Source organism: Lacrimispora xylanisolvens (genome assembly GCF_002934545.1).
Taxonomy (GTDB): Bacteria; Bacillota; Clostridia; order Lachnospirales; family Lachnospiraceae; genus Lacrimispora; species Lacrimispora xylanisolvens.
Genome location: NZ_PTJA01000013.1, coordinates 57,672 through 115,342 on the forward strand (window position 1 = coordinate 57,672; position 57,671 = coordinate 115,342).

At 43.1% G+C, this 57,671-nt stretch carries 51 protein-coding genes, 1 riboswitch and 1 other annotated feature (2 of these 53 cut by a window edge); of the genes, 17 read left to right on the forward strand and 34 right to left on the reverse strand.

The features are described from left to right. A protein-coding gene (locus BXY41_RS20805) for a glycosyltransferase family 2 protein (protein WP_104438809.1) crosses the window boundary here: on the forward strand, window positions 1–300 show its 3' end. It extends 1,518 nt beyond the left edge of the window; 300 of the gene's 1,818 nt are visible here — the last part of the coding sequence; its start codon lies off the left edge, out of view; it ends in the stop codon at window positions 298–300. A 74-nt stretch (window positions 301–374) separates the two neighbouring features. Here the strand turns inward: BXY41_RS20805 and BXY41_RS20810 are convergent, their stop codons facing one another. The 20 genes from BXY41_RS20810 to BXY41_RS20905 all read right to left on the reverse strand — a co-directional run bounded on the left by BXY41_RS20810 (window position 375) and on the right by BXY41_RS20905 (window position 25,423). Further along, on the reverse strand, window positions 375–566 hold the full coding sequence (locus BXY41_RS20810; protein ID WP_104438810.1) for a YjfB family protein: 192 nt from the start codon (window positions 564–566) through the stop codon (window positions 375–377). A gap of 82 nt (window positions 567–648) precedes the next feature. Further along, window positions 649–2,190 carry a sensor histidine kinase gene (locus BXY41_RS20815; RefSeq protein ID WP_104438811.1) on the reverse strand — a complete coding sequence of 514 codons (1,542 nt, stop codon included), beginning with the start codon at window positions 2,188–2,190 and terminating at the stop codon, window positions 649–651. Between the two features lie 17 nt (window positions 2,191–2,207). Beyond that, the gene (locus BXY41_RS20820) at window positions 2,208–2,882 is read right to left on the reverse strand and encodes a response regulator transcription factor (protein WP_104438812.1); all 675 of its coding nucleotides are present in this window, start codon (window positions 2,880–2,882) and stop codon (window positions 2,208–2,210) included. 179 nt (window positions 2,883–3,061) lie between these two features. Then, entirely contained in the window at window positions 3,062–3,904 is an 843-nt protein-coding gene (kduI, locus tag BXY41_RS20825) for a 5-dehydro-4-deoxy-D-glucuronate isomerase (protein ID WP_104438813.1), read from the reverse strand. Window positions 3,905–3,983: 79 nt separating this feature from the next. Next, window positions 3,984–5,726 carry a methyl-accepting chemotaxis protein gene (locus BXY41_RS20830; RefSeq protein ID WP_104438814.1) on the reverse strand — a complete coding sequence of 581 codons (1,743 nt, stop codon included), beginning with the start codon at window positions 5,724–5,726 and terminating at the stop codon, window positions 3,984–3,986. A 199-nt stretch (window positions 5,727–5,925) separates the two neighbouring features. Further along, the gene (locus tag BXY41_RS20835; RefSeq protein WP_104438815.1) at window positions 5,926–7,038 is read right to left on the reverse strand and encodes a tetratricopeptide repeat-containing glycosyltransferase; all 1,113 of its coding nucleotides are present in this window, start codon (window positions 7,036–7,038) and stop codon (window positions 5,926–5,928) included. Beyond that, complete coding sequence (locus BXY41_RS20840; protein WP_104438816.1) at window positions 7,038–8,147, reverse strand: tetratricopeptide repeat-containing glycosyltransferase; 1,110 nt, start codon at window positions 8,145–8,147, stop codon at window positions 7,038–7,040. The genes BXY41_RS20835 and BXY41_RS20840 overlap by 1 nt, the downstream gene beginning before the upstream one ends. Window positions 8,148–8,240: 93 nt before the next feature. Further along, on the reverse strand, window positions 8,241–8,768 hold the full coding sequence (locus BXY41_RS20845; RefSeq protein WP_104438817.1) for a GNAT family N-acetyltransferase: 528 nt from the start codon (window positions 8,766–8,768) through the stop codon (window positions 8,241–8,243). 158 nt (window positions 8,769–8,926) lie between these two features. Continuing rightward, the gene (locus tag BXY41_RS20850; protein ID WP_104438818.1) at window positions 8,927–10,756 is read right to left on the reverse strand and encodes a bifunctional metallophosphatase/5'-nucleotidase; all 1,830 of its coding nucleotides are present in this window, start codon (window positions 10,754–10,756) and stop codon (window positions 8,927–8,929) included. A 163-nt stretch (window positions 10,757–10,919) separates the two neighbouring features. Beyond that, a complete protein-coding gene (gene aspS, locus BXY41_RS20855) occupies window positions 10,920–12,716 on the reverse strand; it encodes an aspartate--tRNA ligase (RefSeq protein ID WP_104438819.1) in 1,797 nt (598 codons plus the stop codon). Between the two features lie 9 nt (window positions 12,717–12,725). Next, window positions 12,726–13,994, reverse strand: a complete 1,269-nt coding sequence (gene hisS / locus BXY41_RS20860; RefSeq protein WP_104438820.1) for a histidine--tRNA ligase — start codon at window positions 13,992–13,994, stop codon at window positions 12,726–12,728. A gap of 68 nt (window positions 13,995–14,062) precedes the next feature. Continuing rightward, on the reverse strand, window positions 14,063–15,517 hold the full coding sequence (gene hemZ / locus BXY41_RS20865; RefSeq protein WP_104438821.1) for a coproporphyrinogen dehydrogenase HemZ: 1,455 nt from the start codon (window positions 15,515–15,517) through the stop codon (window positions 14,063–14,065). Window positions 15,518–15,526: 9 nt separating this feature from the next. Beyond that, on the reverse strand, window positions 15,527–16,171 hold the full coding sequence (locus BXY41_RS20870; protein WP_104438822.1) for an MBL fold metallo-hydrolase: 645 nt from the start codon (window positions 16,169–16,171) through the stop codon (window positions 15,527–15,529). A gap of 101 nt (window positions 16,172–16,272) precedes the next feature. Further along, a complete protein-coding gene (locus BXY41_RS20875) occupies window positions 16,273–18,579 on the reverse strand; it encodes a RelA/SpoT family protein (RefSeq protein WP_170072511.1) in 2,307 nt (768 codons plus the stop codon). 72 nt (window positions 18,580–18,651) lie between these two features. Continuing rightward, window positions 18,652–19,644: an adenosine deaminase gene (gene add / locus BXY41_RS20880; RefSeq protein WP_104438824.1), complete on the reverse strand. Its 993-nt coding sequence runs from the start codon at window positions 19,642–19,644 to the stop codon at window positions 18,652–18,654. Between the two features lie 178 nt (window positions 19,645–19,822). Then, window positions 19,823–20,704, reverse strand: a complete 882-nt coding sequence (lsrF, locus tag BXY41_RS20885; RefSeq protein WP_104438825.1) for a 3-hydroxy-5-phosphonooxypentane-2,4-dione thiolase — start codon at window positions 20,702–20,704, stop codon at window positions 19,823–19,825. Between the two features lie 33 nt (window positions 20,705–20,737). Further along, window positions 20,738–21,850, reverse strand: a complete 1,113-nt coding sequence (locus BXY41_RS20890) for a substrate-binding domain-containing protein (RefSeq protein WP_185140382.1) — start codon at window positions 21,848–21,850, stop codon at window positions 20,738–20,740. A 29-nt stretch (window positions 21,851–21,879) separates the two neighbouring features. After that, complete coding sequence (locus tag BXY41_RS20895; protein ID WP_104438826.1) at window positions 21,880–22,905, reverse strand: ABC transporter permease; 1,026 nt, start codon at window positions 22,903–22,905, stop codon at window positions 21,880–21,882. Beyond that, window positions 22,902–23,900 carry an ABC transporter permease gene (locus BXY41_RS20900; RefSeq protein ID WP_104438827.1) on the reverse strand — a complete coding sequence of 333 codons (999 nt, stop codon included), beginning with the start codon at window positions 23,898–23,900 and terminating at the stop codon, window positions 22,902–22,904. Before BXY41_RS20900 ends, BXY41_RS20895 begins: the two co-directional genes overlap by 4 nt. Continuing rightward, window positions 23,897–25,423 (reverse strand): sugar ABC transporter ATP-binding protein, encoded by a 1,527-nt coding sequence (locus BXY41_RS20905; RefSeq protein WP_104438828.1) that lies wholly within the window; start codon window positions 25,421–25,423, stop codon window positions 23,897–23,899. Before BXY41_RS20905 ends, BXY41_RS20900 begins: the two co-directional genes overlap by 4 nt. Window positions 25,424–25,735: 312 nt before the next feature. On the opposite strand from BXY41_RS20905, the gene BXY41_RS20910 reads away from it, so the two are divergent. Genes BXY41_RS20910 through BXY41_RS20920 form a run of 3 tightly spaced genes read left to right on the forward strand, consistent with a single transcriptional unit; the run spans window position 25,736 to window position 28,621 of the window. Continuing rightward, the gene (locus BXY41_RS20910; protein ID WP_185140383.1) at window positions 25,736–26,656 is read left to right on the forward strand and encodes a sugar-binding transcriptional regulator; all 921 of its coding nucleotides are present in this window, start codon (window positions 25,736–25,738) and stop codon (window positions 26,654–26,656) included. Window positions 26,657–26,684: 28 nt separating this feature from the next. Then, window positions 26,685–28,250, forward strand: coding sequence for an autoinducer-2 kinase (lsrK, locus tag BXY41_RS20915; RefSeq protein WP_104438829.1), 1,566 nt, complete (start codon window positions 26,685–26,687; stop codon window positions 28,248–28,250). 20 nt (window positions 28,251–28,270) lie between these two features. Continuing rightward, window positions 28,271–28,621: a cupin domain-containing protein gene (locus BXY41_RS20920; RefSeq protein ID WP_104438830.1), complete on the forward strand. Its 351-nt coding sequence runs from the start codon at window positions 28,271–28,273 to the stop codon at window positions 28,619–28,621. 43 nt (window positions 28,622–28,664) lie between these two features. Here BXY41_RS20920 and BXY41_RS20925 read toward each other — a convergent pair whose 3' ends face one another. Beyond that, entirely contained in the window at window positions 28,665–29,555 is an 891-nt protein-coding gene (locus BXY41_RS20925) for a DMT family transporter (RefSeq protein ID WP_104438831.1), read from the reverse strand. 349 nt (window positions 29,556–29,904) lie between these two features. Here BXY41_RS20925 and BXY41_RS20930 point away from each other — a divergent pair, with 349 nt between their 5' ends. Both BXY41_RS20930 and BXY41_RS20935 read left to right on the forward strand, forming a co-directional pair. Further along, on the forward strand, window positions 29,905–32,580 hold the full coding sequence (locus BXY41_RS20930) for a calcium-translocating P-type ATPase, PMCA-type (RefSeq protein WP_242980283.1): 2,676 nt from the start codon (window positions 29,905–29,907) through the stop codon (window positions 32,578–32,580). Between the two features lie 54 nt (window positions 32,581–32,634). After that, the gene (locus BXY41_RS20935; protein ID WP_104438832.1) at window positions 32,635–33,504 is read left to right on the forward strand and encodes an AraC family transcriptional regulator; all 870 of its coding nucleotides are present in this window, start codon (window positions 32,635–32,637) and stop codon (window positions 33,502–33,504) included. An 86-nt stretch (window positions 33,505–33,590) separates the two neighbouring features. Here the strand turns inward: BXY41_RS20935 and BXY41_RS20940 are convergent, their stop codons facing one another. The 7 genes from BXY41_RS20940 to proC all read right to left on the reverse strand — a co-directional run bounded on the left by BXY41_RS20940 (window position 33,591) and on the right by proC (window position 39,781). Then, the gene (locus BXY41_RS20940; protein WP_242980284.1) at window positions 33,591–34,499 is read right to left on the reverse strand and encodes an AEC family transporter; all 909 of its coding nucleotides are present in this window, start codon (window positions 34,497–34,499) and stop codon (window positions 33,591–33,593) included. Between the two features lie 5 nt (window positions 34,500–34,504). Next, window positions 34,505–35,728, reverse strand: a complete 1,224-nt coding sequence (locus tag BXY41_RS20945; protein WP_104438833.1) for an NAD(P)-dependent oxidoreductase — start codon at window positions 35,726–35,728, stop codon at window positions 34,505–34,507. A 271-nt stretch (window positions 35,729–35,999) separates the two neighbouring features. Then, window positions 36,000–36,524 carry an adenine phosphoribosyltransferase gene (locus BXY41_RS20950; RefSeq protein ID WP_104438834.1) on the reverse strand — a complete coding sequence of 175 codons (525 nt, stop codon included), beginning with the start codon at window positions 36,522–36,524 and terminating at the stop codon, window positions 36,000–36,002. A 118-nt stretch (window positions 36,525–36,642) separates the two neighbouring features. After that, window positions 36,643–37,530 carry a site-specific tyrosine recombinase gene (locus tag BXY41_RS20955; RefSeq protein WP_104438835.1) on the reverse strand — a complete coding sequence of 296 codons (888 nt, stop codon included), beginning with the start codon at window positions 37,528–37,530 and terminating at the stop codon, window positions 36,643–36,645. Window positions 37,531–37,750: 220 nt separating this feature from the next. Next, on the reverse strand, window positions 37,751–38,350 hold the full coding sequence (locus BXY41_RS20960) for a stage II sporulation protein M (protein ID WP_104438836.1): 600 nt from the start codon (window positions 38,348–38,350) through the stop codon (window positions 37,751–37,753). Between the two features lie 58 nt (window positions 38,351–38,408). Next, complete coding sequence (locus BXY41_RS20965; RefSeq protein ID WP_104438837.1) at window positions 38,409–38,957, reverse strand: NUDIX hydrolase; 549 nt, start codon at window positions 38,955–38,957, stop codon at window positions 38,409–38,411. A 29-nt stretch (window positions 38,958–38,986) separates the two neighbouring features. After that, window positions 38,987–39,781 carry a pyrroline-5-carboxylate reductase gene (gene proC / locus BXY41_RS20970; RefSeq protein WP_104438838.1) on the reverse strand — a complete coding sequence of 265 codons (795 nt, stop codon included), beginning with the start codon at window positions 39,779–39,781 and terminating at the stop codon, window positions 38,987–38,989. A 141-nt stretch (window positions 39,782–39,922) separates the two neighbouring features. Then, window positions 39,923–40,186: a binding site (T-box leader), on the forward strand. A 77-nt stretch (window positions 40,187–40,263) separates the two neighbouring features. Here proC and BXY41_RS20975 point away from each other — a divergent pair. The 10 genes from BXY41_RS20975 (at window position 40,264) to BXY41_RS21020 (ending at window position 49,955) form a co-directional block, all read left to right on the forward strand. Further along, entirely contained in the window at window positions 40,264–41,745 is a 1,482-nt protein-coding gene (locus BXY41_RS20975) for an anthranilate synthase component I family protein (protein WP_104438839.1), read from the forward strand. Continuing rightward, window positions 41,745–42,314 (forward strand): anthranilate synthase component II, encoded by a 570-nt coding sequence (locus BXY41_RS20980; RefSeq protein ID WP_104438840.1) that lies wholly within the window; start codon window positions 41,745–41,747, stop codon window positions 42,312–42,314. Before BXY41_RS20975 ends, BXY41_RS20980 begins: the two co-directional genes overlap by 1 nt. A 13-nt stretch (window positions 42,315–42,327) precedes the next feature. Next, complete coding sequence (gene trpD, locus BXY41_RS20985) at window positions 42,328–43,347, forward strand: anthranilate phosphoribosyltransferase (RefSeq protein ID WP_104438841.1); 1,020 nt, start codon at window positions 42,328–42,330, stop codon at window positions 43,345–43,347. Next, window positions 43,344–44,150: an indole-3-glycerol phosphate synthase TrpC gene (trpC, locus tag BXY41_RS20990; RefSeq protein ID WP_104438842.1), complete on the forward strand. Its 807-nt coding sequence runs from the start codon at window positions 43,344–43,346 to the stop codon at window positions 44,148–44,150. Before trpD ends, trpC begins: the two co-directional genes overlap by 4 nt. After that, window positions 44,137–44,820, forward strand: coding sequence for a phosphoribosylanthranilate isomerase (locus tag BXY41_RS20995; protein ID WP_104438843.1), 684 nt, complete (start codon window positions 44,137–44,139; stop codon window positions 44,818–44,820). The genes trpC and BXY41_RS20995 overlap by 14 nt, the downstream gene beginning before the upstream one ends. Then, window positions 44,766–45,950: a tryptophan synthase subunit beta gene (trpB, locus tag BXY41_RS21000; RefSeq protein WP_104438844.1), complete on the forward strand. Its 1,185-nt coding sequence runs from the start codon at window positions 44,766–44,768 to the stop codon at window positions 45,948–45,950. The genes BXY41_RS20995 and trpB overlap by 55 nt, the downstream gene beginning before the upstream one ends. Continuing rightward, the gene (trpA, locus tag BXY41_RS21005; RefSeq protein ID WP_104438845.1) at window positions 45,943–46,716 is read left to right on the forward strand and encodes a tryptophan synthase subunit alpha; all 774 of its coding nucleotides are present in this window, start codon (window positions 45,943–45,945) and stop codon (window positions 46,714–46,716) included. The genes trpB and trpA overlap by 8 nt, the downstream gene beginning before the upstream one ends. A 37-nt stretch (window positions 46,717–46,753) precedes the next feature. Beyond that, a riboswitch (TPP riboswitch) is annotated at window positions 46,754–46,861 on the forward strand. Window positions 46,862–46,945: 84 nt separating this feature from the next. Further along, window positions 46,946–48,253: a phosphomethylpyrimidine synthase ThiC gene (gene thiC / locus BXY41_RS21010; RefSeq protein ID WP_104438846.1), complete on the forward strand. Its 1,308-nt coding sequence runs from the start codon at window positions 46,946–46,948 to the stop codon at window positions 48,251–48,253. Window positions 48,254–48,310: 57 nt separating this feature from the next. Then, window positions 48,311–48,829: an energy coupling factor transporter S component ThiW gene (gene thiW, locus BXY41_RS21015; RefSeq protein ID WP_104438907.1), complete on the forward strand. Its 519-nt coding sequence runs from the start codon at window positions 48,311–48,313 to the stop codon at window positions 48,827–48,829. Between the two features lie 295 nt (window positions 48,830–49,124). Next, window positions 49,125–49,955 (forward strand): class I SAM-dependent methyltransferase, encoded by an 831-nt coding sequence (locus BXY41_RS21020; protein WP_104438847.1) that lies wholly within the window; start codon window positions 49,125–49,127, stop codon window positions 49,953–49,955. Between the two features lie 96 nt (window positions 49,956–50,051). On the opposite strand, the gene BXY41_RS21025 is transcribed toward BXY41_RS21020, so the two are convergent. From BXY41_RS21025 to BXY41_RS21050, 6 genes are all read right to left on the reverse strand, one after another. Then, complete coding sequence (locus tag BXY41_RS21025; protein WP_278321433.1) at window positions 50,052–50,597, reverse strand: xylulokinase; 546 nt, start codon at window positions 50,595–50,597, stop codon at window positions 50,052–50,054. A gap of 76 nt (window positions 50,598–50,673) precedes the next feature. After that, complete coding sequence (locus tag BXY41_RS21030; protein ID WP_104438848.1) at window positions 50,674–53,727, reverse strand: glycoside hydrolase family 2 TIM barrel-domain containing protein; 3,054 nt, start codon at window positions 53,725–53,727, stop codon at window positions 50,674–50,676. A gap of 141 nt (window positions 53,728–53,868) precedes the next feature. Beyond that, on the reverse strand, window positions 53,869–54,558 hold the full coding sequence (locus tag BXY41_RS21035; RefSeq protein ID WP_242980296.1) for a LysM peptidoglycan-binding domain-containing protein: 690 nt from the start codon (window positions 54,556–54,558) through the stop codon (window positions 53,869–53,871). Between the two features lie 322 nt (window positions 54,559–54,880). Then, window positions 54,881–55,432, reverse strand: coding sequence for a Type 1 glutamine amidotransferase-like domain-containing protein (locus tag BXY41_RS21040; RefSeq protein WP_104438850.1), 552 nt, complete (start codon window positions 55,430–55,432; stop codon window positions 54,881–54,883). 191 nt (window positions 55,433–55,623) lie between these two features. Continuing rightward, window positions 55,624–56,151, reverse strand: coding sequence for a serine O-acetyltransferase (locus BXY41_RS21045; RefSeq protein WP_104438851.1), 528 nt, complete (start codon window positions 56,149–56,151; stop codon window positions 55,624–55,626). Window positions 56,152–56,353: 202 nt separating this feature from the next. Continuing rightward, window positions 56,354–56,875, reverse strand: a complete 522-nt coding sequence (locus tag BXY41_RS21050; protein WP_104438852.1) for a hypothetical protein — start codon at window positions 56,873–56,875, stop codon at window positions 56,354–56,356. A 267-nt stretch (window positions 56,876–57,142) separates the two neighbouring features. Here BXY41_RS21050 and BXY41_RS21055 point away from each other — a divergent pair, with 267 nt between their 5' ends. Further along, window positions 57,143–57,671, forward strand: partial view of a hypothetical protein gene (locus BXY41_RS21055; RefSeq protein WP_104438853.1) — the 5' portion only. Its footprint extends 47 nt past the window's final position; 529 of the gene's 576 nt are visible here — the first part of the coding sequence; its start codon is at window positions 57,143–57,145; its stop codon lies beyond the right edge, outside the window.

A 57,671-nucleotide genomic window follows, 5' to 3' on the forward strand; every position in this document is an offset into this window, starting at 1 on the left:
TACAAAGAGCTGATTATAGAATGTTCCGCTCACTTAAAATCAGGTGGATTCCTATATTTTTATGTAGCTAACCCCTATGCCTATCATCTAAAGCAGGAACTTTCTGAGGAACGATTGCTAAACGGAAACGCTTCCCTGATGTTAATTAATATCCAGGAGCTCCTTCTGTTATTAATCAGCAAACTGAATTTAAAAACGCAGCTTAAAGCCATTTTGGACACCACAACCCCCAAAGAACAGAAAGGTGGTTATACCGAACACCTGGACCGATTTTTCTTAATGTGTGAAAAACAGAGCTGACCGCTCATTTTATACCAACAAAAAAGTTAAGGAGTAAAACCAATGAACCGGTTTTGCTCCTTAACTTTTTACTCTTAGACTCTTACATCAACATACTGTCCTAAACCAGTTGTCTTAATCTGATTTGGAGCTGCTGCATCCATCATCTTTAAAAGATCGGCTGCCTGCACTTCCTGGTTATCCATTGCCTTCTTTGCAACGCTTAATCCGGCACTCTGTTGAATTTTAGAAGAGCTTAACTGCATACTCATTGCTGCAATATCCATAGCTTTCTCCTTTCACACCGCATGTTTTAAGAAATTATGGTTCAACACTAATTATATCGACATTAATTATGGAACTGATAAGTCATACTCCCTGTTCCTGATAACAATCCAAAGTAAACCAGAACTCCACTCCGCCCTCAACGTTTCTTACACCGCATGACTTCTTGTGGGAGTCAATAATAGCCTTTACAATGGACAGACCTATTCCGCTGCCACCATACTCCCGGGTATGAGCCTTATCCACTTTGTAAAATTTCGTCCATAGCTTCGGTAAATCTTCGTCCGGGATACTCTGTCCCGTATTAAATACGGTTACAAGCGCCTCTTTCCCATTCTCTTCGGCAGTGATAATAATCTCCCTGTCTCCGCTCAGATGATTAAGAGCATTATTTAGATAATTGGTGATCACTTCTTCTATTTTAAATTCATCCGCATAAACACGTATGGTATCAAAAGTCTCCAATTTCACCTTAGCTTCCTTTTGCTGGATTAAAATCCCGGCAGATCCAATCACTCCGCGGATAAGCTCCGTCAAATCAAAGCATTCCAACTGTAAATCGTCGTTTCCAAATTCCAGAGCAGTCAGATTCAGCAGCTGACGAACCATTTTGTTCATCTTATTGGCCTCATCCATTATCACCTCACAGTAATAATCCCTGCTCTCCGGATCTTCTGCCATTCCCTCTGTTAAGCCTTCCGCATATCCCTGAATAAGAGCAATGGGTGTTTTCAGCTCATGGGACACATTAGCGATAAACTCCTTTCGCATTTCATCAATCTTTACCTTTTCCGCAATATCATTCTGCAGCTCTTCATTGGCACTGCGAAGCTGTCCGATTGTATCCTTAAGCCGGTCGGACAACTGATTCATACTATTACCCAGGACACCGATTTCATCTTTTTCATCACCAGTGTATTTTGCCTCAAAGTCAAGACCGGACATCTTCTCTGACAAATTCGCCAGTTGAAGAATGGGTGTTGTAATACGTTTGGTGGTGAAATAAATAAACAAACTGCCTATAATCAAAGCCATAGACCCCACATATGCCAGGAACCTGTTTGACAAAGTCACACTATCCCTGATACTCGACAGCGGTATGGAGATTAAAAAAATAGTTTTATTATCTGAAAAATATCCCCAACTCTCCAGGTAATAAGAATCCGAACGTTTGTCATAAGTTTTTTGTATAATATAGTTATTATGTTTTTTTAATACTCTGGCCTGGGGCATATCTTTGCCAAAAATATAATCCTCTACCCTGTTTTTTAAGAACTGTCGGTCACCACTTGTAGACATCATATATTCGTCTGTTGTACTGTCGATTAAAATCATCATTAAATTATATTTTTCACCCATGGTCCGAAACATCTTCTGCACAGGTCCCTCATTTTTGAAATCAGGATCATAGGAATCATGGTAATAATTAATAATTCCTTTTCCGCTTTCATTGGCCTGGGCTACTACCTGATCAATCTCTGTATAGGCCATTTCCAGTATACGAACCTTGGCTCTGGTGTAAAATCCCTCTAAAAACCAGTTATTGACGCACCAGGTAGTCAAAAGAACAAATGCCATCAGACAGACAAATATCATGGCAAAACGCGCCTTTATGGAATGTTTCATTCACTCACCTCTAACGATTATGTCACTTCAAATTTATAGCCCATTCCCCAGATGGTCCGGATGTAATCTCCCTTTTCTCCCATCTTGCTTCTTAATTTCTTCACATGTGTATCAATGGTTCTTGCATCACCGAAATAATCATAGTTCCATACATTATTAAGAATTTTTTCTCTGGAGAGAGCTATTCCCTGATTTTCCAGGAAATATGCCAGTAGCTCAAATTCTTTATAGCTTAATTCAATGTCTTTTCCATCAATGGTTACCTGATGTGCCACCTTATCTATGCAGATGCCGCCAATCTCAACCGAATCCGTATTCACAGCATTGCTGCGCCTTAATATTGCCTCTACACGGGCAACCAGAATCTTTGGGCTGAATGGCTTTGCAATGTATTCATCCACGCCCAAATCAAAGCCCTGAAGCTCATCCCGCTCTTCTGTTCTGGCTGTCAGCATAATGATCGGAACCTGGGAATACTTGCGGATGGTCTTGCAGGTCTCCCACCCATCCATTTTCGGCATCATCACATCCAAAATAATCAGTACAATATCTTTTTGTTCAAAAAATATATCTACCGCTTCCTCACCATTTGATGCTTCCACTACAGTAAAGCCTTTTACACTGAGGAAATCCTTTACCAGTTTTCTCATTCTGGCTTCGTCATCTACCACTAATATTTTTAACTGTTCCATAAAAACCTCCCGAAATCAGATCTCAACTGTTTTCCTGTATTTATGAAACATATTGTACCAAATTGATAGCGGAATATCTACATTTTCACAGAGATTTCACACCATTTCCCAATTAACCTCCGTAAAAGTAAAAAAAGGCAGATGCCCTTGTAAAAAGCATCTGCCTGTCCAATCGAATCTTATCTTAATTCAGTTGTAGGAATGGTGTCCATATCATCAAACGCCTGATTCTCGCCGCCCATTGCCCAAACGAAGGTATAATTGCTTGTACCTGCTCCGGAATGGATGCTCCAGGATGGGCTGATGACTGCCTGCTCATTCTGCATAACGATGTGTCTGGTCTGATTTCCTTCGCCCATCATGTGGAATACTACATTGTTCTCCGGAATCTCGAAGTACATATAGATTTCCATACGTCTCTCATGAGTATGAGAAGGCATGGTGTTCCATACACTGCCTGGATCTAAAACTGTCATTCCCATGGATAACTGACAGGTCTCAAGTACATCCGGATGGATGAACTGGTTGATCACACGCTTGTTGGAAGTTTCCATTGCACCCAGTGGCTTCTTGGCTGCCTTTTCAATCGGGATAAAGGTTGTCTTGCATGCCTTGTGAGCAGGAGCACTTACCATATAAAATTTAGCTGGGTTTGCTGCATCATCACTGGAGAATAATACTTCTTTGGTTCCCTTTGTGATGTATAAGCAGTCTTTATAGCCCATGCTGAATTCTTCTCCATCAGCTTTGATCTTTCCTGATCCGCCGATGTTGAAGATTCCGATTTCACGTCTTTCAAGGAAAAAGCTTGTACCAAAGTTTTTCCAGATATCAATTCCCTTGTCAATGGAAACGGTTTCTGTTGTTGGCATACAGCCCAGTGTTACCATACGGTCAACATGGGAGTAAACAGCTACCACTTCATTGGCAACGTATAAGTTCTCAATTAAAAATTCGTCTCTTGTTTCTTCTGTTGTGTAACGCTTAAAATCTTTCTGATTAGCAGAGTAACGAATATCCATTTATAAAAAGCCTCCTTATTTGTATTTGAAATAACTGACCATCTCCATGGTATCATAAGGCAGTTTTTAATTCAACATCTTATTGGATTATTTTAAATTTATCCACTTCTTTCTGGAGAAGTCCAGCCTGGGCTGACAATTCTTCACTGGAAGCGGAACTTTCTTCCGCTGTTGCCGCATTGCTCTGGACTACATAAGAGATTTCATTGATTCCGTTGCTGACACTAACCATGGCAACGGCCTGCTCTCTTGCGGACTGCTCCACTGATTCCATAAGACCTTTGGCATGATTTGCCTGCTCCATAACCTCTGCCAGAATCTGGGCATTTTCTTTTGCAGTCCCCATACCATCCGTCACAGCCCGGGCTGCATTTTCCACAAGCAGGGCAGTGCGTTTGGCCGCTTCTGCGGATTTTGCTGCAAGGCTGCGGACTTCGTCTGCAACCACTGCAAATCCCTGACCAGCTTCTCCTGCCCGTGCCGCTTCTACCGCAGCATTTAACGCCAGAAGGTTGGTCTGAGAGGCAATTGCATCTACATCTTTTGTAATCTTTGCGATTTCATCTGATGTATTTTTTATTTCATCCATTGCCTGAAGCATCTGCTTCATCATCTTGTTGCTTTCTTCTACCCGCGCCAATGTCTGCTCTGCATAACCGGCTGCCTGCCCGATATGAACCGAACTTTGTTCTGCCTTCTCTGTAATCTCTGTAATGGCAGAAGAAAGCTGGTCAATGGTTCCTGCCTGTTCTGTGGCTCCGGCTGCCAGTGCAGATGCTGCATCTGCCACCTGGGAGGAACCCGCATTCACCTGTTCGGCCGACTCACGGATCAGGCCCAATGTCCGGTTTAGCTGCTTGTAGATCAGGATCAGAGAATCATGGATAGTGGAAAAATCACCGGCATACTCCCTGGTTACAGGAAGTGTCATATCGCCAGCCGCCATATTTTTCAAGTGTAGTGTAATATCACCCACTACTTCTTTCATCTGTCCGATCAGTTCATCGGTTGCCTGTGAGAGCACCTCCATCTCATCGCCGGTTTTCACAACAGCAACGGGAGGGGTATGGACATCTCCATCAGAGAGAAGTTTTAGCCGTTCAGAGATAGGACTTAATGGAGCTGTAATCTTGTGCAGGAACCTTACAAGAATGATTAAACCTGTTAAACAGATCACCAAGGCTACCACTGCCAGCAGTATAATGTTGATTATTTTTTCCCTTTGATATCCTGCAACGGCACTATCTATGTCGTCTATGTAGTTTCCTGTACTGATATACCAGTCATAAGGTTCAAATTTTATGGTATAAGCCCGTTTTGCAAATGTGCCTTCCTGGCCTGGTTTTGTAAAGTAAAAATTGGTGTAACCTCCTCCGGGCTGGGATCCGTTTTTAATAAATTCACGGACATAGTATTCCCCCTTCAGATCTTTCTCATCGTACCGTTCTTTCCCTTCATATTCCGGATTCATATGAACTGCGCAAAGACCAGTGGAAGTATCTGCCCAGAAATATCCATTTCCATTATTATAACGGGTATTACGGACAATGGCTTCGGCATTTTCAAGTGCCTCTTTCTCTGTAATCTCACCGGATTTATAACGATCATAATTAACCTGCAATACACTGACCAGACTTTCCGTGGCTGTTTTAATATTTAAATCATAACTTTGGTAACTGGAATCGATCCAGTTCTGGTAAACCCGGTCCAGGCTGATATAAAAAATGGTGGTCAGAGCGGATATAATTAACATTACCATTACACTGACGAATACAACCAGCTTTCCTGTTACCTGCAATCTCTTACTCTTTTGTGCCTTCATGTAATACCCCTTTCTGATTGCAATTTCTTTCAATATGGACTAGCATACACGGTATTTATAAAATCTGCAACTGACGTTCACTGAAAGTTTATTAAATTTTTGTAAAATATTTGTCAAATTTTAAACAATTAAAAAAATTCCAGAAGAAAGACACAAATATGGCATTTTGAAACCTGTGTCTTTCTTCCGGAATTTATTTTTATTCCTTTATGGCTGCCTGGATTAATTTTAAATTACTTTTCAGACGTTCATTGTCGGGGGCAAAAAGAAGAGCTGCTTTTGCATGGTCCCGGGATTCAGAAAGCAATCCCAGCCGGTAAGCGGCAATGGCGCAAAGGTCATCCGGGGTATAATCCCAGGAATAACCCATATTTACAAAGGTCCTTGACTTTTCTTTTATCTTCAGTGCTTCCAGGGTCAGATAATAAGCCATGGGCCAGTCGCTCAGCTCATAGCAGATTTTGGCAAACTCCACATAAGAATCCCGCATGCCTGGAACTTCTGCAATGGCTTTAAAATACCACTGGTATGCTTCTTTTATCTTACCCAGCCGATAATACGATCTGGCAATCCAGCGCATGGCTGCACACCGTTCATCACACCAGGTTGCAGTCGGAAGGAGCAAATACTCCTTTAAGGTTTTAATGCTTTCCAGCCATCTGCTCTTATACATATACTCTCTGCCAAGATAGTACCGCATCCGCTCATCCCCCGGTGCTTCCGCAACTGCCAGCTCTAAAAGAGGCAGATAGGAACCCCTTGATTTGGTAGGATCGGGGTAATGGCTTAACACCATTCCATCAATATAAATTGTCTCAAGAGGTGCTTTTCCACAGTACTGGATAAACTCATGTACCGGGCATTTCCACCGGAAGTCCTTACGCTGATGCACTTTGAAATAATTAAACTGTATATCCGGTGTTCCGTCTGGCTTTAAACTCCAGTTGTAAAGATAGCGGCCGGTCTTTGCAACGGCTCCCTTGTTAACATTCTTATGGTTCACCCACGCTTCTTCCAGCCGTTTTCTCCACCCTGGTTCAAACCGCTCATCAAGATCGGTGCAGACACAAACATCCACATCTTCCGGTACGTGATCCAGAGAGATATTTCTTGCCACATCAAATCTCCATGGTTTTACAATATCTACGTAGACTATGGCTCCCCGCTCTTTCAACTTTTCTACCGTATCATCTTCTGATCCAGTGTCTGTGACAACAATGAGATCAGCTTCATTCATGGAATCCATCCAACTATCTACAAATGATGCTTCATTTTTACAGATTGCATAAACACAGATTTTCAGACCGCTCATCAGGATTCCTCCTTAGCTGCAGGTTTTCTGCTCTGTTGCTGAATCAGCAGAAGATTACTTTGAAGCCTTTTATTTTCCGGGTCTGTTTTTAAAGCCTGATCTGCATACCATTCCGCTGTTTCATACATTCCAAGCCGGTAAGCGCTGATTGCAGCATAATCGTATAATGCATATCCCCAGCTTGCCGGGTCTACCAGATAGCTTCCCGTGCTTTCCTTAATTGTCAGCCCCCTCTGAGCCATGGCAAAGCTTAAGGCCCAATTGGATTCCATATATCCGAATTTCGCCAAAGCAAGATAAGGTTCTCTTACTTCCGGGCATTCTGCAAGCGCCCGGTACAGCCAGACAAGCTCTTCTCTTTTATTGCCCTTTTCCGCATAGGACTGAGCAATAAAGCGCATAGAGGCGCTACGTTCCTCCAGCCAGCTGGCGGTGGGCATAGAGAGATGTTTACTTAGTGTCTGTATGGCCTGGTCATAATCTCCATGGTATACATATTCTCTGCCTAGCCAGAACGTGGCCCTGTCATCAAAGGGATTTTCTTTTACGGATAACTCCAGAAGGGGCAGATACTGGGTTCTCGGTTTTGAATTATCCGGGTAATGATTTAATACAAGTCCTGTCACCCAATTTGATTGTTCCGGTTCTGATCCACTATATTCCAATATTTCATGAACCGGATGAATCCAGCGGTATCCATGGCGTTTATGGATCTTTTCCATGGGATATTGCTTCTTTGGTGTTCCGTCTGAATTCATGGAAAATGTAAATAAATATCTGGCACGGGTCTGTTCCGGTTTCCACGCAGACTCTAAGATTTTTCTCCAGCCCGGTATAAATACTTCATCTAAATCATTGGATACGCAGATATCTGCATCTTCAGGCACATGATCAAGAGCAACGTTTCGCGCTGTGTCAAATCTCCATGGGGAAATGGTTTCCTCATATACTGTCGCCCCCCTGGCTCTGAGCTTTTCAACAGTGCCGTCTGTAGAGCCTGTATCGGTCACAATCACTTCATCGGCTTCCGATACCGCATCCATCCATCGGTCCACAAACTGTTCTTCATTCTTGCTGATTGCATAAACGCATATCTTATATCGGTTCAATCAAACCATCTCCTTTTAGAATATTCTGATTGCTAGATACAATATATGCAAAAACAGTTTGTCCCGTGATAGAAATAAGACAATCCGGTTTCTTTATGAAAGACTGACTCCGTATACGATTTCATAAATCTCTTTCTTATAAGGCATAAATTCCTCCTCAGTAAATGGCTTTCCATAACTGGTCACCCATAACTGCATTGGACTGTCCTGTGGTTTTAACGGCATCTGTTCATAGTAAAAATGATTGACATAAAATCCCAAGCGTTCATAAAATACTGCCCTTTTTCCTGTTGCGGGATTTTCCTCCGTCACAGGCTCAATTTCCAAAAATACAGGCTTTTTTATTTCTTTTACTGCTTCTTCGATCAGAAGTTTGCCATAGCCCTTTCCTCTTGAAATCTTTGCAGTTGCCAAATGCTCAAAAAAAGCACAGCCAGGCAAATTCCAATATCCCAGAAACGCAACGATTCTCCCATCCTCTTCCACTGCCAGGGTATGATAGGCGGGGTTGTCAAATACAAGTTTCTGGGTTTCCTTTGTACGTCTTTCCTGATCTATAAATGACTCCTGGTAAATGGCATAAATTTCTTCAAAGCGGTTCTGTGGTTCTCTGATTAACATTTTTTATCTCCTGTGGTTCTTATTTTATTATTTGTATCTATTGTATCATAAATTTTTTATATTTGCAGACAAATATGCCCTGTCCGGATCTCTCCTGTTGATGTGGCAGGAAAAAACCCGGGCAGGGCACATGGTTATATTACTTTAAGTTTATCTGTTTACTGAATCGTGATTCTTCCCTGTCCTGCCGGATTTGCATAGTCAGCGCCTACGTTTCCGCCTAAGTTATTGCGGATGAAAGCCGAGAGAATATCCACATCTGTCATTACATCGTCACGGATTACTTTGCTGTTTTTAAACATTGTCATACCATCACCAGCCATTTTTAACATGTAATTGTGAGAAGCTACGGTATAAACTTTGGACGTATCCAGAGGAGAATCTCCAATCATGATATCTGCTACCCGGTATGCTCCTGCTACTTTTACAAAGTTACCTTTTTCATCTACCTGTACACTGGATGGAACTGAGGTCTTAATGGTATATTTTAAACCGGATACCTGTAAAAAGCCACCGCTTTCCTTGGGGTAATTACGGGAAGCCATCTCCAGGGCATCCTTAATCTGCTGTCCGGTAACCTCTGCCACGCAGCCCATGTTGCCGAAAGGATGTACGGTAAGAGTATCGTTGTATGTGATATTTCCTGGTTTAATGCCTGCACGGACACCGCCGCCGTTTACAATACCGATGTCTGCTCCAAGTACCTGGCGGTATGCATCTGCACAGAGATCACCTAAGTTGGTTTCTCCGCTTCTGACTGCCCGCTCCCCTGTAGCAGGATTGTTAATGGTCAGCTCCACGTCAGTATGTCCCAATACGACTTTTAAGGACTCATTATACTGGGCCTGAATGTGCTTGATAAACTGGTCTGTATCATAATCCAGGGCTTTTCCATCCTTGGATACTGCTGTTTTACCAGGAACGACCAGCTGGCTTCCCAGAGTAAGAACGTTTGGATCTTTAATCTTGTCCCTGTTTGCATTATAAATTTCTCTCCAGCGGTCAAAAGAGCCTAATTCTCTTTTTGCAATGCGGCTTAAGGAATCGCCTTTTTGTACGGTGTAGGTACTGGATACTGCACCTGCAGGAACCTCAGCTACTAACTCACTGGCAAGAGAACCGTCAGGGCGTATGGTCAGCTTTCCGATATTCTTTAATTTAGTTCCTGTCTGGGTAAGGAGCACGTCCTTTCCATCTTTATTCTTTATATTTTTCGAGTATTCTTCATGAGAGTGACCGTCAATTAATGCATCAATTCCAGTCGTATTCTTTATTACACTGTCAGAGGTCCACCGGTCAGTCGTGCCGTTTTCCCCCAGATGGCCTACTAAAATAACGTACTGCGCACCTTCTGTTCTGGCACTGTTAACAGACTGCTGAATCTGATCGTAAAGCTTCTTTCCTGTTTCATCTTCACAGAAACCATAAATATAATTGCCGCTTCCATCCTGGAAGTAGGCCGGTGTTGACTTGGTAAAGCTCTCCGGTGTGGTTGCGCCTACCAGGGCAACTTTTGTATTTCCGTATGTAAACATCTTATAAGGAGCAAACACTGGAGTATTGGTCTTCAAATCCATAAAGTTGCTGGAATAGTATCCGCAGCTTAATTTGCCTGCCAGCTCCAAGAACCGTGGCATACCGTAATCATATTCATGATTGCCCGGTACGGCAAAATCATATCCGACCTGATTCATAATTTCAATGATGTATCCGCCGTCAGAAAGCGTTCCGATGGGAGCTCCCTGAATCGCATCACCGGCATCAATCAGAGTCACATAGGGCGTCTGGGCTTTCATCTCTTTCTTATAAAGAGAGAGGCCTGCATAACCGATCTTTTCATCAATGCCGCAGTGAACATCATTGGTATACAGAATCACAATATCCTGATCTGCAGCCCTGGCCGGAAACGATAGACCTGTGGCAAGGGACAAAACCATGAGTACGGACAGGCAAAGAGACAGAAACCTTCTTTTTGTACTTCCTTTCATTGCTTGAATCCTCCTTTAACATATGCTTTTTCCTATATTATATCAGATCAATGTAAAATTTCCATATTATTTTGTTAATATTTTCCTTTTATCTGATACTTTATTTCACAAAAAAACCTCTCTGTCTTAGCCTGTTGGCTTTGCAGAGAGGTTTGCGATTTATTTATTCAGATTCTGTTTCTTCACTCACTTTAATCCCAAGATCTTCCAGCTGTTTCGGATCTACGGGAGCCGGTGCCTCAGACATTAAGCAGGAGGCATCTTTTACTTTCGGGAATGCAATTACATCACGGATGCTGTCTGCCCCAACCATCAGCATGATTACACGGTCAAGACCATAAGCCAGACCTGCGTGAGGCGGTACACCGTATTTAAATGCATCTAACAGGAAGCCGAACTGCTCATTTGCCTGCTCTTTGGTAAAGCCCAGTACCTCAAACATCTTAGACTGAATATCACCCTGGTGGATACGGACAGATCCGCCGCCTAATTCTGTACCGTTTAACACGATATCATAAGCTTTGGCGCGTACGGCACCCGGATTGGTATCGATCAGAGCCCAGTCTTCTTCCATAGGCATGGTAAATGGATGGTGCATGGCTGTAAAACGTCCCTGTTCCTCGGAATACTCAAGTAACGGGAATTCAGTTACCCATAAGAATTTAAATACATCCTTCTTTAAGAGTTCTAACTGTCTTGCCAGTTCCAGACGAAGGTTACCCAGTACGTCAAAGACTACCTTGTCTCTGTCTGCAGCAAATAAAAGAAGATCTCCTGGTTGTCCATCCATGGCATCTGCCAGTGTCTTAAGCTCCTCTTCTGACATAAATTTGGAGAAGGAACATTTGTAAGTTCCGTCTTCGTTTACTGCCAGATAAGCAAGACCTTTTGCACCGAAGCCCTTTGCATAGTCTACAAGAGCATCGATCTTTTTCCTTGGCATGGCTCCCTGTCCTTTTGCATTAATACCCCGGACAGATCCACCGTTTTCTAAGGCTCCCTTAAATACAGCAAACTCGGTATCCTTAACTACATCGGAAACGTTTTTCAGTTCCATTCCAAAACGCATATCCGGTTTATCAGAACCAAACCGGTCCATGGCTTCTCTCCAGGTCATACGTGTGATCGGAAGCTCCAGATCGAAATTACAGATTTCCTTAAACAGCTTTTTTAACAGTCTTTCATTGACTGCCAGTACATCTTCCACATCTACAAAGGACAGCTCCATATCGATCTGTGTAAATTCCGGCTGTCTGTCTGCACGTAAGTCTTCGTCACGGTAGCATCTTGCCAGCTGGAAATAACGGTCATAGCCAGAGCACATAAGCAGCTGTTTAAAAAGCTGGGGAGACTGGGGAAGGGCATAAAAGGAACCAGGATGAACACGGCTTGGCACCAGATAATCTCTTGCACCTTCCGGTGTGCTCTTAATGAGAGTCGGGGTCTCGATCTCTAAAAAGCCTTCTTCTGCCAGAAATGCTCTTGTTAAAGTAGCAACCTGGCTTCTGATCATGATATTCTTCTGAATGTCCGGTCTTCTTAAATCCAGATAACGGTATTTCAGTCTCAGTTCTTCTTTTGTTTTGCTGTTTTCCTCAACCGGGAAAGGAGGAGTCTCAGATTCTGAGAGAATTCTCAGGCTCTTGGCACGTACTTCAATGGCGCCGGTGGCCAGATTCTCATTCACACCGCCTGAGCGGTTCTCTACCACGCCGGTTACAGCGATAACAAACTCACTTCTCAGTTTTTCTGCTTTTGCAAAATTCTCTGCTCCGCAATCACTTTCTTCGAAGATGATCTGCAGAATTCCGGAACGGTCTCTTAAATCAACGAAAATAATTCCGCCCTTATTTCTGCTTTTCTGAACCCAGCCCATTACTGTAACTTCATTTCCTGCACAGGCTGCTGTAACTTCCGTACATCTATGGGATCTTTTTAAACCCAACATTGACTCTGCCATAATTTCCTCCTAATTTGTTTCCTTCAGTGCTTCTTTATAAAATTCCTTAAACTGAGTATATCCTTCTTTTATAAGGCTTTCCTTCTGGAACTTTTTATTTTTATTCATCTGGGATACCAGGACTGTCTTCCCTTTGGCGCGCTCATTCATGGCTTCTTTCACTGCTTCATTCATGACTGCATCGCTTACACCCTTTTCTATCAGGAATGCAAACCGTTCTTCACTGCCAGGTACGGTAAAGCCTTCTTCCATAAGAATGGTGATGATCCTCTCAAAACCAATGGAGAATCCGCACGCAGGAGTATCCATACCGGTGAATTTGCCGATCATCTTGTCATAACGGCCGCCTCCGCCTACGGAACCGGGGAAACCGTCTACCAGAATCTCAAAGATGGTTCCTGTATAGTAAGACATTCCACGTACCAGAGTGGGATCAAATTCGATCTTAAACTGGCTGGTGGTAATTGCACTCACGCTGTCAATAATAGCCGCCAGATTCTCTGCCTGTTCCGGATCCATGGCATCTTTTAATACTTCCTTTAAGCTTCTGACACCGGAAGCGTCTCTGGTCACTGTCTCAAACAGGGATAAATAGTTTTTAATGTTCTCCTCGGGATAACCTGCTTCTTTTAACTCACCGGCAACGCCATCCATACCGATCTTGTCCATCTTATCAAGAATAATAAAAACCTGATCATAAGATTCTTCTGAAAATCCGCATTGAGCTGCCATACCCTTTAAGATATTACGGTCATTAATTCTAACCGTATATCCTTTAAATCCAATCTTTCCAAGGAGTGTGGTCGTCGCAAGAATCAGTTCGATCTCCGCCAGTCTGGTGGGATCTCCAAGGATATCGATGTCACACTGGACGAACTGTCTGAAACGTCCTCTCTGGGGACGGTCTGCTCTCCATACACTTCCCATCTGAAGGGATTTAAAAGGAGCTGGTAAAACTGCCGCATTGTTGGAATAATATCTGGAAAGGGGAACTGTCAGATCATAACGCAGACCGCTGTCAACCAGATCATTCTCCATCTGCGCTGTTTCCAGATTCAGTTTTTCTCCCCGCTTCATAATCTTGAAAATCAGTTTTTCATTGTCGCCGCCCTGTTTGCTGCTTAAGTTCTCAATGTGTTCTACACAGGGAGTCTCAATGGAATTAAATCCAAATCCGCCGTATGTCTCCCGAATCTGGTTCATTACATATTCCCGCACCTGCATTTCCGCAGGAAGTATGTCCTTCATTCCGGTAACCGGTTTCTTTTTTAATGACATTTTTTTCACTCCGTTTATTCTATTTTCTATCTTTCCTGGAAATCACAAATCATGCTTTCTATTTTAAATTACATTTCTGATTTTGCAAGCATTTTTTCTTTTCTTTCTATCATTTCATCGATCCGGGCGATGTACTGTTCTACATCCTTAACATTTTCCACCCTCTCCAACCGGTTCTCCGATGGAAAAACAACTTTTGTGGTAGTACCCGCACCGCAGGCTGCTATGGTTTGCTTTTCCTCCATAATCAGTATATTGTAGATACAGGCTTTTCCAGGGGCTGAATATCCCACATTCTCAAAGTTACCGGCCATATTTTTCTGGCGGTAGAGGTAGTAGGGCTCCTGTCCCATGCCCCGGGCATAGGCTGCCGTTAAATCCACCATCTCCTGAGTTCCGGTGATCTTCAAATCTTCATATTGTTCCTTATACATATTAAGGCGGGCTGCCCGCTTAATCGCCAGAGTGTGAACGGTGATGCCGTCCGGGCCCAGAGACTTAATCTCTTCCATGGTCCGTCTTACATCCTCCATGTCCTCTCCCGGCAGTCCGATAATTAAATCCATATTAATGTTGTCAAAGCCCAATGATCTGGCTAATAAAAAGCGGTCCTTTACCATCTCCACAGTATGCCGGCGGCCGATGATCTTTAAGGTCTCTTCTTTCATCGTCTGCGGATTTATGGAAATACGGGTTACACCATATTTCTTTAATACCTCAAGCTTCTCCTGTGTAATGCTGTCCGGTCTTCCTGCTTCTACTGTAAATTCTTTTACATTTGTAAAATCAAACGTATTCTTAAGCTTTAAGATCAGCTTTTCCAAATGCTCTGCACTGAGCGAAGTCGGTGTTCCTCCTCCTATATACACAGTGTCAAGAGTTTTTCCTGCCATTCGCCTGGCGGTAAACTCCATTTCTTTAAACAGTGCCTCCAGGTAATCATCCATCCGTTTCTCCCACTGGCTGATGGGAAACGATGTGAAGGAACAGTAAAGACAGGTGGTGGGACAGAAGGGAATTCCGATATAAAGGCTGTATCCGTTTTCATAGTCAATGTCTGACAGCAGATCTAACTCTTTTTTCGCAATTTCAAGGCTTAAGTCCACCTTCTGATCACTGGTTAAATACGTGTGTTTCATATAATCAAAAACTTCCTTTTCCCCGCTTCCGGAAAGAAGTTTTGTCATAGCTATTTTAACCGGACGTATACCGGTAAGTGTTCCCCAGGGCAGTTCCCTGCCAGTCAGTTCTCCCGCCATCCCGTAAAGCATCCGCTTTATCCGGTTTTTGGTCTCAAACCGGTCAGAAAAGTCCACCCTGGTTTCGGAGACTTTTGTTATTCCCTGCTCTTTGTCTTCCAGACTTAACCGGAAGAAATCATCTCCTGTCACGCCATGGACAAGGAGCCGGAAATCTTCATCGTTTTTTTCCTCATGAAGGAAACGTTCTCCCGGATAAAATGCCATAAGCAGTTCCCTGATATCCTGTTCAAAGGATTGATCCTCTAATATTAAACCTATCATTTTTAGTCCCTATCCTCTGTATAATGCCACCGGATTATATGATTTTTCATGACCGATGGTAGTAACGCTTCCATGCCCCGGGTAAACCATGGTATCACCGGGAAGAGGGAACAGCTTTCCCCTGATGGAGCTTATAATTTTTAACTGGTCTCCTGTAGGAAAATCCGTACGTCCCAGAGATTCTAAGAAGAGAGTGTCTCCGCTGATTAATACATCTTCCTCTTTCATATAGTAGCAGACACTGCCTTCTGTATGACCGGGAGTTGCCAGCACATGGGCCGAAATCCCTGCGGAATCAATGATCTCCCCATCAGTTACGTAGCGGTCTGCCTCTAAGGAACACAGTCTTCCAATGTTTGTGGAAAGATTTACAGATGGATCGTTTAACAGCATTTTTTCCTTTTCTCCGGCATAAATTACAATCTCCGGGAACGCCTGTTTTATCTCTTTGACTGCCATAATGTGATCAAAGTGGCCATGAGTGAGTAAAATGGCTTCCGGTGTTACAGACAGCTTCCTGCACTCCTCCAGAATATACTCCCCTTCATCTCCGGGATCTACAATTATTGCCTTTTTTAACTGCTCCCGGAAAATAATATAACAATTGGTACCAATCTGCCCCACCGGGTATGTTTTAATTCTGAAATCGCTCATATTCTTATCTCCTCCTGACTCTATTTCCGCATCTGCATAAAAGGAAACCGTTCCTCGAAGCCTGTAACAGGCATGGTAAGAATAAAAAGAGAAAAACTGCGTTATCCCGCAGTCCTCTCAATGTCAATTACACCTTCGATTTGTCTCAGTTTATCAACCAGTTTTCCAAGTTCTTCCACGCCATGAGTCTCAAAGGTCATGGTAATGGTGGCTTTTCCCTGTTTGTTGGTTCTGGAATTCATGGAAGTGATATCAATCTGTCTCTCAGTAAATACCTTGGATATGTCAACAAACATACCGATTCTGTTATTGGCAAAAATTTTGATTTCCGTAGAATAACGTTCTTTTGTATTGTCCCCTTCCGGTTCCTGCCACTCTGCATCGATTAAGCGGTTTCTCTCATCTTCCGGAAGATTTAAAACATTGACGCAGTCTGTTCTGTGAATGGAAATGCCTCTTCCTCTGGTTACAAACCCTACAATCTCATCTCCTGGTACTGGAGAACAGCATTTGGAAAATCGGACTGCAAGATCGTGAATTCCCTTTACAACAATTCCGCTTCCGGAACGTCTCTTAATAGGAAGTCTGCTGCCCATATCCTCAATGTCATTTAATATGGTGGTGTCAGTTACATCTTTCTTTAATTTCTTATCCTTTTCATCCACCATCTTATTGATGACCTGGCCTTCTTTCAGACCGCCGTGACCAATGGATGCAAGCACAGAATCCCAGTCGCGGAAGGCATAGCGCTTCATAACCTTTCCCTGATATTCTGGTTTGTTAATCTCTGAATAATTAATTCCTTTGGCTTTACAGTAGCGGTCCACCATCTCCTTACCCCGGAGAATATTGTCTTCCTTCAGCTCTGTCTTAAACCATTGGTTGATTTTATTTTTTGCCTGGGTGCTTTTCACCACATTCAGCCAGTCCCTGCTTGGTCCTTTGCTGTTCTGAGAGGTGATAATCTCCACCTGATCACCGTTTTCAATGACATATTCAATGTTCACCAGCTTGCCGTTAACTCTGGCACCCACCATCTTGTTGCCGACTGCACTATGGATGGAGTATGCAAAATCAATGGGCGTTGAACCGCTGGGAAGATTCTTCACATCACCTGACGGAGTAAAGCAGTAAACACTGTCGGAGAACAGATCTAAGTCACCCTTAACCATATTTAAGAATTCCTTGTTGTCGGACATGTCCTTCTGCCATTCTAAAATCTGGCGGAGCCAGCTTAACTTCTCCTGTTCTTTGCCTGCCGCAACCTGACCGCTTCCGCTCTCTTTATACTTCCAGTGCGCTGCAATTCCGTATTCAGCAGTCCGGTGCATCTCATACGTACGGATCTGAATCTCAAAAGGCTGGCCGTTGTTGCCAATCAGAGTTGTATGGAGGGACTGGTACATGTTGGGTTTGGGCATGGCGATATAATCCTTGAAACGCCCCGGGATAGGTTTATACAGTTCGTGAATAACACCAAGTGCAGCGTAACAGTCTTTTACATTGTCAACGATAATCCGCACTGCAAACAGGTCATAGATCTGATCCAGTGTTTTATTCTGGTTGACCATTTTTTTATAGATGCTGAAGAAATGTTTGACACGTCCGTCCACTCTGGCTTCAATTCCAGCTTCCTTTAAGTGTTCTTCCACCTCATCAACAATGCTCTTTACAAAATATTCTCTGGCATCTTTTTTCAGTGATATTTTTTCCGCCAGCTCATAATAGGTGTCCGGCTCCAGGTATTTTAAGGACAGATCATCCAGTTCGATTTTGATTTTAGAGATACCAAGACGGTGGGCAATGGGAGCATAGATCTCCATGGTCTCCTTTGCCTTTTCTTTCTGCTTTTCCGGCCTCATGTACTGAAGCGTCCGCATATTGTGAAGGCGGTCGGAAAGTTTGATGATAATGACACGAATGTCCTTCGCCATGGCTAAGAACATCTTTCTTAAATTCTCTGCCTGAATCTCCATCTTATCCATAGACCAGGAAATCTGGGTCAGCTTGGTGACTCCGTCTACTAAAAGAGCCACCTCTTCCCCGAATTCAGCCTTCAGTTCGTCTAAGGACATAATGGTATCCTCTACCACATCATGAAGGATGCCTGCAGCAATGGTCTCTTTATCCATCTCTAAATCGGCCAGAATGATGGCAACACAAAGAGGATGAATAATGTAGGGTTCACCGGATTTGCGCACCTGGTCCTTATGGGCTTCGGCTGCAATATGATAGGCTTTTTCTATCATGGAAATATCATCGGATGGGTGATATCTCTTTATGCTCGCAACCAGTTCTTCATAAAGGGCTTGCGGACTTGTAAAATCAGCGGGCGCCTCCAGATCAATGTCTACTTTCTTCATTTCCTTATGTTCTTTATCGAATTCAGTCACCTTGTTTTTCTCCATCATTGGATTATCTGCCATATGCCGTCACCTTTTTGTAACATTTTTGTTTTCACCGATTTTTAAACGTAGTTATCATACATTATACGTATTGTTGTCGAAAAAAGCAATTATTTTTTCTTTCTCTTCCTGTCCGATAAATGCAGCTTCCAGTGCATAACGATTCATCTGTCTTAAATCAGCTTCCGTGAACCCCATATGTTTTTGAATCAGTTCTGCTTCTTTTTCCAGTGTGGTATCCGATACCGTCATATTATCCGTATTATAGGTTACCGGGATGCCCCAGTCATAAAAAGCTTTTAATGGGTGCTGATCAATGGAAGGGACTGCCTTTGTCTGAAGATTGCTGATCACACACATCTCTAAGGTAATTTTTTCCTTTTTTAAGAGGTCCATACAGGATTCTGACTGAATTGCAGCACAACCATGTCCGATTCTCTTCGCTCCATAGGAAACCGCTTTTATAATATTCTCGCAATCTCCGCATTCTCCTGCATGTATGGTAAATGGAATGCTCTTCTGTCCGGCTCTTTTAAAAAGAGGTTCGAAATGAGCCATGGGAATAAGGCCTTCCGGTCCTGCAATATCAACACCCACAACGCCCTTGCCAAGATAGGAAGAAGCCAGTTCAAAGGTCTCCTCATTCTCTTTATCAGAACCGTTCACCATTGAGCAAAGTAAGAGCCCTGCTTTTAAAGCAGTTCCTTCCATGCCTCTGTTCATTCCTTTAATGACGGCTTCTAAAATTCGTTCCTTTGAAAGTCCTTTTCTCATATGAAGCTGAGGTGCAAAACGGATTTCACTGTAAATAAGTCCCTGAGCAGCAAGGTTTCTGGTTAAATCCTCACATGCCAGTGTCAGAGCTTCTTCTGTCTGCAGAAGCTGCCCTGGTAAATCAAAACATTTTAAATAATCCACAAGGCTTTCACAGTTTTCCCCCACTGATACACTATCCTTTATATCCTGTCCTTCAAAATCATATCCAATCTGCGCTGCTAAAAGTCTTACCACGTCAATCGATAAAGACCCATCCAGATGCAGATGGAGGTCAGTTTCCGGTCGCTTCATAATGATCCCTCCTTCATTCAATGGAAATATTCTATCATATAATAAGGAAAGCAACAATTATTTATTTTGGCATTCATTTTAAATGAGAATTGCATAACATTGGAATTGCATAAAATTAGCGGCACCATTAGACTGGTACCGCCTTTTATTCACTATATCAACCTTATTTTGTAAAAAATTAATGATGCACCATCTCTTCATAAAATTCAAAGGCCTCTTGATCAGTAAAGCCTTCATGAACAATCTTCCTGATCGCAGCGCACATTTCAACCGGATTTTCACTCTGGAATATGTTTCTGCCCATATCAACTCCCTTCGCACCATGGCTGATGGAAAGATAGGCAAGCTCCAGTGCCTGCCGCTCCGACAGCTTCTTTCCTCCTGCCACCACAATGGGAACCGGACAGGCTGCAACCACCTCTTCGAAGTTCTCGCAGTAATAGGTTTTAATAATATTGGCTCCCAGCTCCGCCACAATTCGTGTAGCCAGCTTAAAGAACCGGTCTGTACGTTCCATTTGTTTCCCCACAGCCACAACTCCCATAGTTGGAATACTGTAGCGCATACCTAAATTAACTGCCTTAGAAAGATTATCGAGACTGGATAACTGTCCATCTGCACCAATAAAAGTCTGAATTGCCAGACAGTCCGCATTCATACGGATTGCATCTTCAATATCCACCGCCAGTATTTCTTTGGAAAGATCTTCGTCAAGCATGGAGGAGCCTGAAGTTGCCCGCAGGGCAATTCCTTTTCTGCCCGAGACAGGAACGCAGCTTCTGAGTGCTCCCCTTGTGCCCATTAAGACATCTACATGGGGAAGGATTTTTGGCACAACCAGGTCAAGACGTTCCAGACCTGCCACAGCGCCCATAAAGTACCCGTGGTCGAAAGCAAACATTACCGTATTGTGACTGGTTTCATCAAAGATATTAGACAGATGCTTTTTCATGCCCCAGTCTAAATTATTCGCACCCTTTACATAAAATGGCTTCTCATTGCCAAAGGGAATTTCCGTATAATAATTGTGTTCAATTTTTACACCATCAAGATCTGCCATATGTATTTTCTCCATTCATAGGAAATCATTTAATTAGAAATCATAGTTATTCATATTATCTTTGTTAAATATGGTCCGCTCCGGGAGAAGAACGACGCCGTTGTTTACCTCTGCGGTAGCCGCCCCCTCTACCAGACAGTTATTTGGCATTACTTCCACTGTCCCGATTTGCGGAATGTCCAGCTTGTCTCCTACCTTTAACTGGTTGCCTGCAGCAACGTATGCTGCCAGGTAGCAGCCAATGGCTCCCTGAACCTGACAATCCCAAAGCCCCCACTGCTCAATAACACCTGCATTGCAATAATCTTTAATGGACATAGGGGAAGCAAAACCGGTAATGGTTACATCCTCTTTGGTAAGTCCTTTATTCTGAGCCGCCTTACACTGCCCTGGTAACGCCGTAGAATCATTGCAGATAATTAAATCAATGTCCGGATTGGCTTCCAGAATGGAGGCACCTATGGAAACAGCTTTCTCTGCATCCTGCTCAGAATAGTAATTATCCGGCGCTACATTTTCCCAGTTTGGAAATGTCTTCTTAATATAAGCCTCTCCTGCTGCCTGCCATGAGTTCTGATCCGCAACAGTTGCCTGAGAATAATGCCAGCAGTATTTAATTTTATCTGCTTTTACATCTTTTCCACGTTTCGTTAATGAATCTGCACCCATATCCACAAGCATTTTTCCAAGTATATCTGGCGTGCCCTGGGAAACCATCAGGGTGCGGGCTGTATCGGATACATCAGAATCCCAGGTAACAACACTTACTCCCGCAGCCGTAGCTTCTTTCAGCGCCGAGTCAAGGCCGGTTGCATCCACGGACGAAACACAGATGGCATCCACACCGCTGGCTACTGCATTATTAATCACCGAAACCTGATCTGCAACAGCAGCGTTGGGACTTCCCTGGTAATCCACGTTAATTCCCCACTCTTTGCCGTATTTCTGAGCTCCCTTTGCTGCTGATTCAAAAAATGCATTTCCCGTCAGCTTTGGAATAAAAACCACAGTCTTACCGGTGATATCAGATGCCTTCTTTTCTGCTTTTGCCGCGGCTTCCTTATTTGCTCCCCCCGCCCCGTTGCAGCCTGCCAGTGAAGATGCGGCCAGGATTCCTGCCAATAAAAGCGCCATTCCCTTTCTCATACAAAAATTCCTCCTTATGATATAAAGCTTTATTTATGAGGGATTCTCCCTCTTATTACCGATTTTGTTCTTAACCCGGGGCGGTTTAGTAATGCCCGTCCAATGATAATTACCAGTAAAAGTATGCCCACGGGAATATCCAGATATTGCTGGCTTACCTTAAAGCAAAGTGGCAGACCAAATCTTAATGTTCCGATTGCCACTGCCGCCAGCGCGGTTCCGGGAACACTCCCCTTTCCGCCTGTACTTAACGTCCCGCCCAGAACTACCGCAGTAATAATGGGCAGCGTCAGTGTAGCTCCAATATCACTTTTCGCAGTCCCCAGATAAGAAGTCAGGATGATGCCTGCCACAGACGCACTGACAGCCGAAAGAACGTAGGTGCTCATAATTATCAGCCTTGTATTAATGCCCGAATATTCCGCCGCATTCTGGTTCACCCCTACCAGAAACACTTCTCTTCCGTACCGGGTCTTGTGCAGAAGAATGTAGGCCAGAACTGCCAGAATGAGAAATATAATCACCTGGAATGGAATGATTCCAAACAGTCTGTATTTTGACAATCGGAGAAAACCTTCCGGAAATCCTCCGATTCCTTTGTAGCTTTCTGTTGCAGAAAGTTTCGACACCAGAAGCCCGATTCCTGTGTACAAAAAACTTCCGCCCAGTGTCACCACCATAGGCTGAACCCCGCAGTAGGCTATAAAAAATCCTGATATTCCTCCGCACACCCCTGCTGCAACCATTGCCAGACATGACGCTGCCCAGATATTAAAGCCAAAGTCCTGCCAGGCAACCCCCAGTATGATAGACGACAATCCTACAATAGATCCAGCCTGTATATCAATCCCTCCGGTAATCATTACAAAGGTTACAAAAAGGGAGATAATACAGATGGAGATAATATCATTCATACTTCCAAACAATACTCTTGGCATTAGAAATTTACTGTTTTTCAATGCAAAAATTATTATTTCCAATAAAATAATAAGAGTCAGAACAAACTCCCACTTTTTCCATACCTGCTTCAATCTGGGTGAAAAGGAGATTTTCATGCTTTTTCCCCTCCTTTTTGTGCTGTCCTTGCCAATAGTATTTCATGACGGTTTTTCCTGACAGTATGATTCTGGGCTGATGTATTAATTACTACAATGGTCAGCAGTAAAAAACCGGTAATCGTATTGTCATAATCAGAGGAAAATCCCAGGAAAACAAGAATTCTGCTGATTGAAGACATTATGACTGCACCAATGGATGCGCCTGCAAGACTTCCCACTCCTCCTGTCAGGCTAAGCCCTCCAAGAACACAGGCTGCGATTGCCTTCATTTCATATCCATTTCCAGCAGTGGGTGTAATAAAACCAATTCTGGAGGCGTAAATCATGCCAGCCACAGAGGAAAATATTCCGCACAGCACATATGCCAGTATTTTTATCTTATTAGCTGGTATTCCTACCAGCGTTGCCCCTGCAGAATTGTCTCCCACAGCCACAAAATATTTCCCCTTCCGGGTTCTGGTAAGAATAAAATGTCCTATTATTACAACCAGAACAGCAGCACCATAAAAGTATGTAACATTTTTAGTAAGAATACGATTTGACATTAAGGTAAAATCAGCAGGGAGATTTTCAACCCAGGCGCCCTTTGTGTATACATAAATAATTCCCCTGACCACACCATTAACGCCAAGCGTAAATATGAGAGAGGGAATATTTAAGACAGCCACACCAATTCCATTAATCACACCCACCACAGTTCCTACGAAAACCGCTGCAAAAAGTGCCGTTGCAATCCCGTAACCATCCCGAAGCAGTGTTGCCCCTACAGCTGCAGACAGCCCGAGCACTGCACCAATTGATACATCAATTTCGCCAGTCAGTATAACGAATGCAATCCCTGCAGAGAGAAACGTAAATACCACACTGTCATTAAAGCAGTTGATTATGGTTACCGGCTGCCAGAAACTGGGGTTTATTAAGCCTACCAGAAAAATCAAACCTGCCAGAAATAAAAAACTGTTTATCTCCCGGCTTTTTAAAATTTTCCTCATATCTCCACCTGCTTTCCTTCCCCAACACCAAAAGATGCTGCCATCAGCCCGGCCTGTGTAATTTCACGCTTTTTCAGTTCCCCTCTGATGCGCCCCCGATACACCACCACAGCCCGGTCTGACAGTTCCACAATTTCTTCCATGTCTGAAGAAATCAGCATTACAGCAACCCCCTGTTTTTTTAGTTTATGTATGATCCCGTATACATCTTTTCGGGCCGCTGCATCAATACCTCTTGTTGGTTCATCAAGAATTACAAGTTTCGGACCAGTTGCCAGGGATCGTCCGATCACTATTTTCTGCTGATTGCCTCCGGATAAACTACCGGACAGCTGGTCTAAACCGGTAATTCGGATTCGGAAGCCTTCCACATATCTTCTGGCTATTTCGTATTCCACTTTTTTGTTAATGAAAACTCTTCCCATTGTTTTTCCTGTAACAAGGGAAGATGTGACATTGGCTGCCACATCGCTGATAGTGAAGAGACCATTTAACCGGCGGTCTTCCGGAACATAGTTGATTCCCGCTTTCATAATTGCCCTTGTGGAAAGTCCGGTTACATCCTCCCCCTCTAAAAGAGCCTGTCCGGATATGGCCTTGTCTCTGCCAAACACAGTAAGCGCCATCTCTGTCCGCCCCGCGCCTACCAATCCTGCCACACCCAGGATCTCCCCCGGATAAATCTTCAGATTAATATCCCAAAATCCATATCCCGAGAAATGGATCAGTTCAAAAGCCGGTTTCAATCCGGTATAATCAATCTCCTTAGTCTCCTGTTTTTTCGCCTCTTCGCAGTCCGGCGGGAGAAGCCCCTTAACCAGCATATCCCTGGTAAATTTAGAAATTTTACCTTTCAGTGTAATGACACCGTCTCTCATAATCGCTACATGTGTGGCAATCTGAAACACCTCCGTCAGACGATGGGTAATATATATGATACCAATTCCCTTTTTCTTTAAATCTTCTACAATCTTAAAAAGGCTTTCCACTTCGTCAAATGTCAGGGCACTGGTAGGTTCATCTAAAATCAGAACTCTCGCCTGCCTCATCAGCCCTCTTAAGATTTCCACCAGCTGCTGTTCTGCAATGGACAGGCTCATTGCCTTCCTGAAAATGTCCAGATCCCAGTTAATCTCATTCATGATCTCCTTCAGTCTCTTCCGAAGCTTTGCCGGTTTTTCATGAAAGCCCATGATAATGTTTTCCTCAACTGTCATATTGGGAAACAGCATAGGTTCCTGGGGTACCATATACATTCCTTTTGACAGAGAGATACCCGGTTTATAAGCATGAATCCGTTCACCGGCAACAAAGATGCTTCCTTCATCGGGCTGATAGATCCCCATAATAATTTTCATCAGCGTACTTTTTCCGGCGCCATTCCCCCCAATTAACGCCAGCACTTCTCCTTCCCCTACGCTGATATCGATCCCTTTCAAAACAGAATTGAAACCAAATGATTTTGTTATTCCAGTTGCAGTAAACAGACTATGACCCTGACTTGCTGTTTCTGATTGTTTCATGATTCTCCCCACCCGTAATACGATATTTTTGTTTATACTATAAACTTTTGTTACATTCATGATGATACATGATCTAATTTTGATTGTCAATAGCTTCACAAAAAATATCTGGTGTTTTTGCACTAATTTATCATATATTTTTTATATTATTTAGTAAAATTACTTTATTTTATAGAGTTTTTATCAGGATGATCATTTTTATCTCAGCACTATTGACAGATGATATGCCAATTGCTATACTACGTTTAGTTGCAAACATTTTATTTTATTAACAACTTTTGTGACAATCTTAAGAAACCGGGGATAAACAGAATGAATTACGAAGAATCGCTTATTGTTAAGACAGCGTGGTACTACTATATCGAAAATATGACCCAACAGAAGATTTCCGACAAACTTGGCATCTCCCGCATGAAAGTAATAAAGCTGCTAGATAAGGCAAGGCAGAACGGAGTGATACAGTTTAAGATCTCTCAGGAGCGCAGCCATCACCTTCAGGCAGAACAGAAATTAATCAAAAAGTGGAATCTAAAGGATGCGTTTGTAGTCCCGTCCTCTCCTGATGATTCCTGTGCCAATGATAACGTTGCCAAAGCTGCTGCCATGTACATTAACGACCGGATTACAGAAAATACCTATATTAATATTGGATACGGAGATACCTTAAGCCGCGTCTTAAATCAGCTTGCAACTGTGGCAGAAACGCCTCTCTCCGCCGTTTCATTAACTGGAGGAGTCAGCTATTATCTTCCCAATACCTTTTCCAGCGTATTTAATACAAAACTGTATTTGTATCCTGCTCCTTTAATCGTTTCAACAAAAGAACTGTGCAGCCAGCTGAGTCATGAGCCCTCCATTCAGGAAATCTCCCGGATGGTGAATCTGGCTTCTATGACAGTGATCAGCATTGGAGGAATTAACGAGGACGCGACAATCATAAAGAATGGAATTTTCACAAAAAACGACTTTCTGTATCTTTCCATGCAGGGAGCAGTGGGGGATCTTTTAAGTCATTTTATTGACAAGGATGGGAATCCTGTTGAAACAGATATTGAAGAGCGGCTATTAAGCACTCCTCTGTCCACCCTTCGGGCACTGCCCAATGTAATTGGCGTGGCAGCTGGAAGCAGCAAGGTTAAAGCAATCCGGGCATCCTTAAAAGGCGGATATTTAAATACACTGATTACCGATGAAGAAACTGCACTGAGCCTGCTTAACGAAGATCCCGGTTGATATTAAAAATCAAAATGGAGGTGTCTGCATGTCATCAAATTATCTTTTAGCAATTGACGCTGGAACAGGGAGTGTACGTGCCGTACTGTTTGACTTAAAAGGGAGTCAGATCGCCTGTGTTCAGGAGGAATGGGAACACAAAGAAGATCCGGATTATCCGGGCAGCATGGATTTTGACTGGGTGAAAAACTGGGAACTTGCCGCATCCTGTATCCGCAGGGTAATCAGTGAAACTAATGTAAATCCCAGGGAGATCGCCGCAATATCCACCACCTGTATGAGGGAAGGTATTGTTCTTTATGACAGAGAAGGCCGTGAAATCTGGGCCTGTGCCAATGTTGATGCCAGAAGTAATGATGAAGTGGAACAGTTAATCCGAAAAGACCCTGAACTGGAACGCCTTTTGTATCAGGAATCGGGACAATCTTTTGCCCTGGATGCCATACCAAGACTTCTGTGGGTGAAAAACAAGCTGCCAGACCGATACGAAAAAACCGCATACTTAGGGATGTTTAATGACTGGCTCATTTATAAATTAACCGGAATTCTGGCCGTTGAGCCAAGCAACGGCTCTACTACCGGGCTGTTTCGCCTGGCCTCCCGGACATGGAATCCAGAGATTAATCAAAGATGCGGATTAAGGACCGACTTGTTCCCTCCTGTAAAGGAATGCGGCACTGTAATTGGAAAGACCATGGCGGGGTTACAGCCTTCTACCGGACTTCCCGAGGGTATACCTGTGGTTGCCGGAGGCGGTGATGCCCAGCTTGGGTGTATTGGTGTGGGAGTGGTAAATTCCGGGGAAGCCGCTGTGTTTGGCGGCAGTTTCTGGCAGTATGAATACAATACCGACACTCCCATTATGGACCCGGACTGCCGTGTCCGGGTTAACTGCCATGCCATTCCTTCTCTGTGGCAGTACGAAGCACTGGCATTTAAGCCAGGACTTGTGATGCGCTGGTACAGAGACAGCTTCTGCAGTGCGGAAAAAAAGCTGGCAGCGGAAACTGGCAGAAATGTTTACGATTTGTTAAATGAAGAAGCAGAAAAGATACCGGCAGGCTGTTATGGGATGATGTGCTCATTTTCAGATATTATGAATTTTATGAAATGGAAACATGCGGCTCCGTCTTTCTCCAATTTTGAACTGGATTCTGCTAAATTTAATCATTATACCTTTTACCGTGCAATCCTTGAAAACACAGCTCTGGTCACAAAAGGACATCTGGAGCTTGTGCAAAGCACAACCGGTAATCTTCCGGAGGAAATAACCTTTGCGGGAGGCGCTGCCAACAGCCATTTATGGGCACAGATTCTATCGGATGTGCTGGGGATTCCGGTTAATATCCCGAAAGTAAAGGAAGCCACAGCTTTAGGGGCTGCAATCATAGCAGGTTTTGGAATTGGTTTATATCCGGATATCCGGCAGACAGCCAAGGATCTGGTTATAATTGAGGAACGCATCACACCAGATATGGAAAAACACAAACGATATGGGGAAATCTATGAAGCATGGAGAGAATTTTATAAAATTCAATTAACGCTATGCGACCGCAGGATAACCAGAAACATGTGGGCTGCCCCAGGCCTGTAAACAAAAAGGAGGGAATAAGTATGTATATAATAAATGAATCGGAAAGGGAATACCGGTTCGGAAACAGCGGACCAAAATATCTGATGAAAGGACCACGTATGAATTTTGCAGTGGTGCAGTTTCAGCCTGGCGAGGACTTTACCGCACATTATCACGATGTGATGGAGGAGAATTTTTTTATTCTGGAAGGGGAAATAAAGATTGTTGTTGATGGGGTGACTTACCATTTAAAACAGGGAGATTTCATACATATTGAACCAACAGAAACCCATTACTGTTTCAATCCGTTTGAAGTCTGCGTAAAGATGATTTCTACCCTGGCTCCCTATCAGGAATCGGATAAAGTAGAACTGAAAGATTATACATTTTAAATAGCGGTAAGATTAAAAAAGGGGCAGCCAAAGCTGCCTCTTACTATTTACGATTCTTTATCACTTCCCACAATTTTTCTCCGAAATTAAATACAAAAACTCCAAACAATATAATTCCCCCGCCAACCAAAGTAGAAAGTTCAGGTATTTCATCAGCCATAAGAAATCCAAAAAGGCTGGTAAGGAATGGGGTAACAAACATATAATTGCTCACCTGGGAGGTCTTTTCTGCCTTTGCAAATGCTTTTGACCATGATACATAGGCAATTGCGCTTGAGAACACACCAAGTATCACCAGATAAACCCATTGTATGGGCGGAGCATTCGTAATCTGTCTGACCGAAACCGGAAGAAATACAGCCAGCAGGATGGTTCCAAAGAATATGCTGAATGCAGATGTCTGCAATGCGGTATATTTTTTTGTCAGCCGGCGCTGCAAAAGATTATAAAGACTAAGTGCCAAAGCCGCCAGAAATAACCAGACCAGTCCAATGTTAAAAGAAAGGATTCCATTCATCAGGGTAAGAACTGCCACACCTGCAAATTCAATGATTAACGCCAGCCACTGGACAAGGCTCATTTTTTCTCTATAGACAAACCGCGCAATAAAAGCGGTTAACAAAGGAACGGTTGCGATCACAATACTGCCAGTAGAAGCTGTCACCGTCTTTTGTCCCAGATTAAATGCGATCATATAAAAGAAAAAGCCAAGAGCTCCCGCAAGTATAAAATATGGCAGGTCCTTTCTCTGGGGCAGCTTCATTCTTGTTAAGACCCATACGATTATTAACGTACAGGAAGCAACGAAATATCTAAGAAATCCTAAGCTGAACGGTGTAAAATATTGTAATGACAGTCTTGTCAGAACATAGGCCAATGACCAGAATATAATCGTAATCATCGCATATATGTGAAAATTATTTTTTAGTTTCATATGGATACTCCGTTTTCTTAATATGTAGACAGGAATCAAAATCTTACCTTTAATTTAACCATAATAGTTATGGATTGAAAAGAGCATTCTCAATTATCTTTAATCCACTCAAAAAACTTGACAAGCTTTCATATAATGTGGCATAATGTTGGGACAATATAAAATACTCGTGAGGGAGTAGTTTGCGCAGGTAATGCGTGTCAAGTCAACATACTGACCAGGAACGGTCTGGCTTGTACTTAATAAACGAGACTCATGTATAGCTGTCACAGCTATACTGGGTCTCTTTTTGAACTCGTGTATAGCGATGCTGTACGCGGGTTTTTTATTTTGTAAAACAGGAGCATGTATGGAGGAAAAAATGCAGGAATTTTTAGAGTCAAAACAGGAACTGATAAAACGGCTGGGTTCAGATGAGACCACCGGATTATCAACATCTCATGCGGAGAAAAACAGGGAACAATATGGCACAAACGTATTAACCAGAGAAAAACCCGAATCTCTTTTTAAACGTATCTTAAGCGCATCCAGTGAACCAATGATTCTGATGCTTATTATGGCAGGAGTCATCGCACTGATCGTTAATATTATTCGTGCTACCACCGGATCTGAAGCGGATTTTCTGGAATGCGTGGGAATCTTCGCCGCCATTTTCCTTTCCGTTTTAATCACCGTTGTTATGGAAGGTAAAAGTGCCAAAGCATTTGAAGCTTTATCCAAAATCAGTGATGATACCATGATTAAAGTTTTACGGAATGGTGATACCACCATGCTGAGTCAAAAAGAACTTGTTGCAGGCGATATTGTTCTTCTCTCAACAGGAGACAAGATCCCCGCCGATGGCCGGCTTTTGCTAAGTTCGGGACTGGCTGTGGATGAATCGGCTTTAACAGGGGAAAGCGTGCCTGCAAAAAAGGATGCCGATTACATCATCACCGATGAAAAGACACCCCTTGCGGAACGCGCCAACATGCTGTATTCCGGGAATTACATTACCAGCGGATACGGGAAAATGCTGATTACGGCAGTGGGTGATCAGACAGAAATAGGAAAAATAGCAAAGGAACTGACTGGAACAGATCGTACCAGCACACCCCTTCAGGAGAAACTGGCTCGTTTAGGCAAAACTATTACCATACTGGGAATTATCGCAGCTGCTGTTGTGTTTATTTCTGAGCTGATTTCCTTTGCAATCACCGACGGACTCCATCTGGAAGAGGTGCTGAATGCATTTGTTACCAGCATTGTTCTGATCGTTGCTGCAGTTCCGGAAGGACTGCCTACCATCGTAGCCGTGTCGCTCTCCATTAATATTATCAAACTTTCCAAGCAGAATGCGCTGGTAAAAAAAATGATTGCCTCTGAAACTGTGGGGTGCATTAATGTGATCTGTTCCGATAAAACCGGAACTCTGACAGAAAATAAGATGACAGTTTCGGCATTTTACGACGGAGCATGGCATGACCGGACTGATGAACTGAATTCAGACTGGCTCATACACAATGTCTGCCTTAATACAACAGCGGACATTTCCCAGGATGGAACCTTTATCGGAAACCCGACAGAGTGCGCCATGCTGAATTTTTATGAAAGCTCAGCCGCTCGCGGAACAAGCGGAAAGTCCTACAAGGACGAGCGTAATGATCATGATGTCCTTCATGCATTTCCATTTTCTTCTGAGTTAAAGCATATGACTACAATCAGCAAGGTTGATGGAAAAATCATCTCCTATGTAAAGGGTAGTCCGGAGTGCGTATTTTCCATGTGTTCCCTTTCTGATAAGGAAAAATCTGAAATAGAGCATTATATTACAAAATCTCAGGAAAAAGCCATGCGTGTCATTGCCTTCGCTCATAAAGAACTGGATCAGATGCGCAATTATGAGGAAGACCATCACCACGCAGCCATGGAAACAGACATGAAATTTGATGGTTTTGTGGCAATCTCCGATCCCCTGCGTGCCGATGTTTACGAAGCTGTTAAAAACTGCCGCAGCGCCGGGATTGACTTAAAAATACTTACCGGAGATAATATTGTTACGGCAAAAGCCATTGCTGATGAACTTCATATCTTAAACGAAGACCGGATTGCCGTGGAAGCAAAGGAAATCAGTGAACTCAGTGATGACCAGCTGTTGAAACTGCTTCCCAGAATCAGTGTTATTGCCAGAAGCACTCCCACGATTAAAATGAGAGTTGTTAAGCTTTTAAAATCACAGGGAAATGTTGTCGCGGTAACAGGAGACGGCATTAATGACGCTCCTGCACTGAAAAATGCAGATGTGGGAATCGCCATGGGGATATCTGGAACGGAAGTTTCAAAAGAAGCCAGCGATATCGTACTTCTTGATGATTCCTTCTCCACGATTGTAAAAGCAATTGCATGGGGACGGGGAATCTACGAAAACTTCAAACGTTTTATCCAGTTTCAGCTGACTGTCAATGTCTCCTCAGTAATCGTGGTGTTTACATCGATTCTATTAGGACTGAAAGCCCCATTTACCGCTTTGCAGCTATTATGGATCAACATTATTATGGACGGCCCGCCTGCGCTTACTTTAGGACTGGAACCCATCTATGACGATTTAATGAGCCGCACTCCTACCAGGCGCAGTGACAACATACTGTCACGGGCTATGTATTACCGAATCGGTTTAACCGGTTTATATATTTCTGTGATCTTTTTATGCCAGTATGTGTTTAACTTTTTAGGAGCCTCTGGAGAAGAGACAGGTACGGTATTGTTCACATTATTTGCATTGTTTCAGTTGTTTAATGCATTTAACTGCAGAGAGCTTCATACCACCAGTATCTTTAAGCATCTGCTGCAAAACAGGATTATGCTCCTTGTAATTTCCATTACCTTTGTTCTGCAGATTTTAATTATTCAGTTTGCAGGAGCATTTTTCGGAACCATTCCACTGGGAATCACCATGTGGTTAAAATTGCTTTTACTCAGCTTCAGCGTAATTGTGGTTTCTGAACTTATAAAGATTGTACTGAGGCAGGCAGCTCAGCAAAAATAGTCGAGAAACAAATCCCCTGGTAATGTAGAATGGGTACTGTAAGGTGGTGAAACGATGGAAGAACAAATGGAAGCTGTTCAACGGATGCAGGATTATATCATGGATCATTTATCAGAGGATATCACACTGGCCGCTCTGGCAAATGTATCTTATTTTTCACCGTGGTATTCTTACCGTCTCTTTGTACAGCACACGAATCTGACTCCGGCAAACTATATCCGGCGATTAAGACTTTCCAGGTCTGCAATTAAGTTAAGGGATGAGCCCTGCAAGATTATTGATGTAGCGGCTGAACTGGGGTTTGGAAGTGTTGACGGGTATCAGCGGGCATTCTTTCGGGAATTCGGCTGTAACCCCGGAGACTATGTGAAAAGACCTGTTCCTCTCTATCTATTTACCCCCTATGGTGTTAAATACCGTGCATTAAGAAGGGAGAAACAAATGGGTACTGTAAGAACCATCTTTATTCAGGAAATAGAAAAGCCAAAACGTAAGGTTTTAATCAAAAGAGGAATTAAGGCAACTGATTATTTTGCGTATTGTGAAGAAGTAGGGTGTGATGTCTGGGGACTTTTACAGAGCATTAAATCCATAAGCGGCGAACCGGTTTGTCTCTGGCTGCCTAAATCCTATATTACGCCTGGAACTTCAGAGTATGTACAGGGTGTGGAAGTACCAGTTGATTATGATGGCCTAATTCCAGAAGGCCTGGATGTGATTGAACTTCCCGCAGCAAGATATCTTATGTTTCAAGGCGAACCCTTTGCAGAAGAAGATTACTGTCAGGCAATTGAAGAACTTCAGGAAGCCAGAAAAAAGTATAACCCCTCTGTGATCTGCGCACAATGGGATTTATCTAACCCGCACATTCAGCTGGAACCATTGGGACAAAGGGGCTATGTGGAGCTTTGGCCCATTAAATAATTCATATCAGCGTATCAACAAGAAAACGGCATCTACTCATGAAAAGAGAAGGTGCCGTTTTGTCATTTTTAATATAATTTTCCGAATTATAAAACCATGCACCACAGTGGGATGGTCACAAGTGATAACAGGGTTGTCACCACCACACATTTAGTTGCAAAGATATAGTCTCCGTCATATTTGGCCGCCAGTATGGCAGTGGTGCTCCCTGCCGGCATACCAGTAAGCAGCACGGACACGCCGGATATCATAGGGCGCACAGGAAAGAGACGGCAGCAGATATATACCAGAAAGGGAATAAAAAACAAACGGATCAGGGTATATTTCATAATCCCTTTATCAATGATACTTCCCGCCTTTACCTCTGCAAGAATGGTACCGATTAATATCATGGAAACAGTTGTGGTACAGCCGCCCACATTTCGAATGGTATTTTCTAAAAATGCCGGCATTGATATCTGGGTAATCATAAAAAACAGGCCAATATACACTGCAACAATACATGGATGGGTAAGAACTTTCTTTACCACTGTCTTCCTGTCCGGACTTTCTGTAAAATAAGATACTCCCGCAGACCACATGACAATTCGCTGGGGAACAAGGAAGATGGACGCATACATTAATCCTTCTGCTCCGTAAACCCCTTCTGCGATTGGATTTCCCATAAAACCGGCATTGGAGCAGACGGTTCCATACTGAAGCACCTTCTTTCGCCGGTCCGGCTCCTTATTATAAAAGGTATTGGCTATGATCAGGCAGCCAAACTGAATCAGTGTGGCAATCAGCAGAATAGCCGCAAAACCTTTCAGTATATCCAGATTAAATTCAATGAGAAAGGAACTTATTATATTGCACGGCAGGATGAGATCAATCACCAGATCGGTCAGCACCTGTTTTGCACTGTCCGGCAGGATTCCCAGTTTCCTTAGAATCACTCCGGCTGCAACCAGTAAAAAAAGCATACCCTGCAGGTTTATAAGACTGCTATTTATCATATTTATCACTCTTCTTTTGATTTCATATATTCATCCATGGCTTCTGCCACAGTTTTTGAGTAGGCCACAGCCTCTACCACCGTTCTGGCTCCTAACACCACATCTCCGGAAGCAAATATGCCAGGTATGGTAGTCTGACCGTTGTCGTCCGTCATAAGAAGACCATTCTGACTGGCTTTCAAGCCTTCAGTGGTATTCACCAGTTTGCTCTTTGGTCCCTGGCTGACCGAAATAATGGTGGAGTCTGCAAAAAACTGTTCCCGCTCTTCCCCCTGGCCAATTGCTTTTCCTTCTTCATCATGGATGACATTTACAAATACAGGACCTTCATCTGTGATTTCCACTATCTGCTTTCCAAACTGGAAATCCGCTCCGTCAAGCTTTGCATAGGCTGTTTCATGCTCGCTTGCATTGCTTACGTTTCCTCTTGCATAAAGCGTCACCTTTCTGGCACCATGGCGGATAGCTGTCCTTGCCACATCCATGGCGGAATTGCCCATTCCAATTATAGCAACGGTATCCCCCAGATTATATGCATCGGGATTGGCAAGATAATCAATGGCGTAATGAACATTACCCAGAGATTCTCCCTTTACGCCCAGTGTTTTCGGTCTCCAAACACCAGTACCGATAAATATACTCTGATATCCGTCTCGAATTAAATCCTTTATTTCCAGTGCTGTTCCTATAGCTGTGTTGGGACGAATCTTAACTCCGATTTCCAGAAGCTTTTTCTTGTAACGCTCCAGTATGGATTTGGGAAGGCGGAATTCTGGAATTCCGTACTGTAAAACTCCTCCAACCTTATCTCTGGCATCAAAAATCGTCACACTGTAGCCCTTTTTCGTCAGGAGAATTGCAATGGTGATACCGGCTGGTCCTGCACCGATTACCGCCACCTTTTTACCGTTTTTCGGCATGCATTCAATTTTTAACTTATCAAAAACAGTATCGGAGATGTAATTTTCAATACTGCTGATGTGGACTGGCTGGCCTTTCTTTCCCAGTATGCAGTGGCCTTCACACTGTTTCTCATGATTGCATACCAGAGAACACACCAGTGACATGGGATTATTTTCAAATACCATCTCTCCCGCTCTGTTTAAATCCCCTTCTTTAAATGCCTGAATCATCTGTGGAATGGCAGTCTGTATGGGGCATCCCTGCCGGCATAATGGTTTTTTGCAGTTTAAGCATCTGTTTGCTTCATCAATTACATGTACAGCCATAATTTATTTTCCTTTCGCTTTTGCTCTCTATTATTTTCGGTTTTCAATTGTTCTTATGTTGCACATTGTATACAATTCAATGTGTTGGACACATCATATCACATTCAAAATAAGAAAATCAATAGACATGTATCATGTACAAAAAAAAATAAATTATGTCAAAAAAATATCGAATTTACCTGACTTTCTCTAGAAAAAAAGAGAATTCAAAGCTCTTTGTGCACCTGTAAAAAACAGGCAGCAAAAAACCTTAAATTCTCTTACCAGATGATTATTTACCTTCGTAGATAATCATCGCATCTACATCATATCCCTTAAGTCTGTCTCTACCGTTTAATCCGGCAAGTTCCATGATAAAGCAGATCTTAACCACTTCGCCGCCCAGTTCTTCCACCAGCTTGATAATCGCTTCAATGGTTCCTCCGGTTGCAATCAGGTCATCGATAATAACCACTTTCTGTCCCGGTTTAATGGAATCCTTATGAATCTCCACTGTGGCTTTGCCATATTCCAGTTCATAATCAGCAGAAAGAACTTCTCTTGGAAGTTTCCCTTTCTTACGCACAGGTATAAAGCCCTTGTGCTCTGCATAGGCTACCGGCACACCAAAAATAAAGCCTCTGGACTCAGGCCCGATTACAGAATCATATTCCACTCCTTCTAACATCTGACGAACGCCATCCACAGCCATGGAAAGTCCGTCCGGGTCTTCCAGAATGGTAGTCACATCACGGAATACAATTCCTGCCTCCGGAAAATCCGGAATGCTTGTGACATAATCTTCTAATTTCTTCATCTTCTATCCCTCATAATCATAAAATTTTCCTGCAGCTTTTCACGCCGACTCACCTATTATAGCGCAAAGAATCTATACAGGCAAATATTGTTTTATATTCTTCTGTATTATATTCCGGCTAACTTCTTGGGTGAGCTCCTGCGTAGGTGCGCCGCACGTTTTCTTTCTGGGCATAGTTCATATACATCTGTGTTGTCGCCATATCAGAATGACCAAGCATGGCCTGCACTGCATGGATATCCGCACCGTTACGAAGCAGATGGGCGGCAAATGAATGCCTTAAAGTATGAGGGGTAATATCGGATTGAATACCCGCTTTATCTCCGTAAAATTTGATGATCTTCCAGAATCCCTGACGGCTCATGGGTTTGCCGCTGCAATTGGTAAACAGCCAGTCCGAATCCTGCCCTTTTAAAAGAGCTTGTCTGCCCCGTTCCATATACGCGGAAAGAGCCAGCTTGGCTACTTTACCAAACGGTATCATCCGTTCCTTATGCTCGTCCCGGCATGTAATATATCCCACGGACAGATTCACATCTCTGCTCTCTAAATGAATCAGCTCTGACACCCTGATTCCAGTAGCGTAAAGAAGTTCTAACATGGCACGGTCCCTTAACTCCTTGGGGGAGTCTCCGCAGGGCTGGCTTAGCAGACAGTTCACCTCATCCACAGTCAATATGGTAGGCGCTTTCTTCTCAACTTTTGGCGCTTTTAACAGCTCTGCCGGATCTTTGGGAATCAGCCCTTCTCTGCATTCATAATGGAAAAATGCTTTCATGGAAGCCAGACAGCGTGAAATGGTAGTAGTCGCTCTGCCTTCTTTTTCCAGAAACAGGATATAGGAATTCAGACTGGTTTTCGTCACCTTGTCCACTTCCATGATTCCCTGCTGCCCCAAAAAAGAAGCCATCTGAATCAAATCTCTCTGGTATGACACCTCAGTGTTTTTTGATGTTTTTTTTATTTCTCTTAAATAAATAATAAAATGATTAATATCGGCTACCATTTCAATATCCCCTGACCTTCCGGTTTCAAAAAATGCCCTAAAATAAGGCTTCTTCCTAACATTATATAGACTATTTTCGATAAAATCAAACACATTTTTTGAGCAGAAAAAGCACTTTACATAATATATACTAGATATTGGTGGCATGCTCCGTTATTTCGCAAGATATGGTAACTTTTGGTCAATCATTTTACTATATTTTTTTTCAGGAATCTCGATTTTACAGGACATATTTCAGGAAAACAGGATTCATCCAGGTCTCCAGAGCACTTCCCATGATGCACAGAAGAAGGATTAAAAAAAGCACTGCAACCCGAAACCGTTTTCCTTTCTGTACGCCCCAGTACAGTAAAAGAATCCACAACGGCAGATAACAAAGCCATTGGGGCATCACTGTCATGAAAAAAAACGGCAATCCCATTAGTCCTTTTTGTACGGTAATGACAGACATGACAAATCCCATGGAAAATCCAAGTCCTGCTGTCATAAAACAGTATAAAATGGCAGCATATGCGGTCATTCCTATCAGCCATGCAACAAAAATCTGGATCAGTCTCTGTCTTAAAACTTCTCCGAAGAGCCCTATTCCATTCTGCCCGTTTACACTTTTACTTCTGTCTAACAATCCAAGGTAGTAAACCGCTTCATTTTCAAAAGAAGAATACCAGAAATTGGCAATGATTGTCCCTGCAATCAGTCCGATAAAAAAGCAGACCAGATACCGGTCATCTGCCCTGACTTTCCCTGGAACCTGAATATAGCCGCCTCTTAAGGCTCTTCTCTTTAGTCCTTGTTTGAAACGCAGCAAGTAATTTGCCATAAAAATCCCCCTACAGGTCTTGTCATAATTTATGCCTGCAGAGGGTCTGTTTATTCCCTTATTTTACATCATACTTCCTTGCATACGCTAAAATAGCCGCAATGGTTTTTCCATCTGTAATCTCTCCCTGATAGATCTTCTCTTCCAGGTCCTTTACGGTCCATTCTTCCACTTCGATATATTCATCTTCGTCTAAATTCTGGACGGAAGGCTCTAAATCCCGTGCCACAAAGATATCAATGACTTCATCACAGAAAGCAACCGTAGTGTTGACTCTTATGAGAAATTCCAGCTTTTCTTTTTCTGTCTTATACCCGGTCTCCTCTTCCAGTTCTCTGTGAGCACAGTCAATCTTTGGCTCTTCAGGGAAGTTCAGTGCTCCCGCCGGCACCTCCAGCGTATACCGGTCCAGTGCATTGCGGTACTGTCTGACCATAAGGATGGTTCCGTCTTTTGTAACCGGCACCACTGCTGCTGCCCCATTATGATGAATGAAGTCCCAGTGTGCCAGATGTCCGTTTGCATCTACGGTATCTTCGTATATTTTCAAAATGCTCCCCTGATATTTCAGGGTCCTGTCTAATCGTTTTACCGGAAGCTGATCCATGACTGGCTTCTCCTTTCCCTGAACTTTGTCTATATCTTCTCACATTTTTTAAAACAGGCATCCGAAGCCTTAATCACCGCATTGCGAAAGCCAAATTCCTCTAAGGCAGAAACTCCGGCAATGGTAGTTCCTCCCGGAGAGCAGACCTTGTCTTTCAGTGCTCCCGGGTGCTCCCCGGTCTCAAGCACCATTCTGGCACTTCCGACTACCGCCTGGGCTGCCATCTCATAAGCCGCATCACGGGGAAGGCCGTACTTTACAGCACTGTCAGCCAGTGCTTCAATAAACAGATAGACATAAGCAGGGGAACTGCCGCTGACACATACCACTGCATTCATCAGGCGTTCCTCTACAATCCTCATTTTACCAAGGGAAGTGAATATACTATCAATGGCGTGCTTCTCTTCGTCTGAAAAAGATTTTTCGTCATAGCAGACTCCTGTCATACCCTCTCCCAAAAGAGCAGGGGTATTGGGCATGGCACGTACCACTCTTTTTTCCTCTCCCAGTTTTTCCTTCAGCTGGGTGGTGGTGATTCCGGGTGCAATGGATATGATAACATTTTTTTCAGTCACAGTATCCTTAAGCTGCTCCAGAAGCGGATCAAAATACTGTGGTTTTACTGCCAGAACAATATAGGTTGCAAGCTTCGCGCACTCCTGGTTTGTTTTCACCCAGTCAATGCCAAGCTCCTTTGATACCTGGGCGCAGCGATCCTGATTCACATCAGTAAAAACAATATCCTCTTTTCCATATTGTTTCAATAATCCTTTGGCAATTGCGTATCCCATATTTCCAATTCCGATGATTCCTATCTTCGCCATCTGATATCCTCCTGCTTTTTTACTGCTTTCAATTAGCACCATTCTAACACCATTTTTTCAAATGTCAATGAGGTTAAAATTAAATTTAAATTTCGTATTGACATTTTCTTTCTGATCTCATATACTGTAGCAAAGCAAAGTAATAAACTGTTGAGCAGGAGTAAGTAAGATCTCTTCATCATGCACAGAGAGCTTCCGGTTGGTGAGAGGAAGCGTTGATGTCTGGTCTGAATGGACCTGCGAGGGCGGCTTGAAACCGGTGTTTGTCTCCGGTAGTAGATGCCGACGGGTTTCCTATCCGTTATCAAGGGGAGGCACATGTTAGTGTGCTATAAGCGGGAGAAGTCTATCTTCTCCAATCAGGGTGGTACCGCGGAACGTATATTTTAAGCTTCCGTCCCTCTTATCCATAGAACTATGGAAGAGGGACGGGAGCTTTTTTTGTTACATAAAATTCTTATTCAGGAAAGGAGCCAGTAATTATGAACATTACACCGGATTGCAGGGAGATTGAAGCGCTTGGTGCTTCCTACCCTGTCATACCAGTCTGCCGGGAAATTTATGCAGACATTGTAACCCCCATCACGCTGCTTAGAAAAATCGGTGCATTAAGCAGTAAGTACTATTTGTTAGAAAGTATCGAGGGCGGCGAAAACTGGGGACGCTACTCCTTTCTTGGATATGATCCGGTCATGAAGATCAGCTGCAAGGATCATGTTGTTACCATACGCCGTTATGACAGTAACGGAGGAGCAGCTCCGGACGAAATCGTTCAGACAGACACTCCCTTTGAAATTCTCCGGGAAATATTAAAGGAATATCATTCTCCGAAAATTCCGGGACTTCCGCCCTTTACCGGAGGCTTTGTAGGGTATTTTGCTTACAGCATGATCGGATATGCGGAGCCTGTGCTGTCAATCAAAAAAGGGGACTGCAGCGATTTTGATCTCATGCTGTTTGATACGGTCATTGCCTATGATCATTTGAAACAGAAAATAAGCATCGTGGTAAATATGAAAACCGACCGGATTATGGAAAACTACGGAGCTGCCTGTACAAGACTGGAAAGCATTGCACGGATGATTGGAGAAAATACTCCTTTGAAAAAATCGGCTGTACAGGGCAGACCGGAGTTTCACTGCAATGTTACCAAAGAGGAATACTGCCGTATGGTGGAGAAGGCAAAAGATTACATTGTGGACGGTGATATTTTTCAGGCAGTTCTGTCCAGACAGTTTAAAAGTGAGTATCATGACAGTCTTCTAAATGCTTACCGGGTGTTAAGAACCACCAATCCCTCGCCCTACATGGTTTATCTTCACATGGATGAGACTGAAATCATCAGCACCTCTCCTGAGACCCTGGTCCGGTTAAAGGACGGAAGGCTGACCACCTTCCCCGTTGCCGGTTCCAGACCAAGAGGGCGCTGTGAAGAGGAAGACAGACAGCTGGAAGAGGAACTGCTTGCTGATGAAAAGGAGCTGTCCGAACATAACATGCTTGTGGATTTAGGACGGAATGATCTGGGAAAAATCGCAGCTTTTTCCACGGTTGAGGTCACCGGATACAAGATGATCCACAGGTTTTCCCGGATTATGCACATCTGCTCCCAGGTAGAGGCAGACATAAGACCAGACTGCGATGGTCTGTCCGCAATCGAGGCAGTACTTCCTGCCGGTACACTCTCCGGCGCACCAAAGATCCGTGCCTGTGAGATTATCGAGGAGCTGGAGCGGGAACCCAGGGGCATCTACGGCGGAGCTCTTGGATACATTGATTTTACCGGAAACATGGATACCTGCATTGCCATACGGATGGCAGTGAAGAAAAACGGAATGGTGACCGTTCAGGCCGGCGGCGGGATTGTGGCTGACAGTGTTCCGGAGCTGGAATATGAGGAGTCAGGCAACAAAGCAAAGGCTGTAATCCACGCAATTGAAACGGCTGGGGAGGTGAATGACTGATGATACTGCTGATTGATAATTATGACAGCTTCTCCTATAATCTGGTCCAGCTGTTCGGTTCCATTGAGCCGGATATAAAAGTTATAAGAAATGACGAACTGACGGTAGATGAAATCCGCCTCCTGCACCCTTCCCATATCATACTTTCTCCCGGGCCGGGATACCCCAGGGATGCCGGTGTGTGCGAATATGTGGTAAAGGAGCTTGCCGGAACCGTTCCCATACTTGGTGTCTGTCTGGGGCACCAGGGGATCTGTGAGGTGTACGGGGCTCATATAACCCACGCGAAAAAGCTGATGCATGGAAAACAGAGTCTGATTGACATTGACAACTCAGATCCCATTTTTAAGGGACTTCCAGATACAATCCCTGCTGCCCGATACCATTCTCTGATCGCAGAAAAAGACTCCCTCCCGGACTGCCTGACTGTAATCGGAACGGATTCCATCGGAGAAGTCATGGCAGTGAAGCATAAAGAATATCCGGTCTACGGACTTCAGTTTCACCCGGAATCCATACTCACGCCAAATGGTATGACCATATTAAAAAATTTTCTGACCATTATATAAAGGAGGTAACCCAATGATTCAAGAAGCAATCCATGACGTAATTGAAGGGCAGGACTTGAGTTTTGAAGCGGCAAGAGAGGTTATGAATGAAATTATGAGCGGAGAAACAACTCCCGCCCAGATGGCAGCATTTTTAACGGCTCTTCGCATGAAAGGCGAGACCATAGATGAGATCACTGCCTGCGCGACTGTTATGAGAGAGAAAGCCATGAAACTGGCTCCTGATTTTCCTGTTATTGATATCGTGGGCACAGGTGGGGATGAGGTGGGAACCTTTAATATCTCCACTACCAGCGCCTTTGTCGTGGCTGCAGGAGGCGTTCCGGTTGCAAAGCATGGGAACAGAAGCGTTTCCAGCAAAAGCGGCGCTGCGGACGTATTAGAACAGCTGGGAGTTAATTTAAGTCTGTCTGTAGAACAGTCTGGTAAGGTCTTAAAAGAGACTGGTATGTGTTTTCTCTTTGCACAGACTCATCATTCTTCCATGAGGTATGCAGGTCCTGTGAGAAAAGAGCTGGGTGTCCGTACCATTTTCAACATTCTGGGGCCTTTGTCAAATCCAGCTGGTGCTACCATGCAGCTGTTAGGTGTTTATGACAAAAAGCTGGTGGAACCCCTTGCACAGGTGTTAAGCAACCTGGGTGTGAAACGAGGGCTTGTTGTCTGCGGGTCAGACGGTCTGGATGAAGCAACAGTAACGGGTCCAACCCATGTCTGTGAGATCCGTTTCGGGGAGCTGATTCCCTATGAAATCACACCGGAACAGTTTTCCTTAAGCCGCAGCAGCTTATCCGATCTGCTTGGCGGAACCCCCGCGGAGAATGCAGTAATCACGAAAGAAATTTTAAACGGGACACTTCGCGGCCCCAAGAGGGATATTGTGATTTTAAATTCCGCTCTCAGCCTATACCTGGGTATTGATAACTGCACCATCTCTGACTGCATCAAAACTGCTGCTGACTTAATTGATTCCGGAAAAGCTGCTGCAAAGCTGGAGGAATTTGTGAACGCAGTAAATGAGGTGGCTTTATGATCCTTGATACACTGGCGGCTGCCTCAAAACAGCGGGCTGAGAAGGCAAAAAAAGCGATTTCAGTAAGTCAGATGGAGGAAATGGCATACATGGCATTTGAAGACGGAAATAGGGAGTGTGATTTTTCTTTTGAAAAAGCCATCTCCTCTCCCGGAATCTCCTTTATCTGTGAAGTAAAGCGAGCCTCCCCCTCTAAAGGAATGATTGCACCTGATTTTCCATACAGGGAAATTGCCATGGAATATGAAAAAGCCGGAGCTGATGCCATCTCTGTACTGACAGAACCGGATTATTTTCTTGGAAAAGGGGAATATTTAACCGAAATCAGCCAGTCGGTTTCCCTGCCTCTGCTAAGAAAGGATTTTACCGTTGATCCTTATCAGATCTTCGAAGCAAAGGTGCTTGGTGCTTCCGCAGTACTTCTCATCTGCGCCCTTCTGGATACGGAAAAGCTGAAAGAATACATGAAAATATGTGACAGCCTTGGACTCAGCGCTCTTGTTGAGGCTCATGACCAGGAAGAAATCCACAGTGCACTGTCAGCCGGAGCCCGCCTGATCGGAGTTAATAACCGGAATTTAAAGACATTTGAAGTGGACTTTGAAAATTCCATTCGTTTAAGGGGTCTGGTGCCTGCAGGAACTGCTTTTATTGCAGAAAGCGGAATACAGACCGCTGAAGATGTAAAACGGCTGTATCAGGCGGGAGTTAACGGAGTCCTGATTGGAGAAAGTCTGATGCGCTCTCCTGATAAGAAAGCCATTTTACGGGAAATGAGGAAGGCTGCCAATGGTATACGCTGAAAAGAAAATTAAAATCTGCGGTCTTACTGGGAAAGAAGATGTGCTCGCCCTTAACTGCTATAAACCAGACTATGCAGGGTTTGTTTTTGCCCCCGGGAAGCGGCAGCTTACCCACAGGCAAGCAGAGCTTTTAAGAAATGATTTGCTCCCGGAAATCCCCGCTGTGGGTGTCTTTGTAAACAACCCAGCGGACGAAATCATTTCTCTTGTAAAAAGTGATATTATTCAGCTGATCCAGCTTCACGGGGATGAAAGTGAAGCGGAAATTCTGGAGCTGAAAGACAAATTAGACCGCCCGGTACCCATTATTAAAGCTATCCGGGTACAGTCAGCAGAGGAAATTTTAGAAGCGGAAACACTTTCAGCCGACTATCTGCTTCTTGACTCCTATGTCAAAGGAATTCAGGGCGGCAGCGGAACAAGCTTTGACTGGACCATGATACCACCCATAAAAAAGCCCTGGTTCCTGGCAGGCGGAGTCGGTATGGCGAACATAGAAGCCGCCCTTAAAACAGAGGCTTTCTGTCTGGATATCAGCAGTCTTGTTGAAACGGAAGGCAGAAAAGATCCGGAAAAAATAAAAGAAATCATACAAACAGTAAGGAGTGTAAAATCATGTCAAAAGGAAGATTTGGACAGCACGGCGGACAATTTATCCCCGAAACGCTGATGAATGCAGTGACGGAACTGGAGAAAGCATACAATGCCTGTATGCAGGATGAGGAATTTCTTGCAGAGTTAAAGGCACTTCATGAAACATACACAGGAAGACCATCTCTTTTGTACTACGCAGAAAAAATGACTGAGGATCTTGGCGGTGCAAAGATTTATTTAAAACGGGAAGATTTAAACCACACCGGATCTCATAAAATCAACAATGCACTGGGGCAGGTTCTCCTGGCTAAGAAAATGGGAAAAACCCGTGTTATTGCAGAAACCGGTGCAGGCCAGCACGGCGTGGCTACTGCTACTGCTGCAGCCTTAATGGGAATGGAATGCGAAATCTTCATGGGAAAAGAGGATACGGACCGCCAGGCATTAAATGTATTTCGTATGGAGCTTTTGGGTGCCAAGGTTCATCCGGTTACCAGCGGAACCCAGACATTAAAGGATGCGGTAAATGAAACCCTTCGGGAATGGACCAACCGGGTGGAGGATACCCACTATGTTCTGGGTTCCGTTATGGGACCTCACCCATTTCCCACCATTGTACGTGATTTCCAAAGCATCATCGGTAAAGAAGTCAGGGAACAGATTCTGAAAGCAGAAGGAAAGCTGCCCGATATGCTTATCGCATGCGTGGGCGGCGGCAGCAATGCCATGGGCCTGTTCTATGATTTTATCGGAGACAGCTCTGTTAAGCTGGTAGGCTGTGAAGCTGCCGGACACGGTATTGACACTGATAAAAATGCTGCTACTATTTCTACCGGAACCGTAGGAATCTTCCATGGAATGAAATCCTATTTCTGCCAGGATGAGTACGGACAGATCGCTCCTGTATACTCGATCTCTGCAGGGCTTGACTATCCGGGAATCGGGCCGGAGCACGCCGCACTGTTTGACACAGGAAGGGCTGATTATGTTCCTGTCACTGACAGGGAAGCAGTGGATGCATTTGAATATTTGTCCCGAAAAGAAGGTATCATTCCTGCCATTGAAAGCGCTCATGCAATCGCCTATGCCAGAAAGATTGCGCCTTCTATGGGAAAAGACCAGATTATCGTCATCAACTTATCCGGCCGCGGAGACAAGGATGTGGCCGCAATTGCTCGTTACAAGGGGGTAGAAATCTATGAGTAGAATCAGTGAAGCATTTTCAAAAGGAAAAGCATTTATTCCGTTTATTACCGCCGGCGATCCGGATCTTACCGTTACAGAGCAGCTGGTTCCTGCCATGGCGGAGGCAGGTGCTGATATGATAGAACTGGGAATTCCTTTTTCTGACCCGGTTGCAGAGGGAATCGTGATCCAGGAAGCAGACCAGCGTGCTCTTGCCGCTGGCACGACTGCAGATAAAATTTTCGAATCTGTCTCCCGCATACGGCAAAAAACAAATGTCCCTCTGGCGTTTATGACTTACATTAATCCCATATTTGTATATGGAAGTGAGCGTTTTATTAAAAATGCAGCAGAAAGCGGCATAGATGCTCTTATCGTGCCCGATATGCCGTTTGAGGAAAAAGAGGAACTTCATCCCATCTGCCGGAAGTACGGAATTGACTTGATATCCCTCATTGCACCTACTTCTAAGGAGCGGATTACCGCCATTGCATCGGAAGCAGAGGGATTTGTTTACTGCGTTTCTTCCATGGGCGTAACCGGCGTAAGAAAAGAAATCACCTCGGATATCGGCGATATGGTTTCTCTTGTGAAAGCCTCCAGGGACCTGCCCTGTGCCATCGGTTTTGGAATTTCCACACCAGAGCAGGCAAAGGAATTAAGTAAATATGCAGATGGCATCATTGTGGGAAGCGCCATTGTAAAGCTGGCAGCTTTACATGGCAAAGATTGTGTAGAACCAATCTGTGACTACATAAGAGAGATGAAATCTGCCATAACGAAATGATAATCCACTTGACATCCATATGTACCGGTGCTACACTAGTGCCACAAGAGGGAGCTCGTATGCGGGCTGAGAGGAAGTGATCAACTTCGACCTTTATAACCTGATTTGGGTAATGCCAACGTAGGGATTTATACAAGACGGATGTATCTATCTGGGCCTGTACCTATTTGGTATGGGCTCTTTTTTTGTCCTGTGCCATAAATCCCTTCAAAATGAAGGAGGACTACATATGAATTACACCACACAGATGGATGCCGCAAGAAAAGGCATTCTGACCAGAGAAATGGAAGCTACAGCGAAAAAAGAGGGAATGAAACCAGAAGAATTAATGGTGCTGGTAGCCGAAGGCAAGGCAGTCATCCCTGCTAACAAACACCATAGCTGCCTAGATCCAAACGCCATCGGTTCCATGCTAAAAACAAAAATCAACGTGAATCTTGGTACATCCAGAGATTTAAACGACATGGATTTAGAGCTGAAAAAGGTTGAGGATGCAGTTTTAATGGGAGCGGAATCCATTATGGATTTAAGTTCCTTTGGAGATACCAGGAAATTCAGAAAAAGGCTGACAAGCCAGTGCCCAGCCATGATTGGAACTGTGCCGATCTATGATGCCGTAGTTTATTATCATAAACCTCTTAAGGAAATAACTTCTGAGGAATGGATTCAGATTGTGGAAATGCATGCGTTAGACGGAGTGGATTTCATGACCATCCACGTGGGCATCAACAGGCAGACGGCTCACCGTTTTAAAGAGGCGAAACGTCTGACTAATATAGTTTCCAGAGGCGGCTCCATCATATTCGCCTGGATGGAGATGACGGGAAATGAAAACCCATTTTATGAGCACTTTGACCGCATTCTGGAAATCTGCCGGGAACATGATGTCACATTAAGTCTTGGAGACGCCTGCCGTCCAGGCTGTATTGAAGATGCCTCCGATATTTCCCAGATCGAAGAACTGGTAACACTGGGGGAACTGACCCGTCGTGCCTGGGAAAAGGATGTACAGGTAATTATTGAAGGGCCCGGACATATGCCTCTTGACCAGATTGCCGCCAATATGAAGATTCAGCAGACCATCTGCAAAGGCGCTCCGTTCTATGTATTAGGGCCTCTGGTTACAGACATTGCTCCCGGATACGATCACATTACCGCAGCCATTGGAGGTGCCATAGCCGCTGCTGCCGGAGCTTCTTTCCTCTGCTACGTGACCCCTGCGGAACATCTAAGACTTCCTGATGCCGATGATGTGAAGGAAGGCATTATTTCTGCGCGGATCGCCGCCCATGCTGCTGACCTGGCAAAGGGCATCAAAGGAGCGAAGGAGTGGGATCACCAGATGAGTGATGCAAGAAAACGCCTTGATTGGGAAGCTATGTTTAATCTGGCCATTGATCCGGAAAAAGCCAGAAGGTACCGTGCATCCTCTAAACCAGAGAAGGAAGATACCTGTTCCATGTGCGGCAACTTCTGTGCAATGAAAAATATGAACCGGATTTTAGACGGAGAAATTGTCAACATCTATGATGAATGAGATTGACTTGGAAGGAGTAAAGACATGTATTCAAAAACAGACTCGGGCAAAACAGCCATGGCCCGGATATCTTCGGGAGTTACAATAAAAAAACTGGCAGCAAGTGGAATGCTTGTGGCACTTACTGTTACACTTTCCGGCTTTTCCATTCCCATTGGTGCCTCTAAATGCTTTCCCATTCAGCACCTGGTAAATGTCCTTGCAGGAGTATTTTTAGGCCCCACTTACGGTGTTGCCATGGCATTTACCTCATCTCTGATCAGAAACTTATCCGGTACCGGAACCCTTCTTGCATTTCCAGGAAGCATGGTAGGGGCAATTTTCAGTGCGCTTCTGTTTCAAAAGACCGGAAAACTTCTATGGGCTTACGTAGGAGAAATTACCGGGACAGGGCTCATCGGAGCAATTCTCTGCTATCCGGTTGCGACGCTGATACTTGGCAAGGATGTTGCGGTTTACTTCTTTGTAATTCCTTTTTTGATGAGCACTGTATGCGGAACTGTATTTGCCGCATTCTTATTAGAAACATTTCGCAGACTTGGACTGCTCTCCTATCTGCGACAGCTCATTAGCTGATGGCTTCTGGTTGACAAAAAGTACCTGCTGCAATAAGATTAAGAGGTAAACAAATATAAAAGAGGTGAAGAAATCCCGGCATGTCCGATGTTTTGAATTCACGGCATGGATATCGCTGGAAGTGAGTAAATAAATCAACGAAACAGATGAAAAATAACAAGCTGATCTTTCAGCCTTATTTTCGTGTCTGCTTTTATGATTTTATTTACTCTCAGTCTTTTCTTTCTCTATTTAAGAATAGCCGCGGAGTAATTTCCGCGGCTATTCTTTTACCAATTTTTAAGGAGGCCTTACTATGCTGTATGAAATCAAAGAATTATTAAAACGTCCTGAATTATATCAGGAAACCAGTATTCCTTTTTGGGATGATGAATACATCTCAAAGCAAATGCTAAAATCCCATCTGGATCCGGAATTTAATGGAGCCAGCCGTAAAATGGCTTTTATTGAAAAATCAGCGAAATGGATTGCCGACACGGTTCCGCCCAAAGACTATCCCCTTCTGCTTGACTTGGGGTGCGGTCCCGGAATTTATGGGGAATTCTTCTCAAGGGCCGGATATCAGGTAACCGGAGTGGATTTTTCCTCTCGTTCCATTGATTACGCAAAAAAGTCAGCAGCTAAAAAGAATTTGAACATCAATTATTTTTATCAGAACTACCTTTCCCTTGAATTAAACCCCAAGTTTGATTTTGCCGTTATGATTTACTGCGATTACGGTGCTCTTTCTACGGAGAAAAGAAAAATAGTTTTAAAACAGGTTTATGATCATCTGAAGCCTGGGGGAAAATTCTTATTTGACGCCTTTTCCATAAATGAGTTCCATGCTTTCCAGGAAAAACAGGTATGGGAGATCCAGGAAAGAAACGGCTTCTGGCGGGAGGATGGATATGTTGAACTAAAAAGATGCTGTAAGTATCCTGAACATGCAACACTGGATCAATACGTTATTATATCCAGTGCAGAGGCTTCCGTTTACCATCTCTGGAATACTTATTATACAGAAGGCACACTATTAAAAGAGGTGAAAGAATCAGGATTTAAAGAATGCGGTATATATTCAGACGTGTGTGGCACTCCATGGAATAACGAGAGCCGCACAATTGCAGTGATTTTAGAAAAATAAAAAGGGGGAGGTGCTTATGCATCTCCCTCATCTCTCTATCTTTCTGTATTAAATTCGTAACTCATAGAACAGAAACTGATGAATGTATGCCCTGTTCTAAACAAGCAATCCGTCTACGGTGCTTTTCAATCTTTTTAAATCCTTGTCCAGATCTCGATACATTTCCACATAATATGGATAGAGCTTATCGTATGCATTTACCCACTCATCGATTGGCTGAATAATCTCATTTACTTTAACAATCTGTTCCACTGCTTTGGTAAGATCCGGAAAAACTCCTACCTTATGTCCAACAATCAATGCATCTCCCACCGGAACATCTCCCGAAGTTTCATCCAGAAGATATACAGGCATCTTTAGCATGGAGGCTTTGATCTGGGCCCATGTACGGCTCTTTGCTCCACCACCGCAAATACGAAGCACATCTGCTTTTGCACCGGATTCTTTAACTGTTTCCACTACATGGCGAAGGGAATAGGACGTCCCTTCAAAAATGGACCGGATTAGATCTGACCGCTTCATGTCCAGCCCCATTCCAATCAGCATTCCTCTGGCATAATTGTTCCACAAAGGTGCTCTTTCACCCAGAAGATAGGGAAAAAAGAAAATCCCGTTGGATCCCGGTCTGGATTCATCATTTATAGGGAAAAATAATCTGAGGGGAGGTGTTTATTCACCTCCCCTCATTTCTACCATTTCGTATTTATTTCATGAAATCTCACCGGTTGCTTCCAGGCACCAGTGTAAATTCAAATGTAAATTCTTCTTCCACAAACATATATTCTTTCCGAAGTTCTGGTCCGCAGCTCTCTGATCCGATTCCGTTCTGTCTGTAGTCCACGCAGAATTCTGTGTAACCGGAAGGAATCAGTTCATAATTATGAGCTTTCTCCGTCAGTTCCTCCTGGGTATATTCGGAAGCGTGGAATGAGAAGGTTTTATCTGCTGCTACAGAGAGTGACAAATCCCCGCCCTCTATGGTTACAAAGTCACAATCACTTCTGCTTCCGTTCTCCTGAGGTCTTAAATAATCTTCATGCATCTCTTTTACGCTGGAAGAGAACAGACCATGATAGCTGGCATGGTTCTTATCAATATAGTTTTCAACAGGACCAAGGCCGAAATAGGTTACCTGACCCATCTGCTTTGGAAGGAACAGTCTGAGACCAAATCGTGGAAGTTCGGGGAACTCCACATCTCTTTTTACATTCAGTCTTCCGTTTAAGGCGCCATCTGCGCCAATGGTCCAGGCTACATCAATCATAAGTATCCGCTGTATTGGTGCTGCTACCAGTGACATAGCAGTGGAAATTACAAGGTTGCCATCTGTTTCTTCCCATCTGGTTTCATATCCTCTGGAAGATGCACGGTGATAGTGAGCCTCTTTCCATTTACCTTTAATATCGCTGTCATTATCCGTAGGTGCTCTCCAAATATTAATTTCCATAGGGCGTTCCAGAATGGAATGATTTTTAAAGCTCATTTCCTGAAATGTTCCGGTTAATTTGTTGTAGGTGTAGAAAAAGCTTTTTCCGCTAACACGGATATAACGGTCATCTTCACAAACCTCAAATCCACCCTTTTCTTCTTTCTTCTTTAAAAGTGCAGCTGCTTTCTGGTTTCTCATATCTGCATTTTCCAAAAGCACCTCATCAAAACCAAGAAGACTTCCCGCTTTTACAAGAGCATTGCTTTCTTTCAGATAATAGCTTATCTTTAAGTAGCATTTACCAGCTGCCGGAACGTCAAAGTTCAGGGAAAGTCTGCACTCCTGCTGCGGCATAAGCTCAGGCATGTCGGTTTCTCCAACCATTCCGTTTGCTATTACCTCTCCGTCACAGCTCACCTCATAACCAATGCATCCATACTCTTTAAAGTTGGTAAAATGAAGGTAATTATGAAGGGTCAGTTCTTTTTTCTTCTGATCAAAGGAAACTACCCGCACCGGACGATTTACATTCTTAAATTCCATAAGGCCTGTATGAGGTCTTCTGTCCGGATAGACAAGTCCATCCATACAGAAATTACCGTCATGAGGATATTCCCCATGATCTCCTCCATAAAGATACATAGGCTTTCCGTCAATGGTTCTGCCCTGATAAATTGCATGGTCGCACCATTCCCAAACAAAACCGCCGCATACCCGGTCGTGCTGTTCAAACACCTGGAAGTATCCCTCTAAATCTCCAGGTCCATTTCCCATGGCATGACTGTATTCACAGAGAATAAATGGCTTTGCTGTTTCCCGTTTCGTATACTCGATAATTTCATCCAGACTGGGATACATACGGCTGAACAAATCGATATTGGAGAAATCGTAGGTTTTATCCACAGCAATATATCTGGCACCCTCATAGTGAGTAAGTCTGGTTGGATCATAAGACTTTGTCCAGGAAAGAGCTGCTTCAAAGGTGCAGCCATACGCACATTCATTACCCATAGACCAGATCACTACGCAGGGACGGTTCTTATCCCGTTCAACCAAAAGCTTCGTTCTGTCAACGGTCGCCTCTGTGAATTCCGGATTGTCTGCGATAGCGCGGTTCCAACGGTCTCTCCAAACCTCTGTGGTGCGGTTCGCCATATAGATATAACCGGTTCCATGGCTTTCATTATCTGCCTCATCAATGACATAAAATCCGTATTCATCGCAAAGCTGATAGAACTGAGGCGCATTGGGATAATGACTGGTTCGGATAGCATTTACATTATGCTCTTTCATCAGACGTAAATCACGTTTCATTTGATCCAGACTGATTGTAAAGCCGGTAACAGGATCACTGTCGTGGCGGTTTACACCATGAAACTTGATTTTTTCTCCATTTAGGTATACCACACCATCGCGAATAGCGATTTCCCTGATTCCAAGACGGTCAACAATCACTTCCTGTCCCGTTTCAAACATAACTGTATAAAGATATGGGTTTTCTGCATTCCAGAGCACCGGATTTTCTATCTCAAGCTCTATCTTACCATCAACAGGATATCCCTCTTTACTGGCTACCGTATTCCCATCTCTGTCAGTTACTGTTACTTTCACCGGAATCTCTTTTCCGCTAAATGTGATTGCTGCCTGGACATGTGCCTGGTTGTTTCCAACAGTGGTAGTCAGAAAATAATCAAAAACACCTTCTTCCGGTCTCTTTAACAGATATACGTCTCTGAAAATACCGGTCATACGGAATTTATCCTGATCTTCCAGATAACTTCCGTCACACCATTTTAAAACGAGGACAGAAAGAGTATTGTCACCCTCCCGGATTACTCCAGTAACATCAAACTCACTGGTTCCATGGGAAACCTGGCTGTATCCCACGTAGCTGCCGTTTAACCATATGTAGAAACAGGAATCCACTCCCTCAAAGTTTAAGTAAGCTCTGGGTGCCTCATCCTCTCTTTTATAGACAAAATGATGGACATACGCACCACATGGATTCTCAGCCGGAACATAAGGCGGGTCCATGGGGAACGGATACCGGGTATTGGTATACTGGTGCTTATCATAGCCGTAATTTTGAAAGCAGCCGGGTACCGGAATCTCATCAAAGCTGGAAGTATCAAAGCCTTCCAGGAAAAATTCTTCTTTTACATCATAAATGCTGTCATAATAGCGGAACTTCCAGTTACCGTTTAACAAAAAAAACCGGTCAGATTTCTCCCTCTCCTGTGTTAAATCAAACTGGGGCTTGGAAGCCGGAATATAATAAGCTCTGTGTGGCATGGTGTTTTCATGTAGCAGATGCAGATTTTCATAATGTCTGGGTACGATCATAGTCGACTCCTCCTTCTTTTCATACCTACTATTATAAGATCACGAAGTAAAAAATCCATATCTTTGATTGGACAAAACATGCACAAAATGATACTGCATAAAAAAAGAAAAGAGACGGAGCTGACCGTCTCTTAAATCTGTTTATTTAAAAATATCTGGAAATTGATTTATAATCCCATTCGTCATCATGTCAGCCATTACCAAAGCCTGTTCTTCAATTTCATCAAAACCATTAATGCTTTCCAAATACTTACCGGTCAAAATGTTAACAGCTTCGTCTTTAGTCATTGCCAAATGCTTATACAGCATTGCTTTCCAATCTTCCCGAGACCAATAAGGGTTGATACCAGCAAGGAAATCAGCTATTTGATCAGCATTTGCATACCATCTTTTTTCTGCATCTGCAGCAGCATTATTATCACCGGCCTTGGCCGCCTTTACAAGTTCTGCAGCGATCACAAGATGATTTGTAAACAGATCTGAAAATGTGGAAGCTTTCTCATCTCCATAAAAAAGCCTCAGCAATGCTTCAAAGTCTTTGGGATTTCTAAGCAGGCGGTTTGTGACCATATCTACATCTGGCAGGTCAAATACCATACTCAAGATAGTCAGTCTGGTCCACGTAACATGCTGCTCCCAGAGTCCACGTATATAATCACTTAAGTCCGCCTGTGACTTACTTATTTCATTAGCATCATATCGTTCTGAAGAAAAATATTTTAATCCCGGATTGAGGCAGATCACTTGCCCGGCAGTAAGATTTTCCGGATCTAATCCGGGATTAACCGCCATGATTTCATCAATAGTCGTATCAAACATCTGGCTGATCAAAAATAATGTATCCCCTGTACATATTCTATAACAAATTGTTTTAAGCGGGTATTGCGGCATTTATTCACAACCTTAATAATTTATATTTATAATTATTAGTATGATTATTTGTAAAAAAAGCAACCAAATTTATAATGTAATACCATTTAGGCCTTTGCCTGTTTAATTCTTTCATCTGGAGCTCTTGCCAAGCCTCACCACCTCACTTGTGTTGTTTTTTATATTAAAAAAGAGACGGGGTTGGCCGCCTCTGCGTTGATTCACATTGTATAAGTTTGTTACCAAAATTCATCGTACTAATCAGATTCTATTTTGTCTTTAATTACTCAATAATTCTTGAATAATCATCAGTTAAAACAATTGCTTGACTATTTGTTAATAATATATCTTCGGAATTGCTTGTATTAATTTCACCTGGGGCTGTACCTTTTTCACAATGAACAGATATTTTGCAATTGATATACCCTAGGTTGTTTTGTAAATTCTTAGCTGTAATAATGCTGCCTGCACTAACTCCCACAAATACTCCGTCATTATCAATATATTTTTTAAGAAGAATATTAAATCCATTTTCATTAATCCTATCTAAAAGATATTTAGGATCTCCTCCGCAAAAATATAATGCGTCATATTCGCATAATTCTTCCCAAGACATTTTATTATGCAAATCATAAACAGCAATGTTTTCTTTTAAAATGCCAGCATTTATTAAATCGTTCATGCATTCCGGAAGAACTGCTATAGCATCTGGAAATATTGCCGCCGTAGGAATAAACAATGCTTTTATCAGTTCTGGATTTTTATTTACAAGATTAAGAAAGATTTTCTCTATATTTTTATTTTCAAATCCTGCTGATGTTAATAATACTTTCATATTATCTCATACCTCACAATTTAATATATTGTTCTTCCATAATACACCAAAATTTACCAAAAGAAAACACCCATCGACTAATAATTCGAAAGGCATTTACGAAAATTTCAGTTTGCACGACTAATTATTTGCACAAAAAAACTACTAACTAAATACAAACAGTTAGTAGTTTAATTGCAATTTGTAATAGTTTAATCACAACAATGTGACTCATACTCTGCAATCAAAGTATTACATGCAGCAACAATCTTTTCCGGTTCAATCATATTTTTATAAAAAACCAAATCGTAGTCAGGATCTTTGGGTTTATATTGATTTACACCGTACGCAATACTATTTGGGGGTATACTTTTTGTAATAATCGCACCAGCGCCTATAACAGTACCGTCACCTATAATTACTGGACCTAAAATTTTAGCGCCATCGGAAATGACAACATTTTTTCCAATAACTGGATTCCCAACATTCTCCCATTCATTTGTTCGCTTATTATATTTTAGGTTTGAGCCAATAGTAACATTTTGATAGATAACTACATTTTCACATATCTTTGCTGCAACAATAGTGCACCCCTTTGCATGATGTGCAAACAAAACACTTTCAGCCATCTCTATCGCGCTAATTTGGCAACCATATAGCTGTTCCAATTGATCCGCCGCATCTTGCTTCTCTTTTTCATCAATTGAAAAGCAATTCTTTTTAAACAATTCATCAAACATATATGTTTCTCCTCCATAATTATTGAATTTCTTAATTAAGGATACACCAATCACTACTTACTATCAATATTAAGTTTTCAACGTACAGTAATCACTTAAATTCCAGTTTTATTGAATAAATTACTGCAGAAAAAACTACTAACTTAATGACTGATAGTTAGTAGTTCGTAATCAACATGATTAAATTTGACATTTTGAGTGATTAAATTTCTTTACCAAGCATAATAAGATGAAATCCTTTATCATATGCATTGGACTGTATTCCAATTACGCGAAATCCGTTTTTAAGATACCATTTATAATCAATGCGATCGCTGGCAAGTTCCTCTATTGCTTTTGGGATATTTCTTATTTCTTGACCATGAATGTTAAATCCAACAGAACTAATTCCACTTCTAAATGTCATATAGCCTTTTTCACGAGCATATTTTTCAGCAACATCAAACAATTCTCCAAGCTTATGCTCTAACTTAAATGAACCGTTATCATTAAATCCGCTACACTCAAGATCGAGTGCGCTGTACCCTATTAATTCTCTACATAAAATCCAACCTTGTGGATGGTCAATATCCTCTCCAAGATACCAACCCACTGTTTTGATGGTCTCATCAATATTGCTCAATTGTCCATAAGCACCATTATAATCCCACCAGTCTGGTTTTATAGTACACATAAGGTGAGCAACTGCTGGAATAGTAGTCGGTGTTAACTCAAATACATTCATATGTAGTATCCTCCTTTACACGTCTGTATAGCAAACTTTGATTTGCTCTAATTAATAATATAGCAAACACTACTAACTATCAATATTAAACAAGCCCAGTACCTCCTTGGTCACTCGATATTGAAGCTTACTATGATGCAGTCAAAATGCAGTCAAACAATAAAATCATACTGGGTTTTGTCGCATTAGACAAACCATGGATAAAATGATACAATAACAGGTAATTACGCTGTTTTATCATCTTATTCGACTATGGGGGAAATGAATGTGAAAAAATGTATCATAATTATAGGAGTGTGCTTCCTATTATCAGGCTGTTCAAAAGCAACCCTGCAGAAAGAAATGCAAACATCTGCTGCAGAACGTGTTACCGAGGAATCTTCAACAGACGATTCAGAAATGAATACACAAGATTTACCAAATTTAGATTATCTCAAGAAAAAGCTGAACGAGTGTGTGGCCATTCTTGGAATCTCGGAAGTTTCAGATGCTTACTATAAAAATGTTGAAAAAATAGATTCCGATACCATCTTTTTAGATGTTATATTAACAACGGATCTATATAAACTAAAATGTACCTGTTCTTACATCGGCCTCACTGATCACTGGGCTGTTCTCTATGTGGAAAACAATGAAAATAATCACACTTACTATATTGCACCCGGACATGAAGAAACGGTAGACCTTTATGATTACGCAACCGATACTCTGATTTCAAAAAAGAAAGATAATCCGGAAACGAAAGATCCCGTGACTGATCTTAATGAAAGCATGGAAAGTATTAATGAAGATTTTG

Bases quoted from the DNA above. Each gene is read 5' to 3' on its own strand.
- BXY41_RS20810 (WP_104438810.1), bottom strand. From the start codon at position 566: ATGGATATTGCAGCAATGAGTATGCAGTTAAGCTCTTCTAAAATTCAA.
- BXY41_RS20815 (WP_104438811.1), bottom strand. From the start codon at position 2,190: ATGAAACATTCCATAAAGGCGCGTTTTGCCATGATATTTGTCTGTCTG.
- BXY41_RS20820 (WP_104438812.1), bottom strand. From the start codon at position 2,882: ATGGAACAGTTAAAAATATTAGTGGTAGATGACGAAGCCAGAATGAGA.
- kduI (WP_104438813.1), bottom strand. From the start codon at position 3,904: ATGGATATTCGTTACTCTGCTAATCAGAAAGATTTTAAGCGTTACACA.
- BXY41_RS20830 (WP_104438814.1), bottom strand. From the start codon at position 5,726: ATGAAGGCACAAAAGAGTAAGAGATTGCAGGTAACAGGAAAGCTGGTT.
- BXY41_RS20835 (WP_104438815.1), bottom strand. From the start codon at position 7,038: ATGAGCGGTCTGAAAATCTGTGTTTATGCAATCTGTAAAAATGAAGCA.
- BXY41_RS20845 (WP_104438817.1), bottom strand. From the start codon at position 8,768: ATGTTAATCAGAGAACCACAGAACCGCTTTGAAGAAATTTATGCCATT.
- BXY41_RS20850 (WP_104438818.1), bottom strand. From the start codon at position 10,756: ATGAAAGGAAGTACAAAAAGAAGGTTTCTGTCTCTTTGCCTGTCCGTA.
- aspS (WP_104438819.1), bottom strand. From the start codon at position 12,716: ATGGCAGAGTCAATGTTGGGTTTAAAAAGATCCCATAGATGTACGGAA.
- hisS (WP_104438820.1), bottom strand. From the start codon at position 13,994: ATGTCATTAAAAAAGAAACCGGTTACCGGAATGAAGGACATACTTCCT.
- hemZ (WP_104438821.1), bottom strand. From the start codon at position 15,517: ATGATAGGTTTAATATTAGAGGATCAATCCTTTGAACAGGATATCAGG.
- BXY41_RS20870 (WP_104438822.1), bottom strand. From the start codon at position 16,171: ATGAGCGATTTCAGAATTAAAACATACCCGGTGGGGCAGATTGGTACC.
- BXY41_RS20875 (WP_170072511.1), bottom strand. From the start codon at position 18,579: ATGGAGAAAAACAAGGTGACTGAATTCGATAAAGAACATAAGGAAATG.
- add (WP_104438824.1), bottom strand. From the start codon at position 19,644: ATGAAGCGACCGGAAACTGACCTCCATCTGCATCTGGATGGGTCTTTA.
- lsrF (WP_104438825.1), bottom strand. From the start codon at position 20,704: ATGGCAGATCTTGATGGTGTAAAAATTGAACACAATTATTATACGGAA.
- BXY41_RS20890 (WP_185140382.1), bottom strand. From the start codon at position 21,850: ATGAGAAAGGGAATGGCGCTTTTATTGGCAGGAATCCTGGCCGCATCT.
- BXY41_RS20895 (WP_104438826.1), bottom strand. From the start codon at position 22,905: ATGAAAATCTCCTTTTCACCCAGATTGAAGCAGGTATGGAAAAAGTGG.
- BXY41_RS20900 (WP_104438827.1), bottom strand. From the start codon at position 23,900: ATGAGGAAAATTTTAAAAAGCCGGGAGATAAACAGTTTTTTATTTCTG.
- BXY41_RS20905 (WP_104438828.1), bottom strand. From the start codon at position 25,423: ATGAAACAATCAGAAACAGCAAGTCAGGGTCATAGTCTGTTTACTGCA.
- BXY41_RS20910 (WP_185140383.1), top strand. From the start codon at position 25,736: ATGAATTACGAAGAATCGCTTATTGTTAAGACAGCGTGGTACTACTAT.
- lsrK (WP_104438829.1), top strand. From the start codon at position 26,685: ATGTCATCAAATTATCTTTTAGCAATTGACGCTGGAACAGGGAGTGTA.
- BXY41_RS20920 (WP_104438830.1), top strand. From the start codon at position 28,271: ATGTATATAATAAATGAATCGGAAAGGGAATACCGGTTCGGAAACAGC.
- BXY41_RS20925 (WP_104438831.1), bottom strand. From the start codon at position 29,555: ATGAAACTAAAAAATAATTTTCACATATATGCGATGATTACGATTATA.
- BXY41_RS20930 (WP_242980283.1), top strand. From the start codon at position 29,905: ATGGAGGAAAAAATGCAGGAATTTTTAGAGTCAAAACAGGAACTGATA.
- BXY41_RS20935 (WP_104438832.1), top strand. From the start codon at position 32,635: ATGGAAGAACAAATGGAAGCTGTTCAACGGATGCAGGATTATATCATG.
- BXY41_RS20940 (WP_242980284.1), bottom strand. From the start codon at position 34,499: ATGATAAATAGCAGTCTTATAAACCTGCAGGGTATGCTTTTTTTACTG.
- BXY41_RS20945 (WP_104438833.1), bottom strand. From the start codon at position 35,728: ATGGCTGTACATGTAATTGATGAAGCAAACAGATGCTTAAACTGCAAA.
- BXY41_RS20950 (WP_104438834.1), bottom strand. From the start codon at position 36,524: ATGAAGAAATTAGAAGATTATGTCACAAGCATTCCGGATTTTCCGGAG.
- BXY41_RS20955 (WP_104438835.1), bottom strand. From the start codon at position 37,530: ATGGTAGCCGATATTAATCATTTTATTATTTATTTAAGAGAAATAAAA.
- BXY41_RS20960 (WP_104438836.1), bottom strand. From the start codon at position 38,350: ATGGCAAATTACTTGCTGCGTTTCAAACAAGGACTAAAGAGAAGAGCC.
- BXY41_RS20965 (WP_104438837.1), bottom strand. From the start codon at position 38,957: ATGGATCAGCTTCCGGTAAAACGATTAGACAGGACCCTGAAATATCAG.
- proC (WP_104438838.1), bottom strand. From the start codon at position 39,781: ATGGCGAAGATAGGAATCATCGGAATTGGAAATATGGGATACGCAATT.
- BXY41_RS20975 (WP_104438839.1), top strand. From the start codon at position 40,264: ATGAACATTACACCGGATTGCAGGGAGATTGAAGCGCTTGGTGCTTCC.
- BXY41_RS20980 (WP_104438840.1), top strand. From the start codon at position 41,745: ATGATACTGCTGATTGATAATTATGACAGCTTCTCCTATAATCTGGTC.
- trpD (WP_104438841.1), top strand. From the start codon at position 42,328: ATGATTCAAGAAGCAATCCATGACGTAATTGAAGGGCAGGACTTGAGT.
- trpC (WP_104438842.1), top strand. From the start codon at position 43,344: ATGATCCTTGATACACTGGCGGCTGCCTCAAAACAGCGGGCTGAGAAG.
- BXY41_RS20995 (WP_104438843.1), top strand. From the start codon at position 44,137: ATGGTATACGCTGAAAAGAAAATTAAAATCTGCGGTCTTACTGGGAAA.
- trpB (WP_104438844.1), top strand. From the start codon at position 44,766: ATGTCAAAAGGAAGATTTGGACAGCACGGCGGACAATTTATCCCCGAA.
- trpA (WP_104438845.1), top strand. From the start codon at position 45,943: ATGAGTAGAATCAGTGAAGCATTTTCAAAAGGAAAAGCATTTATTCCG.
- thiC (WP_104438846.1), top strand. From the start codon at position 46,946: ATGAATTACACCACACAGATGGATGCCGCAAGAAAAGGCATTCTGACC.
- thiW (WP_104438907.1), top strand. From the start codon at position 48,311: ATGGCCCGGATATCTTCGGGAGTTACAATAAAAAAACTGGCAGCAAGT.
- BXY41_RS21020 (WP_104438847.1), top strand. From the start codon at position 49,125: ATGCTGTATGAAATCAAAGAATTATTAAAACGTCCTGAATTATATCAG.
- BXY41_RS21030 (WP_104438848.1), bottom strand. From the start codon at position 53,727: ATGATCGTACCCAGACATTATGAAAATCTGCATCTGCTACATGAAAAC.
- BXY41_RS21040 (WP_104438850.1), bottom strand. From the start codon at position 55,432: ATGAAAGTATTATTAACATCAGCAGGATTTGAAAATAAAAATATAGAG.
- BXY41_RS21045 (WP_104438851.1), bottom strand. From the start codon at position 56,151: ATGTTTGATGAATTGTTTAAAAAGAATTGCTTTTCAATTGATGAAAAA.
- BXY41_RS21050 (WP_104438852.1), bottom strand. From the start codon at position 56,875: ATGAATGTATTTGAGTTAACACCGACTACTATTCCAGCAGTTGCTCAC.